At 66.7% G+C, this 54,235-nt stretch carries 54 protein-coding genes, 1 tRNA gene and 2 pseudogenes (2 of these 57 only partly in view); 19 read left to right on the top strand and 38 right to left on the bottom strand.

Annotated elements, in window-relative coordinates:
• Together P4826_RS18795 and argH are read right to left on the bottom strand one after the other, a co-directional pair.
• Window positions 1-134, bottom strand: partial view of a Bug family tripartite tricarboxylate transporter substrate binding protein gene (locus P4826_RS18795; RefSeq protein WP_317701861.1) — the beginning only. 832 nt of this gene lie to the left of the window's left edge; 134 of the gene's 966 nt are visible here — the first part of the coding sequence; it begins with the start codon at window positions 132-134; its stop codon lies off the left edge, out of view.
• Window positions 135-148: 14 nt separating this feature from the next.
• Entirely contained in the window at window positions 149-1,609 is a 1,461-nt protein-coding gene (argH, locus tag P4826_RS18790; protein ID WP_317701860.1) for an argininosuccinate lyase, read from the bottom strand.
• Window positions 1,610-1,660: 51 nt separating this feature from the next.
• On the opposite strand from argH, the gene P4826_RS18785 reads away from it, so the two are divergent.
• Both P4826_RS18785 and P4826_RS18780 read left to right on the top strand, forming a co-directional pair.
• Window positions 1,661-2,722 carry a sensor histidine kinase gene (locus P4826_RS18785; RefSeq protein ID WP_317701859.1) on the top strand — a complete coding sequence of 354 codons (1,062 nt, stop codon included), beginning with the start codon at window positions 1,661-1,663 and terminating at the stop codon, window positions 2,720-2,722.
• Between the two features lie 17 nt (window positions 2,723-2,739).
• A pseudogene (locus P4826_RS18780) lies at window positions 2,740-3,451 on the top strand (LytR/AlgR family response regulator transcription factor).
• A gap of 3 nt (window positions 3,452-3,454) precedes the next feature.
• Here P4826_RS18780 and P4826_RS18775 read toward each other — a convergent pair.
• Together P4826_RS18775 and P4826_RS18770 are read right to left on the bottom strand one after the other, a co-directional pair.
• Complete coding sequence (locus P4826_RS18775; protein ID WP_317701858.1) at window positions 3,455-4,309, bottom strand: ZIP family metal transporter; 855 nt, start codon at window positions 4,307-4,309, stop codon at window positions 3,455-3,457.
• A 107-nt stretch (window positions 4,310-4,416) separates the two neighbouring features.
• The gene (locus P4826_RS18770) at window positions 4,417-5,301 is read right to left on the bottom strand and encodes a dienelactone hydrolase family protein (RefSeq protein WP_317701857.1); all 885 of its coding nucleotides are present in this window, start codon (window positions 5,299-5,301) and stop codon (window positions 4,417-4,419) included.
• A 136-nt stretch (window positions 5,302-5,437) separates the two neighbouring features.
• On the opposite strand from P4826_RS18770, the gene P4826_RS18765 reads away from it, so the two are divergent.
• Window positions 5,438-7,669 carry a xanthine dehydrogenase family protein molybdopterin-binding subunit gene (locus tag P4826_RS18765; protein ID WP_317701856.1) on the top strand — a complete coding sequence of 744 codons (2,232 nt, stop codon included), beginning with the start codon at window positions 5,438-5,440 and terminating at the stop codon, window positions 7,667-7,669.
• Between the two features lie 127 nt (window positions 7,670-7,796).
• Here the strand turns inward: P4826_RS18765 and P4826_RS18760 are convergent, their stop codons facing one another.
• From P4826_RS18760 to P4826_RS18750, 3 genes are read right to left on the bottom strand one after another with little or no spacing between them, the layout of a single operon-like run.
• On the bottom strand, window positions 7,797-8,561 hold the full coding sequence (locus tag P4826_RS18760) for an enoyl-CoA hydratase/isomerase family protein (RefSeq protein ID WP_317701855.1): 765 nt from the start codon (window positions 8,559-8,561) through the stop codon (window positions 7,797-7,799).
• A gap of 23 nt (window positions 8,562-8,584) precedes the next feature.
• Window positions 8,585-9,778, bottom strand: coding sequence for a CaiB/BaiF CoA transferase family protein (locus P4826_RS18755; protein WP_317701854.1), 1,194 nt, complete (start codon window positions 9,776-9,778; stop codon window positions 8,585-8,587).
• 27 nt (window positions 9,779-9,805) lie between these two features.
• Window positions 9,806-10,780 (bottom strand): Bug family tripartite tricarboxylate transporter substrate binding protein, encoded by a 975-nt coding sequence (locus P4826_RS18750; protein ID WP_317701853.1) that lies wholly within the window; start codon window positions 10,778-10,780, stop codon window positions 9,806-9,808.
• A 131-nt stretch (window positions 10,781-10,911) separates the two neighbouring features.
• Here P4826_RS18750 and P4826_RS18745 point away from each other — a divergent pair, with 131 nt between their 5' ends.
• Window positions 10,912-11,907: a LysR family transcriptional regulator gene (locus P4826_RS18745; protein WP_317701852.1), complete on the top strand. Its 996-nt coding sequence runs from the start codon at window positions 10,912-10,914 to the stop codon at window positions 11,905-11,907.
• A gap of 61 nt (window positions 11,908-11,968) precedes the next feature.
• On the opposite strand, the gene P4826_RS18740 is transcribed toward P4826_RS18745, so the two are convergent.
• Window positions 11,969-12,493 carry a carboxymuconolactone decarboxylase family protein gene (locus P4826_RS18740; RefSeq protein WP_317701851.1) on the bottom strand — a complete coding sequence of 175 codons (525 nt, stop codon included), beginning with the start codon at window positions 12,491-12,493 and terminating at the stop codon, window positions 11,969-11,971.
• 732 nt (window positions 12,494-13,225) lie between these two features.
• On the opposite strand from P4826_RS18740, the gene P4826_RS18735 reads away from it, so the two are divergent.
• The gene (locus tag P4826_RS18735) at window positions 13,226-14,197 is read left to right on the top strand and encodes an IS5 family transposase (protein ID WP_317701850.1); all 972 of its coding nucleotides are present in this window, start codon (window positions 13,226-13,228) and stop codon (window positions 14,195-14,197) included.
• A gap of 272 nt (window positions 14,198-14,469) precedes the next feature.
• On the opposite strand, the pseudogene P4826_RS18730 reads toward P4826_RS18735, so the two are convergent.
• Window positions 14,470-15,497: pseudogene (locus P4826_RS18730) on the bottom strand (IS110-like element ISPa29 family transposase).
• A gap of 165 nt (window positions 15,498-15,662) precedes the next feature.
• On the opposite strand from P4826_RS18730, the gene P4826_RS18725 reads away from it, so the two are divergent.
• Both P4826_RS18725 and P4826_RS18720 read left to right on the top strand, forming a co-directional pair.
• Window positions 15,663-15,941 (top strand): type II toxin-antitoxin system RelE/ParE family toxin, encoded by a 279-nt coding sequence (locus P4826_RS18725; protein WP_317701849.1) that lies wholly within the window; start codon window positions 15,663-15,665, stop codon window positions 15,939-15,941.
• On the top strand, window positions 15,941-16,234 hold the full coding sequence (locus P4826_RS18720; protein WP_317701848.1) for a HigA family addiction module antitoxin: 294 nt from the start codon (window positions 15,941-15,943) through the stop codon (window positions 16,232-16,234). The genes P4826_RS18725 and P4826_RS18720 overlap by 1 nt, the downstream gene beginning before the upstream one ends.
• Here the strand turns inward: P4826_RS18720 and P4826_RS18715 are convergent.
• The 4 genes from P4826_RS18715 to polA all read right to left on the bottom strand — a co-directional run bounded on the left by P4826_RS18715 (window position 16,231) and on the right by polA (window position 21,227).
• A complete protein-coding gene (locus tag P4826_RS18715) occupies window positions 16,231-17,316 on the bottom strand; it encodes an IS630 family transposase (protein ID WP_317701847.1) in 1,086 nt (361 codons plus the stop codon). The genes P4826_RS18720 and P4826_RS18715 overlap by 4 nt on opposite strands.
• Before the next feature lie 148 nt (window positions 17,317-17,464).
• Window positions 17,465-17,767, bottom strand: a complete 303-nt coding sequence (locus tag P4826_RS18710) for an AzlD domain-containing protein (protein WP_317701846.1) — start codon at window positions 17,765-17,767, stop codon at window positions 17,465-17,467.
• The gene (locus P4826_RS18705) at window positions 17,764-18,471 is read right to left on the bottom strand and encodes an AzlC family ABC transporter permease (RefSeq protein WP_317701845.1); all 708 of its coding nucleotides are present in this window, start codon (window positions 18,469-18,471) and stop codon (window positions 17,764-17,766) included. The genes P4826_RS18710 and P4826_RS18705 overlap by 4 nt, the downstream gene beginning before the upstream one ends.
• Window positions 18,468-21,227 (bottom strand): DNA polymerase I, encoded by a 2,760-nt coding sequence (gene polA / locus P4826_RS18700; protein WP_317701844.1) that lies wholly within the window; start codon window positions 21,225-21,227, stop codon window positions 18,468-18,470. Before polA ends, P4826_RS18705 begins: the two co-directional genes overlap by 4 nt.
• Before the next feature lie 43 nt (window positions 21,228-21,270).
• Between polA and P4826_RS18695 the strand changes: the two genes are divergently transcribed.
• From P4826_RS18695 to P4826_RS18680, 4 genes are all read left to right on the top strand, one after another.
• Complete coding sequence (locus P4826_RS18695; RefSeq protein WP_317701843.1) at window positions 21,271-21,750, top strand: hypothetical protein; 480 nt, start codon at window positions 21,271-21,273, stop codon at window positions 21,748-21,750.
• Window positions 21,751-21,782: 32 nt separating this feature from the next.
• Complete coding sequence (locus P4826_RS18690; RefSeq protein ID WP_317701842.1) at window positions 21,783-22,148, top strand: hypothetical protein; 366 nt, start codon at window positions 21,783-21,785, stop codon at window positions 22,146-22,148.
• A 74-nt stretch (window positions 22,149-22,222) separates the two neighbouring features.
• Window positions 22,223-23,176 carry a homoserine kinase gene (locus P4826_RS18685; protein WP_317701841.1) on the top strand — a complete coding sequence of 318 codons (954 nt, stop codon included), beginning with the start codon at window positions 22,223-22,225 and terminating at the stop codon, window positions 23,174-23,176.
• Between the two features lie 49 nt (window positions 23,177-23,225).
• A complete protein-coding gene (locus P4826_RS18680) occupies window positions 23,226-24,053 on the top strand; it encodes a BPSS1780 family membrane protein (protein WP_317701840.1) in 828 nt (275 codons plus the stop codon).
• 142 nt (window positions 24,054-24,195) lie between these two features.
• Here P4826_RS18680 and P4826_RS18675 read toward each other — a convergent pair whose 3' ends face one another.
• From P4826_RS18675 to P4826_RS18665, 3 genes are all read right to left on the bottom strand, one after another.
• The gene (locus P4826_RS18675) at window positions 24,196-25,683 is read right to left on the bottom strand and encodes a GGDEF domain-containing protein (RefSeq protein ID WP_317701839.1); all 1,488 of its coding nucleotides are present in this window, start codon (window positions 25,681-25,683) and stop codon (window positions 24,196-24,198) included.
• A gap of 327 nt (window positions 25,684-26,010) precedes the next feature.
• A complete protein-coding gene (locus tag P4826_RS18670; protein ID WP_317701838.1) occupies window positions 26,011-28,068 on the bottom strand; it encodes a PhoX family protein in 2,058 nt (685 codons plus the stop codon).
• A gap of 146 nt (window positions 28,069-28,214) precedes the next feature.
• Window positions 28,215-30,626, bottom strand: coding sequence for a UvrD-helicase domain-containing protein (locus tag P4826_RS18665; RefSeq protein WP_317701837.1), 2,412 nt, complete (start codon window positions 30,624-30,626; stop codon window positions 28,215-28,217).
• 34 nt (window positions 30,627-30,660) lie between these two features.
• Here P4826_RS18665 and P4826_RS18660 point away from each other — a divergent pair, with 34 nt between their 5' ends.
• The 3 genes from P4826_RS18660 (at window position 30,661) to P4826_RS18650 (ending at window position 32,688) form a co-directional block, all read left to right on the top strand.
• The gene (locus P4826_RS18660) at window positions 30,661-31,347 is read left to right on the top strand and encodes a hypothetical protein (protein ID WP_317701836.1); all 687 of its coding nucleotides are present in this window, start codon (window positions 30,661-30,663) and stop codon (window positions 31,345-31,347) included.
• A 204-nt stretch (window positions 31,348-31,551) separates the two neighbouring features.
• Window positions 31,552-32,529: a GMP reductase gene (locus tag P4826_RS18655; RefSeq protein ID WP_317701835.1), complete on the top strand. Its 978-nt coding sequence runs from the start codon at window positions 31,552-31,554 to the stop codon at window positions 32,527-32,529.
• 83 nt (window positions 32,530-32,612) lie between these two features.
• Window positions 32,613-32,688: transfer RNA gene (locus P4826_RS18650), tRNA-Lys, on the top strand.
• Between the two features lie 202 nt (window positions 32,689-32,890).
• Here the strand turns inward: P4826_RS18650 and P4826_RS18645 are convergent.
• The 12 genes from P4826_RS18645 to P4826_RS18590 form a co-directional block, all read right to left on the bottom strand.
• Window positions 32,891-33,505, bottom strand: a complete 615-nt coding sequence (locus P4826_RS18645) for a hypothetical protein (protein WP_317701834.1) — start codon at window positions 33,503-33,505, stop codon at window positions 32,891-32,893.
• Between the two features lie 38 nt (window positions 33,506-33,543).
• Window positions 33,544-34,002 carry a hypothetical protein gene (locus P4826_RS18640; RefSeq protein WP_317701833.1) on the bottom strand — a complete coding sequence of 153 codons (459 nt, stop codon included), beginning with the start codon at window positions 34,000-34,002 and terminating at the stop codon, window positions 33,544-33,546.
• 44 nt (window positions 34,003-34,046) lie between these two features.
• Complete coding sequence (locus tag P4826_RS18635) at window positions 34,047-34,721, bottom strand: hypothetical protein (protein WP_317701832.1); 675 nt, start codon at window positions 34,719-34,721, stop codon at window positions 34,047-34,049.
• Between the two features lie 76 nt (window positions 34,722-34,797).
• Window positions 34,798-37,245, bottom strand: a complete 2,448-nt coding sequence (locus tag P4826_RS18630; protein ID WP_317701831.1) for a DUF3987 domain-containing protein — start codon at window positions 37,243-37,245, stop codon at window positions 34,798-34,800.
• Window positions 37,242-37,481, bottom strand: a complete 240-nt coding sequence (locus tag P4826_RS18625; RefSeq protein WP_317701830.1) for a hypothetical protein — start codon at window positions 37,479-37,481, stop codon at window positions 37,242-37,244. The genes P4826_RS18630 and P4826_RS18625 overlap by 4 nt, the downstream gene beginning before the upstream one ends.
• Window positions 37,478-37,810 carry a hypothetical protein gene (locus P4826_RS18620; protein WP_317701829.1) on the bottom strand — a complete coding sequence of 111 codons (333 nt, stop codon included), beginning with the start codon at window positions 37,808-37,810 and terminating at the stop codon, window positions 37,478-37,480. Before P4826_RS18620 ends, P4826_RS18625 begins: the two co-directional genes overlap by 4 nt.
• A gap of 12 nt (window positions 37,811-37,822) precedes the next feature.
• Window positions 37,823-38,053, bottom strand: a complete 231-nt coding sequence (locus tag P4826_RS18615) for a helix-turn-helix transcriptional regulator (RefSeq protein WP_317701828.1) — start codon at window positions 38,051-38,053, stop codon at window positions 37,823-37,825.
• Between the two features lie 456 nt (window positions 38,054-38,509).
• Window positions 38,510-38,644: a hypothetical protein gene (locus tag P4826_RS18610; RefSeq protein ID WP_317701827.1), complete on the bottom strand. Its 135-nt coding sequence runs from the start codon at window positions 38,642-38,644 to the stop codon at window positions 38,510-38,512.
• A 72-nt stretch (window positions 38,645-38,716) separates the two neighbouring features.
• Window positions 38,717-39,055 carry an HVO_A0114 family putative DNA-binding protein gene (locus P4826_RS18605; RefSeq protein WP_317701826.1) on the bottom strand — a complete coding sequence of 113 codons (339 nt, stop codon included), beginning with the start codon at window positions 39,053-39,055 and terminating at the stop codon, window positions 38,717-38,719.
• Window positions 39,056-39,071: 16 nt separating this feature from the next.
• Complete coding sequence (locus P4826_RS18600) at window positions 39,072-39,365, bottom strand: addiction module antidote protein (RefSeq protein ID WP_317701825.1); 294 nt, start codon at window positions 39,363-39,365, stop codon at window positions 39,072-39,074.
• Complete coding sequence (locus P4826_RS18595; RefSeq protein WP_425605272.1) at window positions 39,362-39,772, bottom strand: type II toxin-antitoxin system RelE/ParE family toxin; 411 nt, start codon at window positions 39,770-39,772, stop codon at window positions 39,362-39,364. Before P4826_RS18595 ends, P4826_RS18600 begins: the two co-directional genes overlap by 4 nt.
• Window positions 39,773-39,782: 10 nt before the next feature.
• Window positions 39,783-41,093 (bottom strand): tyrosine-type recombinase/integrase, encoded by a 1,311-nt coding sequence (locus P4826_RS18590; protein WP_317701824.1) that lies wholly within the window; start codon window positions 41,091-41,093, stop codon window positions 39,783-39,785.
• 367 nt (window positions 41,094-41,460) lie between these two features.
• On the opposite strand from P4826_RS18590, the gene ribD reads away from it, so the two are divergent.
• Both ribD and P4826_RS18580 read left to right on the top strand, forming a co-directional pair.
• Window positions 41,461-42,573 carry a bifunctional diaminohydroxyphosphoribosylaminopyrimidine deaminase/5-amino-6-(5-phosphoribosylamino)uracil reductase RibD gene (gene ribD, locus P4826_RS18585; protein ID WP_317701823.1) on the top strand — a complete coding sequence of 371 codons (1,113 nt, stop codon included), beginning with the start codon at window positions 41,461-41,463 and terminating at the stop codon, window positions 42,571-42,573.
• On the top strand, window positions 42,570-43,376 hold the full coding sequence (locus P4826_RS18580; protein WP_317701822.1) for a hypothetical protein: 807 nt from the start codon (window positions 42,570-42,572) through the stop codon (window positions 43,374-43,376). Before ribD ends, P4826_RS18580 begins: the two co-directional genes overlap by 4 nt.
• On the opposite strand, the gene P4826_RS18575 is transcribed toward P4826_RS18580, so the two are convergent.
• The 7 genes from P4826_RS18575 to P4826_RS18545 form a co-directional block, all read right to left on the bottom strand.
• Window positions 43,370-44,302 carry a tRNA dihydrouridine synthase gene (locus P4826_RS18575; RefSeq protein WP_317703800.1) on the bottom strand — a complete coding sequence of 311 codons (933 nt, stop codon included), beginning with the start codon at window positions 44,300-44,302 and terminating at the stop codon, window positions 43,370-43,372. The genes P4826_RS18580 and P4826_RS18575 overlap by 7 nt on opposite strands.
• A 96-nt stretch (window positions 44,303-44,398) precedes the next feature.
• Complete coding sequence (locus P4826_RS18570; protein ID WP_317701821.1) at window positions 44,399-45,550, bottom strand: methyltransferase; 1,152 nt, start codon at window positions 45,548-45,550, stop codon at window positions 44,399-44,401.
• Window positions 45,551-45,573: 23 nt separating this feature from the next.
• A complete protein-coding gene (locus P4826_RS18565; RefSeq protein ID WP_317701820.1) occupies window positions 45,574-46,095 on the bottom strand; it encodes a GNAT family N-acetyltransferase in 522 nt (173 codons plus the stop codon).
• A gap of 156 nt (window positions 46,096-46,251) precedes the next feature.
• Window positions 46,252-47,697 (bottom strand): coniferyl aldehyde dehydrogenase, encoded by a 1,446-nt coding sequence (locus P4826_RS18560; protein ID WP_317701819.1) that lies wholly within the window; start codon window positions 47,695-47,697, stop codon window positions 46,252-46,254.
• A gap of 55 nt (window positions 47,698-47,752) precedes the next feature.
• Window positions 47,753-48,055: a hypothetical protein gene (locus P4826_RS18555; protein WP_317701818.1), complete on the bottom strand. Its 303-nt coding sequence runs from the start codon at window positions 48,053-48,055 to the stop codon at window positions 47,753-47,755.
• A gap of 67 nt (window positions 48,056-48,122) precedes the next feature.
• On the bottom strand, window positions 48,123-50,726 hold the full coding sequence (gene clpB, locus P4826_RS18550) for an ATP-dependent chaperone ClpB (protein ID WP_317701817.1): 2,604 nt from the start codon (window positions 50,724-50,726) through the stop codon (window positions 48,123-48,125).
• Between the two features lie 68 nt (window positions 50,727-50,794).
• Window positions 50,795-51,271, bottom strand: coding sequence for a molybdenum cofactor biosynthesis protein MoaE (locus P4826_RS18545; RefSeq protein WP_317701816.1), 477 nt, complete (start codon window positions 51,269-51,271; stop codon window positions 50,795-50,797).
• Window positions 51,272-51,317: 46 nt separating this feature from the next.
• Here P4826_RS18545 and P4826_RS18540 point away from each other — a divergent pair, with 46 nt between their 5' ends.
• The 3 genes from P4826_RS18540 to P4826_RS18530 all read left to right on the top strand — a co-directional run bounded on the left by P4826_RS18540 (window position 51,318) and on the right by P4826_RS18530 (window position 52,225).
• Window positions 51,318-51,572: a hypothetical protein gene (locus P4826_RS18540; protein WP_317701815.1), complete on the top strand. Its 255-nt coding sequence runs from the start codon at window positions 51,318-51,320 to the stop codon at window positions 51,570-51,572.
• A 136-nt stretch (window positions 51,573-51,708) separates the two neighbouring features.
• A complete protein-coding gene (locus tag P4826_RS18535) occupies window positions 51,709-51,852 on the top strand; it encodes a DUF3149 domain-containing protein (protein WP_317701814.1) in 144 nt (47 codons plus the stop codon).
• A 52-nt stretch (window positions 51,853-51,904) separates the two neighbouring features.
• Window positions 51,905-52,225 carry a hypothetical protein gene (locus P4826_RS18530; protein ID WP_317701813.1) on the top strand — a complete coding sequence of 107 codons (321 nt, stop codon included), beginning with the start codon at window positions 51,905-51,907 and terminating at the stop codon, window positions 52,223-52,225.
• A 3-nt stretch (window positions 52,226-52,228) separates the two neighbouring features.
• On the opposite strand, the gene P4826_RS18525 is transcribed toward P4826_RS18530, so the two are convergent.
• The 3 genes in view from P4826_RS18525 to mobB are tightly spaced (each overlapping or abutting the next) and all read right to left on the bottom strand, a layout consistent with a single transcriptional unit that may run on beyond the window.
• Entirely contained in the window at window positions 52,229-52,492 is a 264-nt protein-coding gene (locus P4826_RS18525; protein WP_317701812.1) for a MoaD/ThiS family protein, read from the bottom strand.
• Window positions 52,489-53,718: a molybdopterin molybdotransferase MoeA gene (locus P4826_RS18520; RefSeq protein WP_317701811.1), complete on the bottom strand. Its 1,230-nt coding sequence runs from the start codon at window positions 53,716-53,718 to the stop codon at window positions 52,489-52,491. The genes P4826_RS18525 and P4826_RS18520 overlap by 4 nt, the downstream gene beginning before the upstream one ends.
• A protein-coding gene (gene mobB, locus P4826_RS18515) for a molybdopterin-guanine dinucleotide biosynthesis protein B (RefSeq protein WP_317701810.1) crosses the window boundary here: on the bottom strand, window positions 53,715-54,235 show its 3' portion. Its footprint extends 31 nt past the window's final position; only the last 521 of its 552 coding nucleotides appear in the window; its start codon lies beyond the right edge, outside the window — the gene reads right to left on this strand; the stop codon is at window positions 53,715-53,717. The genes P4826_RS18520 and mobB overlap by 4 nt, the downstream gene beginning before the upstream one ends.

Raw genomic sequence — 54,235 nt, 5'->3', positions numbered from 1 at the left:
CGGGCAATGGCGTCCGAGCCACCGCCGGGCGGAAAGCCCACCAGCACGCGCAGGGGCTTATGGGCGTCGGCCCAGGCGGGCAACGTAGCGCAGGCGGCGGCGCAGGCCAGCAGGTGGCGGCGGGTCAGGGTCATGGGGCGGCCCTGCCTCAGATCTTCAGACGCGCGCGGTGGCGCGCCAGCTGCGCGCGCACCTGTGCGGGTGCGGTGCCGCCAAGGGTATTGCGCGCGTTCAGCGAGCCCTCCAGGCTCAAAGCGTCGAACACGTCCTTTTCGATGGCCGGGTGAAAGCCCTGCAGCACGGCCAGCGGCAGCTCCGACAGATCCACGCCGTGCGACTGGGCGGCCTTGACGGCATGGGCCACGGTCTCGTGCGCATCGCGGAACGGCAGGCCCTTCTTGACCAGGTAATCGGCCAGGTCGGTGGCCGTGGCGTAGCCCTTTTGCGCGGCGGCTCGCATGGCATCGGCATTGACCGTGATGCCGCCCTCCTTGGCGCCGGTGGCGGGGTTCACCTGGCCGCCGATCATCTCGGCAAAGATGCGCAGCGTGTCTTTCAACGTATCGACGGTGTCGAACAGCGGCTCCTTGTCCTCCTGGTTGTCCTTGTTGTAGGCCAGGGGCTGGCCCTTCATCAGCGTGATCAGGCCCATCAGGTGACCGACCACGCGGCCGGTCTTGCCGCGCGCCAATTCCGGCACGTCGGGGTTCTTCTTCTGCGGCATGATCGACGAGCCCGTCGTGAAGCGGTCGGCGATACGGATGAAGCCGAAGTTCTGGCTCATCCAGATGATCAGTTCTTCGGACAGGCGCGAGATGTGCACCATGCACAGGCTGGCGGCGGCCGTGAATTCGATGGCGAAGTCCCGGTCGCTCACGCCGTCCAGGCTGTTCTGGCACACGCCGTCCATGCCCAGGGTCTTGGCGACGCGCTCGCGGTCCAGCGGGTAGGTGGTGCCGGCCAGGGCGGCACTGCCCAGGGGCAGCAGGTTGACGCGCTTGCGGGCATCGAGCATGCGCTCGGCATCGCGCTTGAACATCTCCACATAGGCCAGCAGGTGGTGCGCAAAGCTGACCGGCTGGGCCACCTGCAGGTGGGTGAAGCCGGGCAGGATGACCTCGACGTTCTTCTCGGCCACCTCGACCAGGGCCAGCTGCAGCTCGCTCAAGAGGCTGGCGATCAGGTCGATCTCGCCGCGCAGCCACAGGCGCACGTCGGTCGCCACCTGGTCGTTGCGGCTGCGGCCGGTGTGCAGGCGCTTGCCGGCGTCGCCCACCAGCTGGGTCAGGCGTGCCTCGATGTTCAGGTGCACGTCCTCCAGGTCCAGCTTCCACTCGAAGGCGCCGGATTCGATCTCCTGCGTGATTCTCTCCATGCCTTTTTGGATGTCAGCCAGGTCCTGCGCGCCGATGATGGCCTGGGCCGCCAGCATCTCGGCATGGGCCAGGCTGCCCGCAATGTCGGCCTGCCACAGGCGCTTGTCGAAGAACACGCTGGACGTGTAGCGCTTGACCAGATCGCTCATGGGCTCGGAAAACAGCGCCGACCAGGCCTGGGACTTGGTGGCGAGCTGGTCGTGGGAGGGCTGCGATGCGGGTGTGTGGGGCATGGGGGCAATAATCCGAGGGTTACGACAGCCGGAACGCCCGGGTGCCGCGAGATGCAAGAAACGCGAATTTTATCGACCCACCCCGCCCCCCTGCACGAGCCAGCGCCGCGCGTGGCCGCCATGGGCCGCGCCCTGGTGTTCGACGCCTGCCAGGTGGGGGTGGTGCTGCGCGCCGTGCTCTTCGTCGAGGTGGTGCTGGGCGTGTGCGCGCTGTTCGGCACCACCGGCCCCGGCGACTGGCTGGCGCGCCTGGCCCTGCTCACCGGCGCGGCCCTGCCGGCCACGCTGCTCTGGCTGGTCACGGCCTGCAGCCTCAAGAATGCCCTGCAGCGCCTGCCGCCGCCGCTGCAATACGCGGCCGGCGTGCTGCTGGGCATGCTGGCGGGGCTGTATGCCTGCGCCATGCTGCTGCTGGCCGGCGCGGCGGGCGAGGCTCCGCCCTGGCTGGCCTGCGCGGCCAGCGGCGCCCTGCTGTCGGCCCTGCTGGTCACGGCGCTGCAGCTGCGCGCCCGCGCGCGCACGCCGGCGGCCACGGCGGCGCGCCTGACCGAGCTGCAGTCGCGCATACGCCCGCATTTCTTGTTCAATACCTTGAACAGCGCCATTGCCCTGGTACGCGACGAGCCCGCCAAGGCCGAGGCCCTGCTGGAAGACCTGAGCGACCTGTTTCGCCACGCCCTTGTCGAGCAGGGCGAATCGGCCACGCTGGAAGAAGAAATCACCCTGGCGCGGCGCTACCTGGACATAGAGCAGGTGCGTTTTGGCGAGCGCATGCGCGTGCAGTGGCAGATAGACCCACGCGCCCACGCCGCGCGCCTGCCGCCGCTGCTCTTGCAGCCGCTGGTGGAAAACGCCGTCAAGCATGGCGTGGAACCCAGCGCCCATGGCGGAAAACTGCGCATCACCGCCGAGCAGCGTGGCAGCCGCGTGGTGCTGACCATCACCAACACCCGGCCAAGTGAAGGTGCAGGGAGCGACGAGCGCCCGCGCGGCCACGGCATCGCCCAGGCCAATGTGCGCGAGCGCCTGCGCCTGCTGCACGATGTGGACTGCGACTTCAGCGCCGGCATGCACAACGGCCTGTACCAGGTGCGCATTTCTCTCCCTTGTTGACCGGATTGAAAGGCCCCATGCACATCCTCATCGTGGACGACGAACTTCTGGCCCGCAGCCGCCTGCGCACCCTGCTGGGCGATTGCGACGCGCGCCACCAGGTCAGCGAAGCGGCGCACGCCGCCGACGCGCTGGCGCAGCTCAACATCAGCGGCGGGCGCGCCGTCGATCTGGTGCTGCTGGACATCCACATGCCGGGCCAGGACGGGCTTGCGCTGGCGCAGCAAATCAGGCGCCTGCCGCACCCGCCGACCATCGTCTTCGTCACCGCCCATGCGGACCATGCGCTGTCGGCCTTCGAGCTCGACGCCGTGGACTACCTGACCAAGCCCGTGCGCCTGCAGCGCCAGCGGTCAGGCAACATCCACGCCACTGGCCGCACCGGACAATGGCGAGACGCTATTGATACAGGAGCGCGGCCGCACCGAGCGCGTGCCGCTGGCCGAGGTACTGTTCCTGCGCGCCGAGCAGAAGTACGTCACCGTGCGCACCGCCACACGCAGCTTCATCGTGGACGACGCGCTGTCGGAGCTGGAGGCGCGCCATGCGGCGCATTTCTTGCGCGTGCACCGCAGCACCCTGGTGGCGCGCCGCGCCATGCGCGCACTGGAGCGGCATTACGACGCGGCCGAGGGCGAGGGCTGGGCCGTGCGCCTGCAGGGCCTGACCGAGCTGCTGCCCGTCTCACGCCGCCAGGTGGCGGCAGTGCGCGAGGCGCTGGCGGGCTAACGCTCAATGCCCATGGTGCGCCAGCGCACCAATCACGGTCACGGCGATGATGCCGGCCGCCAGCCAGGCGATCTGCGCCAACGTCTGCGCGGCGCTCAATCGTTTTTGCAGCTGCGGAATCAAGTCCGCCAGGGCCACATAAATAAAGCTGCTGGCAGCTATTGTGAGGAAGTACGGCAGCGCCCCGTCCCACAGGCCCACCAGGTAGTAGCCCACCATGCCGCCCAGCGCCGTCACCGCGCCGGCCAGCGAGACCTTGAGCAGGGCCGCATTGCGGTGGTGGCTGCTGTGGCGCAGCACCACCAGGTCGCCGATATGGTGCGGCACCTCGTGCGCCAGCACCGACAGCGCCGCCACCACCCCCAGGCGCATGTCGGCCACGAAGGCCGAGGCGATCAGGATGCCGTCGCCAAAGCAGTGCACGCTGTCGCCGGTCAGCAGCGACCAGCCGCCATGGCCGTGGTGATGGTGGTGATCGTGGTCGTGGTGATCGTGGTGATCGTGCTGATGGCCATGCTCGGCATGCGCATGGCTAGTGCCATGGCCGTGGAGCTGCCGCTCGGCCGGGCTGTGCTCGTGGCCGTGGTGCCATAGCTCGGCCTTGTCCAGCAGAAAGAAGAACACCAGCCCCAGCAGCAGGGTGGTGAACAGGTTCTGCGCATCGACCGGCCCCTCGAAGGCCTCAGGCAGTATGAGCGTGAAGGCCGTGGCCAGCAGCGCGCCCGCGGCCAGGCTCAGCAGATGCTGCGGCCCCACGCGCGAGCGCCCGCCCAGCCCCAGGCGCAGCAGCGCCGCCGCCAGCCACACGCTACCAATGCCCGCGGCCAGGGTGGCCAGAATGATTGCTCCTAATGTCATAGCTGTTTGCGCCCTACCCTATTGGGTTAGAGGCTTTTTTCATAAAACCATCAAAAAAAGCCCCGAGGGGCTTTTGCTGTCCTTTGCCGTTGCTGCGGCGTACCGCGTCACACCACGCCATTGTGCTTGAACCAGCCCAGCATTCGGCGCCAGCCGTCCTGCGCGGCATCCTGCCGGTAGCTGGGCCGGTAGTCGGCATGGAAGGCGTGGGGCGCATCGGGGTAGATCACGAACTCGCTGGCCTTGGCTGCGGCCGATCCCTCCTTCAACGCCGCTTTCATCCTATCAACCGTGTCAAGGGGTATGCCGCCATCTTTCTCGCCATACAGGCCCAGCACCGGCGCCTTCAGGATGGCGGCAATGTCCACCGGGTGCTTAGGATTCAGCGCACTGGCCTGCCCCACCAGCCGGCCATACCAGGCCACGCCCGCCTTCACCGGGCCATGGGCCGCGTACAGCCAGGTGATGCGTCCGCCCCAGCAAAAGCCGGTGATCGCAACCTTGTTCAGATCGCCGCCATGGGCGCCCGCCCATTGCACGGCGCCGTCCAGGTCGGCCATCACCTGGGCGTCGGGCACCTTGGCAATCAGCTCGCTCATCAGCTTGGCGACCTCGCCATAGGCCATGGGGTCGCCCTGGCGCGCAAACAGATCCGGGGCAATCGCCAGATAGCCCGCCTGCGCCAGGCGCCGGCAGACATCGGCGATGTGCTCGTGCACGCCAAAAATCTCCGACACCACCAGCACCACCGGCAAGCCGGTGCGCCCCTGGGGCGCGGCGCGGTAGGCGTAGACCTGGGCGCCGTTGACGGCAAAGCTCACCTCGCCCGCCACCAGCCCGTCGACGGGCGTGGCAATCGCCTGCTGCGCCAGCACCGGCGCGGCGGCCGCGGCATAGCCCGCGCCCAGAACCAGGCCCAAGGCGTGGCGGCGGCTGGCCACACCGCGTCCGGGCAGCAGGGCGTGCAGGTCGTGGTGCAAGTCTTGATCCATGGCGGTTTCCTCCAAAAGACTGGGCAAGGCCGCGATTGTAGGAAGGCCGGTGCCGCCGCGCACGGCACGGCACGCCGCGGGCAGATTGGCTACAGTGGCCGCATGCGCCATGGGCACAGCCACAGGAGACCCCGCCTTGACCAGCACCGCCACCCCCTCCCCTCCCCAGGCCAGCCGCTTTGGCAGCGGCCAGGCCGTGCCGCGCCTGGAAGACGCACAGCTGCTGCGCGGCGAGGGCCGCTACGTGGACGACTTTGCGCCGGACGGGCTGGCGCACCTGGTGTTCGTGCGCTCGCCCCACGCCCACGCCCGCCTGCGCGGCGTGGATGCGGACGCGGCGCGCGCCCTGCCCGGAGTGCTGGCCGTCTACACCGGCGCCGACCTGGTGGCCGCGGGCATCAAGCCCCTGCCCGGCCCCGGCTTCAAGCGCGCGGATGGCGGCCCCGGCGCCAGCCCCGCGCGCCGGCCGCTGGCGCATGAGCGCGTGGCCGACGCCCTGGCCCCGGGCGCACCGCAGCTCACGCCCCAGGCGCCCGACAACATCGCCGCCGCGATGCGCCATGGCGACGCCGGCGCCTGCGCCCAGGCCTTCGCGCGCGCCGCGCAGGTGGTGCGCCTGGCCGTCAGCAACCAGCGCGTGGCCGCGGTGACGCTGGAGCCGCGCTCGCTACTGGCCTGGGTGGATGCCGCCGATGGGCGCCTGCTGCTGCGCATGAGCACGCAAATGCCCAGCGGCGTGCGCAAGCTGGTCTGCGACTGCCTGGGGCTACCAAGCCAGCAGGTGCGCGTGCTGGTGGGCGACGTGGGCGGCGGTTTTGGCATGAAGACCTCGGCCTACCCCGAGGATGTGGCCACCGCCTGGGCCGCCTGGCAGCTGCGGCGCCCGGTGAAATGGGTGGCGCAGCGCGGCGAAGATTTTTTGTCGTCGGCCCACGGGCGCGACGTGGTCAGCCAGGCCGAGATGGCGCTGGATGCGCAAGGCCGCATCCTGGCGCTGCGCCTGCACTCGCAGGCCAACGTGGGCGCCTACGCCACACCCACGGGCGTGGCCATCCAGCTGATGATCGGCCCCTGGGTGCAGACCAGCGTCTACGACATCCCGGTGATCGACTTTCACTTCCAGGCCGTGCTGACGAACACTGCGTCCACCGGCGCCTACCGCGGCGCGGGCCGGCCCGAGGCCATCTACCTGATGGAGCGGCTCATCGACGAGGCTGCGCGCCAGACCGGCATAGACCGCCTCAGCTTGCGCCGGCGCAACTTCATCCGTCCCGAGCAAATGCCCTACACCAACGCCATGGGCCAGCAGTACGACAGCGGGCGCTTCGAGCGGGTGATGGACCAGGCCCTGCCGCTGGCCGACTGGCAGGGTTTTGCCGCGCGCGCCGCCGCCTCGCAGGCACGCGGCCTGTGGCGCGGGCTCGGCATCGCCACCTTTCTGGAATGGACCGGCGGCAACGCCTTCGAGGAGCGCGTCACCGTCACCATCCAGGCCGACGGCGTGGTCGAGGTGTTCTCGGCCGTCAACGCCATGGGCCAGGGCATTGCCACGTCGCTGGCGCAGCTGGTGGTGGACGCCTTCGGCATCCCGATAGAGCAGGTGCGCGTGGTGCTGGGCGACACCGATCGCGGCGACGGCTTCGGCAGCGCCGGCTCGCGCTCGCTGTTCACCGGTGGCTCGGCCATGCGCACAGGCGCCGAGCGCGCCATAGAGCATGGGCGCGAACTGGCCGCGCAGGCGCTGGAGGCCTCGGTGCACGACGTGCAGTACCAGGCGGGGCGCTACCAGGTGGCCGGCACCGACCTGGGGCTGAACCTGGCGGAACTGGCCGCGCGCCAGCCAGAGCGGCAGATCTTCGTGGACAGCACCAGCGCCGTCGCAGGCCCGTCCTGGCCCAACGGCTGCCATATTTGCGAGGTTGAACTCGACCCGCAGACCGGCGCCGTGCAGGTCGTGCGCTACGCCAGCGTGAACGACGTGGGCCGGGTGGTGAATCCGCTGATCGTGCGCGGCCAGCTTGAAGGCGGCGCCGTGCAGGGCCTGGGCCAGGCGCTGAGCGAAGCAGTCGCCTACGACGCGGCCAGCGGCCAGCTGCTCTCCGGCAGCCTGATGGACTACGCGCTGTTGCGGGCGCTGGACACGCCCCCGTTCCAGATGACCATGGACGAGTCCACCCCCTGCCTGAACAACCCGCTGGGCGTGAAGGGCGTGGGCGAGCTGGGCACGATTGGCGCCACGCCCTGCGTGGTCAACGCCGTGGCCGACGCCCTGGCACGCGCCGGCCGCGCGGATCTGGCGCCACGCCTGACCATGCCGCTGACGCCGGGGCGGCTGTGGCAGTTGCTGCAACCGCAGCCGCGGGGCTGACGCCAATACTGTTCAGGTTGCGACCGATGCCATCTGTTCGTAGGAGCGGCTTCAGCCGCGAACGGCGCCATTCGCGGCTGAAGCCGCTCCTACAGCCTCGATAAATGAACAGTATTGGGGCTGACGCTCACCAGCGCGGCTTGCGCTTCTCGACGAAGGCAGCAATGCCCTCGCGCGCCGAGTCGGTCATGGCCACGTTGCAAAAGCTGTCGGCCGCGGCCGCCACCGCCTGGCGGTAGCCGTTGTCATTGGCCAGCATGAAGGCATTGCGCCCAAAGCGCACCACCTCGGGCGACTTGCCGCACAGCGTCTGCGCCAGCGCGCGCGCGCCCTCCAGTGCCTGGCCTGGCTCGGTCAGGCGCGAGACCAGGCCCAGCGACTGCGCCTCCTGCGCGTCGAAGGCACGGCCCGTGAACAGCAGCTCGAACGCGCGGTGCTTGCCGACGATGCGCGGCAAATGCGTGAAGTGGATCGAGGGCAGCACGCCGGCGTCGATCTCGGGGTAGCCGAACGTCGCGTCCGACGAGGCAACGATCATGTCGCAGGAGATGGCAATCGTCATGCCGCCCCCGCGCGCCGTGCCGCCCACGGCCGCGATCGTGGGCTTGCCCATCTGGAACTGCACCTCGGTCATGCGCACGTAGAGCCGGTCGAGCAGCGCACGCACCTTCTGGTGTGCGCCCTCGTGCACGGCCGTCAGATCCAGTCCGGCACAAAAGCGGCCCGGCACCTGGCTGCCGATGATCACGGCGCGCACCTCGGGATCGCGCGCGGCACGTTCCAGCGCATCCAGGAAATCCCTCAGCATGGCCTCGGTCAGGGCGTTGACCGGCGGGTTGTTGAACAGGATTTCCGCCACCCGGTTGTGGACTTCGTAGCTGAACAAAGACATTTCTTTTCCTTTACTTCTTCCAATCAATGGGACGCAGCCGCGACCACGCCCTGTTGCTCCAGGTCGGCAATCTGCTGCGCGCCGTAGCCCAGCTGCCGCAGGATTTCCTGCGTGTGCTCGCCCAGCAACGGCGCGGGGCGCGAGGCCGCCCGGGGCTGGTGCGCGAACTGCACCGGGTGGCCGATGTTTTGCACCGGCCCGAGCACCGGATGCTCGGTCTGCGCGATGATGGCGCGCGCCTGCACCTGCGGGTGCGCCAGGGCCTGGCCCAGCGTATGGATGGGCGAGCAGGGAACATTGGCCTGCTCCAGGGCGGTCAGCCAATGCGCCGCCGTCCTGCTCTTCATCACGGGCTGGAGCAGCGCCACCACCTTCGCGTGGTTGGCCACGCGCAGGGCGTTGGTGGCGAAGTCCGGGTGCGCCACCCAGTCCTGCAGCCCCGCCACGGCGCAAAAGCGCTGCCACTGCGCGTCGTTGCCCGCCCCCAGCATGATGGCGCCGTCCTGGGCCTCGAACGCCTGGTAGGGCACCATCGACGGATGGGCCGTGCCCATGGGCCGGGGGTTGACGCCACTTTGCCAATAGCTTTGCGCCATATAGGTCATGAAGCCCAGGGCGGTGTCGAGCAGCGACACCTCCAGGTACAGGCCCTTGCCGGTGCGCCCGCGCTCGATCACCGCCGCCAGCACCCCGCTGAGCGTGTTCATCGCCGTGCCGATATCGACCGGCGAAAAGCTGGCGCGCGCATAGTCTCCCTCGGGCTGGCCCATGGTGCTGAGCATGCCGCTGAAGGCCTGCAGCATCACGTCGTAGCCGGGGGCGTTGCCCAGGGGGCCGTTGCGCCCGAAACCCGAGATTTCGCAGTAAATCAGCCTGTCATTCAGTGCGCACAAAGTCTCGTAGTCCACCCCCAGCTTTTTCGCCGTGCCGCCGCCAAAGCCCTGCAGCACGATGTCGGCATCCTTGACCAGGCGGTGGACGATGTCCCTGCCCTGCTGCGTCTTCAGGTCGACCGCGATGCTGCGCTTGTTGTGGTTGACGGCGACAAAAATCGCCGATTCCCCCTGGACCTGCGGCAGCCAGCGGCGCGTGTCGTCGCCCCCCACCGTCTCCACCTTGATCACATCGGCGCCGTACTCGCCCAGGTACTGGCCGCACAGCGGTCCGGCCAGCACTTTGGTCAGATCGACGACCTTCAGGCCTTTCAATGGCTGCATGGCTCGCTCCTTCACTGCACGCACGGCTTATTCGGGCTTGATGCCTATGGACAGCGCGGTGTCACGCCACTTTTTCGTCTCGCTGACGAAGAAGGCATCGAGCCGCTCGGGCGCCACGTACAGGTTTTCGACACCGCGCGCCGCCACGTTGTGCTTGTACTCGGGATCCTGCACCGCCTTGGAGACGGCCTGGCGCAGCGCGGCCACCATCTCGGGCGGTGTCTTGGCCGGCACCTGCAGCGTCAGCCAGAAGTTCACGTCGGCCGCGCCATAGCCCAGTTCCTTGAGCGTGGGCACGTCGGGCAGCAGCGGCGAACGCTGGGGCGAGGTGATGGCCAGCGCCACCAACTTCTCGGCCTTCACGTTGGCTATCGCCGTCGTCATGCTGTCAAACATGTAGTCGATCCGCCCGGCCAGCATGTCCTTGGCCGCGTCCCCGCTGCCCTTGTAGGCAATGGGCTCGGCGGCAACCTGGGTGGCTTTCTGAAACAGAGTGCCGTAAAAATGCGGCGAGCTGCCCGGCCCAAAGGTCGCAAAATTCAGCTGTGCATTCTTTGCCTTGCCCTTGGCGACCAGCTCGGCAAGGGTCTTGATGCCCGACGATGGGTGAACCACCAGCACATTCGGCAGGGCGCCGGTGATGCCCACGGGTACCAGGTCGCGCGCGGGGTTGAAGTCCTGGTCCGGGTACATCAGCGGGTTGATGGCCTGCATGGCGATGGTCGTGTGCACCAGGGTCAGGCCGTCCGGCTTGGTGGTCATGACCTGCTTGGTGCCGATATTGCCGCTGGCGCCCGGGCGGTTCTCGATGATGACCTGCGTCCCCAACTCGCGCCCCAGCGGCTGGGCCAGCAGGCGGGCCATGAAGTCCGTCGGCCCGCCCGCGGCAAAGGGCACGACCAGCGTCGTTATTTTTCCTGCGCCCGATTGCGCCATCGCCTGCAAAGGCAGGGCTGCGGCCAGAGCCGCCGCCAACAACACCCTGCGCGTCACCTGATGCATAGCCATCTCCTTGAAAAGCATCTCACGAATCACGAAGGCGGCAGTCTGCGTGGCCGGCAGCTATTTGACAAAGACAGGCTTCGTATCTCACCCATAATAAAAAAATATGGATAAGTTCTTGCACATCGGCCATGCGCCTTGACCTTCGCGCCTTGCGCAGCTTCGTCGCGGTCGCCTCGGCCGGCTCGATTTCATCGGCGGCACAGAGCCTGCACATCGCCCAGCCCGCACTGAGCGTGCAGATCAAGCAGCTGGAGGAGCAGTTGGGCGCGGCGTTGTTCGACCGGCACCCGCGCGGCGTGGTGCCGACGGCCGTCGGCGAGCGCCTGCTGGGCCATGCGGTGGAAATACTGCGGCGCGTGGACGTGGCCTACGACGACGTGCGCCAAGCGGTGGACCAGCCCAGCGGCCGGGTGGCGATTGCGCTGCCGCAATCGGTGGCCAATTTCGTCACCGTGCCGCTGGTGCAGGCGGTAGTGCGCCAGTGGCCCCTGATCCAGCTGCAGATGGTGGAGCTGAGCTCGGGCTATATCCCGCAGCAGCTGCTGCACGGCCTGGTCGACATCGGCATCACCTTTGGCGTCGAGGACGACGCGCGCATGCGCTTCACGCATGTGCTGCAGGAGGATCTGGTGTTCATCACCACGGCCCAGCAGCTGGCGCAGTACCAGGGCGCCTCGGCCGGTGGCACCGCCCACGTGGCCTTACCCGACGTGGCGCGCTTTCCCCTGGTACTGCCGACGACGACGCAAAGCCTGCGCCGCGTGCTCGACGCCTATATGGTCAAGGCCGGCGTTGCGCCGCGCATCGTGGTCGAGGTCAACACCATCCACGAGATCCTGGCCCTGGTGGCCGCCGGCATGGGATCGACGATTCTGTCGTTTGCCGCCGTCAGCGACCTGCTGGCCGCCGGGCAGTTGCTGGCCCTGCCCATAGCCCGCCCGGCGATGTCCCGCTCCATCTACACCTGCCGCTCGGCCACCCTGCCAATGTCGATCGCGGCAACCAAGGTGCACGAGCAATTGCTCGCCACCATCACCGCGCTGGCGTCCAGCCGCCGCTGGCCGCAGGCCACGGTGATGCTGGACCGCCCACCAGGCGATGGCAGCGCCGGGCCACCGGGCTGAAAACCCGGTCTCCGGTCACAGCATCCTGCCCGCCCGGCGGTCAGCGCCTGCCCCAGGGCCGTCAACGGGCGTCGTGCGAATGGATCTGCAGCGCCTCCAGGAAGCGCGAAACCATGTTGTAGGCCGCCACCGTGGCCGTCAGCTCCACCAGGCGCCGCGGCTCGAAATGCGCGGCGACAAAGGCGAAGACCTCGTCGCTCACCTGCACCTGCCGCGTCATCGCGTCGGTGTAGGCCAGCACGGCGCGCTCGCGCGCATCGAACAGCGGGCAGTCCTGCCAGTGGGGCAGCGCGTCCAGCTTGGCCTGCGAAACGCCTTCACGCAGCGCGATGGGCGCGTGCTGGTCGGCCTCGTAGGGTGCGTGGTTGAGCTGCGCCACGCGCATGATGACCAGTTCGCGCAGGTCGCCCGGCAGGCTGGACTTCTGGCGTATGGCCGTGAGGTAGCCGAGCCAGCCCTCGGCCACCGGCGCGCTATGCAGCAGCATCTGGTAGAGGTGCAGGACACTGCCGCGCTCGGCGGCGATACGGTCGGCCAGCGGGCGCGCGGCGGCGCTGGTGCAGTCGGCGTAGGGGATACGGGCCATGGGGTGCTCTCCACAAATCGGGGGGAAAGTGTGCACTGCGGATCGGGATGGGATGCCATCAGTGGGCGTGGCGGCGATCGACCCTGAGCAGCCAACCAATTACAAGCCGCAAAACTGTCACCTCATGAGCACCGCACCCCATTGCCCAGATTTTTTCCCCAGTACTCAGGTTATTGTTAGTATTTGTAACGCATTCGCTCACGAATCTGCCCCGGCAACCGTGTGGCGCGAAACGCAGGAGGGCGGCGGGTTTCATGGCTGAATTTAGTACTGTGTTTTTGTACAACATAGCGACTGACAAGCCAGGCTGCAAGCCCCTCGCAACCGTTTCTGCGCACCAACTTAGACTGCCGCATCAAGATATAGTCTGCGGGTTGGTGTGGTCTACATTACTACAAGGGCTTCCCCACCTTTGCAAGCAATACCTCTCCCTGGGTTGATCGCACAGCGATCAACCCAGGCATGGTTTTCGTCAATTTCAGATCAGCTCCCAGCCTTGTGCATGCAGCGCGTCGATGCTTCTTGGCAAACGGTGCGGACGGCGTGACTACAAACGGTCATTACGCTGCCTTCTGGTTGGCAGCAAACCCTGATGAAAGACGCGCGCCGGGGGCTCCATTCGTTAGTCGGGCTTTGGGATGGCTCCCATGAGTCCCCTTGAGTTAAGGAAATCCTGCAAAACCTCCCCATTTGTCTGGTAGCTGTCAGCCACCGCTGGCATCCTCAGCATCTATGAAGCAAATTGGCCTCGCCCTGAACCTGAGCACGCGCCAGACCCGCAAGCAAGTCTTTCTCGAACAGATGGAGCAAGTCGTGCCCTGGCAAGACTTGGTGCAGCTGATCGCCCCGTACTACCCCCAGGGCAGGAACGGGCGCCCGCCCTTTGAGCTGCAGACCATGCTGCGCCTGCACTTCTTGCAGCAGTGGTTCAAGCTGTCGGACCTGGGGATGGAGGAAGCCTTGTTTGACACGCCCCTGTACCGGGACTTTGCCCAGCTCGATGCCCACGGGCGGCTGCCTGACGAGAGCACCATCTTGCGCTTTCGCCACCGACTGGAGCGCCACAAGCTGGCCGAGCAGATGCTGGCCACCGTCAACGACCTGCTGTGCGCCAAAGGCCTGCAGCTCAAGGAAGGCACCATCGTGGATGCCACCTTGATTGCCGCGCCGAGCTCAACCAAGAACAAAGACAACGCGCGAGACCCCGAGATGCATTCGAGCAAGAAGGGCAACCAGTGGTACTTCGGCATGAAGGCCCATATCGGCGTGGATGCCGACAGCGGCCTGGTGCACACCGTGCGCTGCACCTCGGGCAACGTCGGCGACGTGGTCGAAGGCAACAGCCTGCTGCACGGACAGGAGGTGCAGGTCTTTGGCGACGCTGGCTACCAGGGAGCGGACAAACGCGCCGATGCGCCTAACGACGTGCCGTGGCACGTTGCCATGGGGCCGGCCAAACGCAAGGCATTGGACAAAGAACACAGTGCTGTAGATGCTCTGGTCGATCAGCTCGAGCGCGTGAAGGCGCAAATCCGCGCCAAGGTGGAACACCCGTTTCGCGTCATCAAGCGCCAGTTTGGCTACACCAAGGTGCGTTATCGAGGCCTGAAGAAAAACACCCTGCAGATCGTGACGTTGTTTGCGCTCTCGAACCTGTGGATGGCGCGCCATCAGTTGATGCAGCAGCAAGGAGCACGGGGATGAGTGCGCCCGAAAACAGGGCGCGGGCCGCCAAAAGCGGCAAAAAGCCCTGTTTCAAGGGCAAAAGGCAGGGGAAACTGCCGAAATCAACTCAAGTTTGCACCATCTGAAAAATAGCCCAGGCGTAGCACGCCTGGGGATGGGTTGTTCAGGGCATCCTTAACCGAGCATTCCCCGGCGCAGGTCCTTGCCTTTTGCACATCAACGACTGCCTTCACGCGGCGGATTTCTGATCTGTCAGCTTGTTCTGGTGTCTGTTGCGTAGCCGGCCCAGCTCACGCGGGCATCTTGAAGGCCTCCCCGCGCTGCAGCACGGCCCAGCACATGCGGGCGTTCTTGGCGGCAATGGCCACCACGGCGCGCCAGTAGCCCCGGCGCTCGGCCAGGCTGCGGGCCCAGCGGCTGATGGGGTCTTGCTTGGGCGTGCGGGTATTCATGGCAGCGGCAAGCACCGCTCTGGCTCCCATCACCAGCAGGCTGCGCAGGTAGGCGTCTCCGGCTTTGGTGATGCGTCCCAATCTCTGCTTGCCGCCCGAGCTGTATTGCCCGGGCACCAGGCCCAGCCAGGCGCTGAAGCTGCGCCCGCAGGCGAAGTCGTGGCCATTGCCCACGGTGCTGATGAGTGCCATGGCGGTGGTCGGGCCAATACCGCCGAGTTGCATCAACTGCTGCGCCTGGGTGCTGTGGCGGGCCATGAGGGCGATGTGGCGGTCGTACTCGGCGATGCGTTCATCAAGCCGGGTGACTTCACTCAAGAGATCGCCGATGACAGTGTTGGCCCAGCCGGGCAGCTCTTCGAGGCGTGCCAGCGCTTCACGGCGCACGGTGGCGGCTTTGAGGGGCAGCACCAGCCCCAACTCCGAGAGCAGACCCCGAATGCGGTTGAGCGTGGCGGTGCGTTGTTCCACGGATCCCTGGCGGGTGCGGTGCACCATGACTGGCCTTGCTGCTCGATGCTCTTGTGGGGCACGAAACGCATCTGGGGGCGGGTGACGGCTTCGCAGATCGCTGCGGCATCGGCCGCGTCGTTCTTGCCGCGTTTGCCCGAGAGGCGGTAGGGGGCGACGAACTTGGGGGCCATCAGCCGCACGGTGTGGCCGAGCTTCTCGAATTCCCGGGCCCAGTGGTGGGCGCCGGAGCATGCCTCCATGCCGATCAGGCACGGGGGCAAGGTGGCGATGAGTTCCAGCAGGTTGCTGCGCGCTACGCTCGGGCGCACGAGGGCTGGCTTGCCTGCCGCATCCACGCCGTGTACGGCAAAGACGTTCTTTGCCAGGTCGATTCCTACGGTTACGATGGTCATGGACTTCCCCTTCCAATGAAACAAGCGTGTTGATGAGAGATTGCACTTCCCATCGTGGCACTTTGATGCCGTTCTGCGCAAATACGCGCTGCGCTTGGGACGGGGAAGTCCCTTTCATTCGTTGGACTGCTTGTTGCGTAGTGCGCAACATGATACAGTCTCACAATGATCAAGTCGTTCCGGCATAAAGGGCTGCGTCGGTTCTTTGAGAGCGGCAATACCTCTGGCGTTCAGGCGGTGCACGCCAAACGGCTGCGGCTGCAAATGGCCGCTTTGGACACGGCCAGAGTCATTGAGGACATGGATATTCCCGGGTTCCGCCTTCACCCTTTGAAGGGCGAGATGAAAGGCCGCTGGTCAATCACTGTCAATGGCAACTGGCGTGTGACATTCGAGTTCCAAGACGGAAACGCTTACGTGCTGGACTATGAGGATTATCACTAATGAGCATGCACAATCCTCCTCACCCTGGTGAGTTCATATCTGGCGTCTATCTTGAGCCCAACAATATTAGTGGGCGAGAGCTTGCCGAGAAGCTCGGCGTTTCTGCTTCCACGCTCAGCCGGGTTCTCAACGGTTCCAGTCGCGTGACGCCGGAAATGGCGCTACGCCTTTCCAAGGCCATTGGCCGTTCTGCTGAAAGTTGGCTTGCCATGCAGGACATGTATGACCTTTGGGTCGCTCGCCAACACGTGGATTTGCAAGGTGTCAGCAAACTGCGCCTAGCCGCACTCTAGTGTAGTGTTCCATTCTGTTTGGAGCTTAATCGGCTATTGGCCCGAATGACCTTCTGCAGGATGTCGCGGGCGCTCTTGGTCCAGATGAACGGTTTGGGGTTGGTATTGTGATGTGCCACGTATTCATCAATGGCGGCCACCAGCTGCGGCACGCTGGTGAATACGCCGCGGCGCAGCCGTTCTGTGGTCAGGTCACGAAAGAAACGCTCGACCATGTTCAGCCACGACGCCGAGGTCGGCGTGAAGTGCATGTGAAAGCGCGGGTGCTTGGCCAGCCAGTCCTGCACCACCGGGTGCTTGTGCGTGGCGTAGTTGTCGGCGATCAGGTGCAGCGTTTTGTCCTTGGGTGTCTCGCGGTCGATCTGCTTGAGGAACTTCAACCACTGCACATGGGTGTGGCGCTGCTGGCATTGGCTGATGACTTGGCCATCGAGCACGTTGAGCGCCGCAAACAATGTGGTCGTGCCGTGGCGCTTGTAGTCGTGCGTCATCGTCTGCGCACGCCCCTTCTTCAGGGGCAGTCCCGGCTGCGTGCGATCGAGCGCCTGCACCTGGCTCTTCTCGTCGCAGCACAGCACCAGGGCATGCTCAGGCGGGGACATGTACAAGCCCACGATGTCTTCGAGCTTCTGGGCAAACTGGGGGTCACGCGAGACCTTGAAGCTGTGCACCAGATGCGGCTTGAGCCCGTGCGCATGCCAATGGCGCATCACGGTGCTGGCGCTGACGCCCAGCAGCGTGCCCATCTTGCGTGTGCTCCAGTGCGTGATCGCTTCGGGGCTGCTCTGGGTTGTCAACTGCACCAGCTGGGCCACGTCCACCTTTACCGGCGGCGCGCCGCGTGGCAAGTCGCGCTCGATAGCCTTGATGCCGCCTTGCAGGTAGCGCTCGCGCCAGCGCGCCGGCTGCATGCGACCGATGCCCAGTTGCGCGGCAATATCCTTGTTGTTCAGGCCCTGGTCTGCCAGCAAGATGATGCGTGCGCGCTGCGCCAGACGTACGCTCGTCAGGCCCGAGCGCCAAAGCTTCGTCAACGCCGCACGCTCTTCATCCGTCAATTCGATCTTTGGCGCAACTCGCATGGATTGGCTCCCTTTCAAGCTCCAGTTGAGCATGGGATACCAGCCGACTTTTTAAGTTCAATCAAGAATCGAACACTACACTAGGGCAGGCGTTGAGCGGCCGCCTTGCTGCTTGAGCGAAGACCGCGCCTGGCCGAATGCAGCCCCCTCACACCCACCGCACCACCCCTGCCGCCCCCGCCCCCAGGAGCACGACGAGCAGGAACGGCGCGCGCAGCCACAGCGCCAGCGCGGCCACGGCCAGGGCTGCCAGGCGGGCGTCCAGCACCAGCGCCGCCCCGCTGGCAAACGTGTTCATCACCGTCAGCGATGCCAGCAGCGCCACGGTAAGGGCCCCGGCCACGCGCAGCATGCGCGGGCTGTGCAACCAGCGGGCGGGAATGGCGTAACCGGCGAGCTTGGTGGCGAACGCGCAGGCGCAGGCCAGCAGGATGGCGCTCCACAGGCTCATGGCGCGCGGTCCTCCCCGGCCGCAGGCGGCGCGGGCCGCAGCCAGCCCCAGGCCGCGCCGACGGCGGCGGCCAGCAGGATGGGCAGGCCCGGCGGCACCTGCGGAATGGCCAGCGCCGTCACCAGGCCGCAGGCCAGCGCCAGCGCGATGGGCTCGCGCCCCTGCAGGCGCGGCCACAACAGGCCCAGAAAGGCCGCCACGGCCGCGCCGTCCAGCCCGAAGCGGCGCGGGTCACCCAGCGCGTCGCCCAGCAGCGCGCCCAGCAGCGTGAAGGCGTTCCACAGCACGAAGACGCCGACGCCGGCAGTCCAGAAGCCGCGCCGCTGCTCGTCGGGCTGGGCCTGGCCCAGGGCCGTGGCGGCCGACTCGTCAATGGTGATCTGCGCCATCACCACACGGCGCCAGCCGCGCGGGGTAAACAGCTGCTGCATCTGCATGCCATAGACGCCATTGCGCACCCCCAGCAGGGTCGCCGCGCTCAGAGCTGCAGCGCCGCCGCCGCCCCCGGCAATCACGCCGATGAAGGCGAACTGCGAGCCGCCGGTAAACATTAGCAGGCTGAGCGCCATGGCCTGGGCCACGGTCAGGCCCGCGGCCACGGCCAGGGCGCCAAACGAGATGCCGTACAGCCCCGTGGCCAGGGCGATGGACAGGCCCATGCGCACGGCGGGGGTGAGCCGCGGCGCCGCTTCGCTATGCCTCAATGCGCCTGCTCCCAATTCGGCCCCACGCCCACCTCGGCCAGCAGCGGCACTTTCAGCTGCGCCACGCCGGCCATCAGGCGCGGCACCTCCAGGCGCAGCCAGTCCACCTCGGCTTCGGGCAGCTCGAACACCAGTTCGTCGTGCACCTGCATGATCATCAGCACCCCGGGCTTTTGCGCGTCCAGCACCTGCTGCACGGCCACCATGGCCTTCTTGATCAGGTCGGCGGCCGTGCCCTGCATGGGGGCGTTGATGGCGGCGCGCTCGGCCGCGGCGCGACGCGGGCCGTTAGGGGAGTTGATCTCGGGCAGCACCAGGCGCCGGCCGAACACGGTCTCGACATAGCCGCGCGCCTTGGCCTGGGCCTTGGTTTCCTGCATGTATTGCCACACGCCGGGGTAGCGCTGGAAGTAGCGGTCTATGTAGTTCTTGGCGGCCTGGTTGTCTATGCCAAGGCTCTTGGCCAGGCCGTAGCTGCTCATGCCGTAGATCAGGCCGAAGTTGATGGTCTTGGCGTAGCGGCGCTGCTCGCTTGACACTTGATCGACGGCCACGCCGAACACTTCCGATGCGGTGGCGCGGTGCACGTCCAGGCCGTCGTGGAAGGCGCGCAGCAGGGCTTCGTCGCCGCTGATGTGGGCCATGATGCGCAGCTCGATCTGGCTGTAGTCGCAGCTGGCGATGACGCGGCCCGGCGGGGCGATGAAGGCCTCGCGAATGCGCCGGCCCTCGGCCGTGCGCACGGGGATGTTCTGCAGGTTCGGGTCGTTGCTGGACAGGCGCCCGGTGACGGCCACGGCCTGGGCGTAGTGGGTGTGCACGCGGCCGGTGCGCGGGTCGGCAAGTTGACTGAGCTTGTCGGTGTAGGTGCTCTTGAGCTTGGCGAGGGAGCGGTGCTCCAGCAGCTTGGCCGGCAGGGGGTAGTCCTCGGCCAGCTTTTCCAGCACCTCCTCGTCGGTGCTGCGCGCGCCGGTGGCGGTCTTCTTGACGACGGGCATGCCCAGCTTGTCGAAGAAGATTTCGCCCAGTTGCTTCGGGCTGCCTAGGTTGAACGGCTGGCCGGCGATGTCGTAGGCCTCTTTTTCGAGCTGCAGGATGCGCTGGCCCAGGGCGTGGCTCTGGCTGGCGAGCTGCTGCGCGTCTATCAGCACGCCGTTCCTCTCGATGCGGAACAGCGTTTCGCTGCAGGCGATCTCCAGTTCGTAGATGGCGCGCAGTTTTTCATCGTTCTCAAGCTGTGGCCAGAGCACGCGGTGCACGTCCAGGGTCTGGTCCGAGTCCTCGCAGGAATAGGCCGCCGCCTTGTCCACCGGCACCTGCGCGAACGGTATCTGCTTGGCGCCCTTGCCGCACAGGTCTTCGTAGCTGATGCCGCTGCGTCCCGTGTGGCGCTCGGCCAGGCTGGTCAGGCCGTGGGGCTTGTGCACCTCCAGCACATAGCTTTGCAGCATGGTGTCGTGGGCGTAGCCGCGTACCTCAACGCCGTGGTTGGCAAACACATGGCGGTCGTACTTGATGTGCTGGCCCAGCTTCAAGCGCGCCGGGTCTTCCAGCCAGGGTTTGAGGCGCGCCAGCACCTCGGCCAGCGGCAGCTGCGCGGGCGCGTCCGGGCCTTCGTGTGCCAGCGGGATGTAGGCGGCGGCCCCCGGCTCCACGCTGAAGGAGATGCCGACGATGGCGGCGCGCAGCTCGTCCAGCGAGGTGGTTTCGGTGTCTATGGCCACCAGCGGTGCGGCCTGGATGCGGGCCAGCCAGGCATCGAGCTGCGCCCAGGTCAGGATGATGTCGTAGGCCACGTCGCGCCGCTGGGCCTGGACGGCAACGGTGCTGGCGTCGGGCTGGGCAAACAGGTCGCCGCTGGCCGGCTGCGCCTGGGGCTCCAGCGCGCGCGCCAGGCTCTTGAAGCCGTATTTTTGATAAAAATCGGCCAGTTCGCCCGTCTGTTCTGCGCCAACAGCTATCGAATCAAGAGCAGGCAAACCCGCCACATGATCGGCCAGCTCGCAGTCGGTCTTGATGGTGACCAGGCTGCGCGCCGTGGGCAGCCAGTCAAGCGCGCCGCGCAGGTTCTCGCCTGCCACGCCCTTGATGGCGCCGGCGCTGGCCACCAGCGCGTCCAGCGAGCCGTATTCCATGAGCCACTTGGCAGCGGTCTTGGGGCCGACCTTGGGCACGCCCGGCACGTTGTCCACGGCGTCGCCCACCAGGGTCTGGAAGTCCACCATCAGCGCGGGCGGCACGCCAAACTCGGCCGTCACCCCGGCCACGTCGCGGCGCTTGCCGTTCATGGTGTCGATGATGGTGATGCGCTCGTCCACCAGCTGGCTCAGGTCCTTGTCGCCGCTCGATATCACCACGCGCAAGCCCTGGGCCGCGGCCGTCTTGGCCAGCGTGCCGATGACGTCGTCGGCCTCCACCCCGGCAATCGCCAGCACCGGCCAGCCCAAGAGGCGCACCACCTCGTGGATGGGCGCGATCTGCGCGCGCAGGTCGTCGGGCATGGGGGAGCGGTTGGCCTTGTAGTCGGCGTAGATGTCGTCGCGGAAGGTGGGGCCGCTCGCGTCGAACACGCAGACCGCGTAGTCGGCCGGCACCTCTTTCTTGAGCGCCTGCAGCATGTTGATCATGCCGCGTATGGCCCCCGTGGGGCTGCTGGCCGGGTCGCCCGGCACGGCGCGCAGGTCGGGCATGGCGTGGAAGGCGCGGTACAGGTAGCTGGAACCATCGACCAGCACCAGGGTTTTGGATTCACTCATGGGGAGATTGTGCACATAAGCCCGCGGCAAAACCTGCACAATCATGGGCCTCGACGGCGGCGCCATGGGGCGCCGCGCCGAGCCATTCACGCATTCTCCCGCCATGAAATACATCGTTGCACTGCTGGCCTGCGCCGCCTCCACCCTGGCCCTGGCCGATAGCGAATTCAAGAACGTGCCGCCGCTGCTGCACAAGTCCATCCAGCACGGCGGCGTGACGGCGGCGCAGTTCGACGGCGGCGTGCTGCGCGCGCAGCTGAACAAGGCCGAGGTCACCGAGCTGGTCTACCAGACCTTCGTCTTCCACAACATCTGCGCCCGCGAGTGGTATGAGCCGCAGCAGTTCGCCAGCCTGGGCCTGGCCCGCGTGGAGCTGCTCAACGCCAAGGGCGACCAGGGCTTTGCCTTCGACACGCGCGGCAACGTCTGCACCGAGATGGGCCGGCTGGGCAAGAACTTCCGCACCTTCATAAGCCAGTACACCGTGGCCTGCACGGCCAGCGGCTGCCCGCCGCAGCGCTGACCCGCGCCCTGCCACGACCTACAATCGGCGCCATGCGCGCCGTCTACCCCTTTCTGCTGCTGGCCATCGCCAGCGCCCCCGCCCTGGCACAAAATACAAGCCAAAACCCGTCTCAGACCAATACCACTGAGCGCGGACAGCTATCAACACAAGAGCAAAAAGCCGATGACCGGCGCGAACCGCGCGTGGAGCGCATCGTGGTCGAAGACGCCGGCAGCCGCGTCGATGAGCTGCGCGTGGGCGGCCAGACGCAGCACATCACGGTGCAACCCAAGACCGGCACGCCCCTGCCCGCCTACGAGGTGCGCGCCAATGATGGCGCGCGCGCGCGGCCCGGCAACTTCAACCAGTCCGACTCGGTGACCGCGCCACGCGTGTGGAACCTGCGCCAGTTCTGACCTCCCGCGCCCATGCCGCCACCACCGGCGGCTGCGCCGCCCTCCCGCCGCCGCACGTTTCTTTCTGCTGACCCATGGCCGTTTACACCGAAGTCTCGAACAAAGAGGCGCGCGAGCTGCTGCGCCGCCTGCAGCTGGGCAAGCTGCTCACGCTGCGCGGCATAGAGGGCGGCATTGAGAACACCAACTACTTCGTGACCAGCGAAGCGGGCGAATATGTGCTGACGCTGTTCGAGCGCCTGAGCGCCGAGCAGCTGCCGTTCTACCTGCACCTGATGCACCATCTGGCGCACCACGGCATCCCCGTGCCCGACCCACAGGCGGACAAGTACGGCGAGATCCTGCACCAGGTGGCCCTCAAGCCAGCCGCCCTGGCCACCAAGCTGCGCGGCAAGAGCCAGCTGGCGCCACAGGCCGTGCACTGCACCGCGGTGGGCAACATGCTGGCGCGCATGCACCTGGCCGCGCGCGACTACGAGCGCCAGCAACCCAATCTGCGGGCCTTGCCCTGGTGGAACGAGACCGTGCCCGTGGTGCTGCCGCACATTGGCCCGGAACAGGCCGAGCTGCTCACATCCGAGCTGGCCTACCAGAACCATGTGGCTGCCGGCAGCGCCTACGCCGCGCTGCCGCGCGGGCCGATACATGCCGACCTGTTCCGCGACAACGTGATGTTCGAGGGCGAGGAGCTCACCGGCTGCTTCGACTTCTACTTCGCCGGTGTCGATACCTGGCTCTTTGACCTGGCCGTGTGCCTGAACGACTGGTGCATCGATCTGCCCACCGGCCGGCACGACGAGCAGCGCGCCGCCGCCCTGCTGGCCGCCTACCAGGCCGTGCGCCCGCTCACGGCGGCCGAGCGCGAGCTGCTGCCGGCCATGCTGCGCGCCGGCGCACTGCGCTTCTGGCTGTCGCGCCTGTGGGACTTTTACCTGCCGCGCGAGGCCAGCATGCTCAAGCCCCACGACCCCACGCATTTCGAACGCGTGCTGCGCGAGCGTGTGCGGCACCCGATGCACCTGTTGTGATGGCCCAGGGCTGCAACCTCATAGTCCCCTCGGGTACAGTCGCCGCACCATGAAACTGAACATCGTCCCCGCGCGCACGGGCCTGCAATGGGTACGCCAGGGCATCACCGTGTTCTGGCGCCAGCCCATGGCCCTGTCCGCGCTGTTTTTCATGACCATGGCCGCCATGTCGCTGGCCACGCTGCTGCCGCTGGTGGGCCCCGCCGTGGCACTGGCGCTGCTGCCGTCGGCCACGCTGGCGATGATGGTCGCCGCGGCCGAGGCCAGCCAGAACCGCACGCCCACACCGGCCTTGATGCTGGTGGCCTTTCGCACCGGCAAGCAGCGCCTGAACGCCATGATGAGCCTGGGCGCCATGTATGCCGTGGGCTTTCTGGGCGTGATGGGGCTGTCGGCCCTGATCGATGGCGGCGAATTCGCGCGCGTCTACCTGGGCGGCGCGCCACTCACGCGGGAGGTGGCCGAGTCCGGCGACTTCCAGGCCGCCATGTGGCTGGCCATGCTGCTGTACGTGCCGCTGTCGCTGCTGTTCTGGCATGCGCCGGGCCTGGTGCACTGGCACAACGTGCCGCCCGTGAAGGCGCTGTTCTTCAGCATCGTCGCCTGCTGGCGCAACTTTGGTGCCTTCACGGTGTATGGCCTGTCCTGGCTGGGCGTGTTCCTGGCGGCGGGCCTGGCCATGAGCCTGCTGGTCACGCTGCTGGCCGCCGTGGGCATTGGCGCGAGCATGGCCGGCGGCATCATGGTGGCTACGGCGATGATGCTGGCGGCGATGTTCTTCACCTCGGTGGTGTTCACCTTCCGCGACAGCTTTGCGCCGCCCGACGCGCAGACGGACGGCGACGAGCCGGCCCCGGGCGCAGATCCATCGCACTGAACCATTGCCCTATCGTCCGGGCAGCAAAGGACTGACCGCCGTCCCGGCAAAGGCCGCGATCCCGGGATGCCATTGGCCAGCGTGAACGCTGGATACCAGCCTTCGCCGCGATGACGGGCGCCAACCACCGCTGCTTGCCGCGTCAACGCAACACCACCGCATGCACGCGGTCACGCCCGGCATGCTTGGCGGCGTACAGCTGCTCGTCGGCCTGGGCCAGCAGCTGCGCCGCATCCGCCTTGCCGCCAAGCAGCGTGGCGACGCCTATGCTCAGCGTGAGGTGCGGGGGACTGGCCAGCTCGTTGGGCAGGGCCATGCTGCTCACGCCCTGGCGGATGCGCTCGGCCAGCATCTGGGCGTCGGTGGCCGAGGTTTCGGGCAGCAGGCAGACAAACTCCTCGCCGCCGTAGCGCGCCGCCAGGTCGGTGGCACGGTTCACCGAGGTCTTGAGCACCCGCGCCACGGCGCGCAGGTAGTCGTCGCCAATGGCGTGGCCATAGCGGTCGTTGACATGCTTGAAATGGTCCAGATCCACCATCAGCAGGCTCAGCGGCGCAGCCGTGCGCTGCTGGCGTGCATGTTCGCGCAGCAGCGCATGGTCAAACTGCCGGCGGTTGGCCAGGCCCGTCAGCCCGTCGGTCTGGCTCTGCCTTTCCAGCTCCTGGTTGACCGCCTGCAGAGCCTGCTGCTGCTGCAGGATGTGCTCGTTGCTGGCCGCCAGCAGGCGCGCCAGGCGGCGGTAGCGGTAGAGCAGTGCCGCAAGCACCACGACCAGCACCAGAGCCCCCGCGCCCGCGGTCAACACCACCAGGTGCCAGCTGCGCTGGATCACATAGCGCTGGATGAACTGACGCTCGCCGTCCTCGTGCTCGGCCACCGCGGCGGATATGTCCAGCACCGCCAGGTAGCGGTCAAAGGCCTGCACGATCTGCTGGTTGCGTGGCGAGGGCTGGAAGTAAAAGCCGTAGACCCGCGGCGCATCGTGCAGGGTATGGACCACGGTCAGGTCAAAGTACTCGTGCTGGTAGCGCTTTTCTTCAAACACCGCCTTGCTGAACAAGGCCAGGTCGATGCGGCCATCGCGCAGGGCCTGAAACAGTGCCTCGCTGGTCACGTCGTCAATGACCACCAGCCGATCGGACGCCATCACCGTCTTGAGGAGGCTCTCGGACGCCACGCCCTTGAGCACGCCCACGCGGTAGGGCGCCAGGTCGGCCAGGCCGCGGATCTCCGGGCGCCAGTCCTTGCGCGCGATGACGGCGTAATGGCTTTCGTAGAACGGCCGGGTGAAGATGCCGCGCGCGGCGCGTTCGCTGTTCGCGCTCAAGGGCAGCAGGACATCGGCCTGGCCTTCCTGCACCAGGCGGATTTTTTCAGCGATGGACAGGTCCCGCCGCTGAATGATTTCATAGCGCAGCCCCAGGCGCTCGGTGATGAAGCACCACACATCCACGCCGATGCCGGAGTAGCCATCTTGCGGGTCGTGGCGCGCCATCGGGGGCGCGTCCAGGGGCAGCACGCGCAGCGGCGCCATGGCGCGAAACCCGGCCAGCTCCTGGGCGCTGAACTCCACCGGCTGCGTCAGTCGCACCTGACCACCGCAGGCCGCCAGGGCCGGGAGAGAGGCCATTGCCACCCAGGCAACGCACAGCGCGAGCCAGACACCAAGCCCACGCCGCCCGGGGCGGTGCGGCAGCCGCACGGGAGTCCAATGTCGCCTCTGACCCATGAAAAAAATTCGCCAGGAGTTCCGGAAACCGCACCCAAAGATGAAGCAGATGGCCAGCCGTTCAACGGGCCGCCACCACGCCGCTGGGATTGTGCCACCGCACCTTGCGCGCGCCATGGGGGCAAACGCAAGCCAAAAGCGCCAACAGAGCTGCCACGCATGGGCGTGGCAGCTCCCTGGTCGGTACCGCCGACCGCATGGCTCGCTGGGCCATGCTGCTCACGCGGGTCAAACGCCGATCGCACCCCCATCGGCCTTCTGGATGACCACGGTGGCTGCCCGCGGGCGCACCGTGCCCGTGGGCGCCAGCGTGGCGTCACTGCTGCCATAGGCGGGCCAGTTGCCAGGGTGCTGCACGTTCAGGAAGATGGTCTTGAAGTCCGGCGTGCAGGCAAAGCCGGTGATCTCGGCCGCGTTCGGGCCGACGAAGAAGCGGCGCAGATCACCCTGGTTGGCGGCGTTGATGGCCGGCCCCGGGCCCTTGTGCTCGGCCAGCGCGCCGGGGATCACCGCCAGCATCTGGTCGTTGGTGGCCCGGGCGACAGCGTTGTTGCGCCCGCCGTCGATGCCGTTGTCGGTCTGTATCCACAGGATGCCGCGCGCGTCGAAGGCAATGCCGTCGGGGCTGGCCAGCTGGTTCAGCGCGCTCAGGCCGGAGCGGTTGGTCTCGGCCGCGGCGCCAGCATCGGAGCCGAACACGAAGATCTCCCAGCGGAAGCTGTTCGCGCCCGCGTCGTCGTGCCAGCGGATGATGTGGCCGTTGACGTTGTTCAGGCGCGGGTTCGCCGCGTTCGTGCCCGTGCCGGCATTGCGGCTGCTGTTGTTGGTCAGCGTCAGGTACACGTCGCCATTCGTCGGGTGCACGGCTGTCCATTCGGGACGATCCATGGGGGTTGCGCCCATGAAATCGGCCGCGCCGCGGGTGTTGATCAGGATTTCATCGAGCGTGGCGTACCTGCTGCCCAGCCGCGTACCGTCCTTGCCCACGCTGTCGGGCGTGAGCGGCAGCCAGCTGCCCGTGCCATCGTCGTTGAAGCGGGCGACATAAAGCGTGCCCTTGTCCAGGTACTTGGCGCCCACGGCGAGGCGATCCGTGCGCCTGGCATCGGCAGCATCCCAGGCGGCATCGGACACATAGCGGTAGATGTATTCGAAGCGCGAGTCGTCGCCGGTATAGAAGGCCAGCGGCTTGCCTGCCTGGGGCAGGCCGTAAGCCGCCCCCTCATGGGCAAAGCGGCCCATGGCCGTGCGCTTGGTGGCAATGCTGCCGGGGTCGTAGGGGTCGATCTCCACCAGATAGCCAAAGCCGTTGACCTCGTTGCGCCAGTCGCTCAAGGCGTCCGCGCCCGATGGCGTGACGTTGAAGCGCGCGAACTCGCCCTGCGCTTCGCTGCCGTCCCCGGAGGCGGTTTCCCATTGGTAGCGGCCCTTGCTGGTGGAAACGCCCACGCGCTTCTGGTGCGCGGGCTGGTTGGCCTTGTCGGTGTTGACGAAGCAGGCGGCCCAGTTCTCCTCGGCCGTGAGGTAGGTGCCCCAGGGGGTCGTGCCGTTGCCGCAATTGTTGTTGGTGCCGCGAACCTGCCTGCCGGTGGGCGAGAACGGCGTCTTGACCCAGTCGGTGCCACTCACAGGGCCGGCCAGGGCCATGGGCGTGGCGGAGGTGAAGCGTCGGTTGTACCTCGAGTTCTTGACGATGGCCCAGCTGCCGCCGCTCTTGCGGATATGCATCACGGCGACGCCATGGGCGTTGATCTCCTTGCGCACCTCCTCGGCCGGGCGCTTGCCGCCGACCATGGTGGGGCCGGCGGGGTGCAGGGCCTGCTCGTCGATGTATTCGTGGTTGACGACCAGGATGCCCTCGGTGGAGCTGCCCTCCAGCGCAAAGTAGTGCATGCCATCGTGGTGCATGCCCGTGGAATGGAGCAGGTCTGTCGAGCTGTTGTTGCCGTCCTTGTCCCATTCGGCGGCGTTGTCGTTGAGCGGCGTGCCCCAGGGGCCCAGCACATGGGCCACGTAGCCAGCGGGCACCACGCAGGCATCGGTCATGGAGGCGGGCAGGGACTCAAAGCCGAGCTTGAGACCGGGCGCTGGCACGGGAGCCGGCGCGTTGCCCTGGCCGTCACCGCCGCCACATGCGGCCAGCCCGGTGCCGGTCAGCAGGGCCAGGGCGGCGCTCAGGCCGCCGCGGGCGACCGTGCGGCGCGACAGCCTGGCCTGCAGGATGGCGCTGAACGGAACATTGTCGGCATGGTTGCGAACCACCTTGTCGGAAACAGACTTGCTCATGAGAGCCACACTCCTCGCGTTGTGAAACATGGATTGGAGTGCTCAGTCTAGAAATCGCTTGTGACGCCGGCGTGACAGCAGCAAGGGCACGCAGGCAGCGCCCCGATGCCATGCGCACAGGCGGGCACGGCCCGGCGCGGGCTGGGTTATTCCACGATGGTCAGCTTGGCCACCGCCAGCGCCAGCCACTTGGTGCCATGGCGCGGAAAGTTGACCTGGGCACGGGCGTCGTCGCCAGCTCCCTCCAGGGCCAGCACCTTGCCCTCGCCGAACTTGGTGTGGAACACCGCCAGGCCCACGCGCAGGCCATGCGCCGGAGCCTCCTTGCGCGGCGGCACGGGCGGGCTGGTGAAGGCCTCTGATTTGAAGCCAGATTGGCCTCTAGCGCCCGACTGATAAGCGCCAACAGCTCTCATATCAGGAGCATAACTGGCAAACCCCTGCTGCCTGGGCGTGAGCCACTTCAGGCATTCCTCGGGCAGTTCGTCGAAGAAGCGACTCCTGAGGTTGTAGCGCGTCTGGCCGTGCAGCAACCGGGTCTGCGCGTGGCTCAGATACAGGCGCGCTCTTGCCCGCGTGATGGCCACGTACATCAGGCGGCGTTCTTCCTCCAGGCCGCCCTGGTCGCTCATGGCGTTCTGGTGCGGGAAGAGTTCCTCCTCCAGGCCACCGATGAACACGCAGTCAAACTCCAGGCCCTTGCTGGCGTGCACGGTCATCAGCTGCACGGCGTCCTGCCCGGCCTGGGCCTGGTTGTCGCCGGCCTCCAGCGCGGCGTGGGTCAGGAAGGCGGCCAACGGCGACAGGGTCTCACCGGTGTCGGCATCGACCAGGGGCTGGTTCAGCAGCGGCGCGTTCGGGTCCAGCCCCTGGCTGGCCGGGCTTTGCGTGAGCGGCGCGCCGGTTTCATCGATCGGCAGGGCCACGGCGTCCTTGCCAAAGCCCTCCTGCGTGACAAAGCTCTCGGCCGCACTGATGAGTTCATCCAGGTTCTCCAGCCGGTCGGCGCCTTCCTTTTCGTTGCGATAGTGCTCGATCAGGCCGCTGGCCTGCAGCATCTGCCCGATGATGGCGCGCAGGTTCTGCCCCTGGGTCTGCTCGCGCAGCACGTCGATCATGGCCACAAAGGCGCCCAGGTTGGCGCCGGCCTTGCCGCTGATGCTGCTAACGGCGTCGTGCAGCGAGCAGCCGATCTGGCGCGCGACATCCTGCAGCGATTCCAGCGAGCGCGCCCCTATGCCGCGCGCCGGAAAGTTGACCACGCGCATGAAGCTGGTGTCGTCGTGCGGGTTCTCCAGCAGGCGCAGATAGGCCAGCGCGTGCTTGATCTCGGCGCGCTCGAAGAAGCGCAGGCCGCCATACACGCGGTACGGCACGGCGACGTTGAACAGCGCCGATTCGATGACCCGGCTTTGCGCGTTGCTGCGGTAGAGCACGGCGATCTCGCTGCGCGTGGCCGTGCCACCCTGCACCAGTTGCCTGATCTCGTCCACCATCCACTGCGCCTCGGCCAGGTCGCTATTCGCCTCGTACACGCGCACCGGCTCGCCCGGGCCTTGGCTTGTGCGCAGGTTCTTGCCCAGGCGCTTGCTGTTGTGCGCGATGAGCGCGTTGGCCGAATCCAGGATGTTGCTGTAGCTGCGGTAGTTCTGCTCCAGCTTGATCTGCCGCTCTACGCCAAACTCGCGCACGAAGTCCTGCATATTGCCCACGCGCGCGCCGCGGAAGGCGTAGATGCTCTGGTCGTCGTCGCCCACGGCGATCACGCTGCCCCGGGTTTGCAGGCGGCCATCGACCATGTCGCCCGCCAGCAGCTTGAGCCAGGCGTACTGCAGCTTGTTGGTGTCCTGAAACTCGTCCACCAGCATGTGGGCAAAGCGCCGCTGGTAGTGCACGCGCACCGGGTCGTTGTCGCGCAACAGCTCGTAGCTGCGCAGCATCAGCTCGCCAAAATCCACCACGCCCTCACGCTGGCATTGCTCCTCGTAGAGCTGGTACAGCTCGACCTTATTGCGCGTGTCCTCGTCACGCACCGGCACGTCACGCGGGCGCAGGCCCTCTTCCTTGCAGCCGGCAAAAAAGTAGGCCAGCTCCTTGGGCTTGAAGCGCTCCTCGTCCACGTTGAACTGCTTGCACAAACGCTTGACGGCCGAGAGCTGGTCCTGCGTGTCCAGAATCTGAAAAGTCTGCGGCAGGCCGGCGAGCTTGTGGTGCGCGCGCAGCAGGCGGTTGCACAGGCCGTGGAAGGTGCCTATCCACATGCCGCGCACGTTGATGGGCAGCATGGCGGAGAGGCGCGTGAGCATCTCCTTGGCCGCCTTGTTGGTGAACGTGACGGCCAGGATGCCGCCGGGCGCGGCCTGGCCGGTCGAGAGCAGCCAGGCGATGCGCGTGGTCAGCACGCGCGTCTTGCCCGAACCGGCGCCGGCCAATATCAGCGCATGGCCGGCGGGCAGGGTGACGGCGGCGAGTTGTTCGGGGTTGAGACCGTGCAGCAGCGGCGCGGCCTGGCCCGATGGCGGCACACCGGCGCCGGAAAGCGAATCTTGTGGGAGCATGGTGGAATTGTAGGAAGCCCACCGGAACCCACCGATGAAAACCCCTGCCCTGATCGCTGCCGGCCTGTGCGCGCTGCCGCTGGCCGGCGCCCTCGCCCAGCCCTGCAGCAGCGACCACACGCCGCGGCCGGCTGCGTTGTTCGAGCGCTTCGTCAGCGCCGATTGCGCGACCTGCTGGAGCGAGCCGCACACGCCCGCGCCGGGGCCGTCGGCCCTGGTGGTGGACTGGATCGTGCCCACGCCCTCGGGCGACGATGCGCCGCTGTCGTCCGCTGCCACTGCCGATGCGCTGGCGCGCCTGCAGGCCCTGGCGCGCGCCGCGCCGGCCGGCACGGATGTCCATACCGACTCGCTCATCACCGCGCCCGGCAGCCTGCGCGTGGCCATGGGGCCGGCCGTCAACGACTACGTGGGCACCATCATCCGCTTCAGCCCGCCACCCAAGGCGCGCCCGCCGCTGCGCTTCTGGCTGGTGCTGGTGGAGCAACTGCCGGCCGGCGCCGAAGCCAGTCCCGTCGCGCGCCATGTGGTGCGCAATGCCTGGCACGGCGAATGGCCCGGCGGTGCGCTGTCGGATCTGCGCCCCATGCGCATTCCCGACGGCGCCGATGTCGAGCGCCTGGGGCTGCTGGGCTGGGTGCAGGACGCTGCCGGGCGCACCGTGGCCGCAGCGCAGGCGCTGTGCGCCGGCCAGCCGGTCCCCCTGCCGCGCCCCGAATAGACCCCGCGACCTTCTGCACATCCTGCGCACCCGTACAATCAATCACCGGGCCCAAGTTTCTTGACGCCCGGTTTTTTTTCGCCTGTGCAAACAGGGTTCGGCGCCGCCAGCTGCGGCAGTGCCCGCAAAGCCGGAGCCCAAGCCAAGCGCCCCACGCCAGTGCAATCCTGCCCTGGTGACCTTTTCTAAGGAGCTTGGAACCTCATGGAAATCTTCGACTACGACAACATCCTGCTGCTGCCACGCAAGTGCCGCGTGCAAAGCCGATCCGAATGCGACGCCAGCGTGGAACTGGGCGGGCGCCGTTTCAAACTGCCGGTGGTGCCGGCCAACATGAAAACCGTGGTGGACGAAAAAATCTGCGCCTGGCTGGCCCAGAACGGCTACTTCTACGTCATGCACCGCTTTGATCTGGACAACGTGCGGTTCGTGCGCGACATGCGCGCCCAGGGCTGCTTTGCCTCGATCTCGCTGGGCATCAAGCAGGCCGACTACGACACCGTCGATCGCCTCAAGGCCGAAGGGCTGACGCCCGAGTACATCACCATCGACATCGCCCACGGCCACTCCGACAGCGTGCGCGACATGATCGGCTACCTCAAAAAACACCTGCCGCAGTCCTTCGTCATCGCCGGCAACGTGGCTACACCCGAGGCAGTGATCGACCTGGAGAACTGGGGCGCCGACGCCACCAAGGTGGGCGTGGGCCCGGGCAAGGTCTGCATCACCAAGCTGAAAACCGGCTTTGGCACGGGCGGCTGGCAGCTGTCGGCCATGAAGTGGTGCGCGCGCGTGGCCACCAAGCCCATCATTGCCGACGGCGGCATCAGAAGCCACGGCGACATCGCCAAGAGCATCCGCTTTGGCGCCACCATGGTCATGATTGGCTCGCTGTTCGCGGGCCACGAAGAGTCCCCCGGCCATACCGTGGAGGTGGACGGGGAGCTGTACAAGGAGTACTACGGCTCGGCCAGCGACTTCAACAAGGGCGAGTACCGGCATGTGGAGGGCAAACGCATCCTCGAACCGATCAAGGGCAAGCTGGCCGACACGCTGACCGAGATGGAGCAGGACATCCAAAGCTCCATCAGCTACTCGGGCGGCAAAAAACTCATGGACATCCGCAAGGTGAACTACGTGATCCTGGGCGGCGACAACGCGGGCGAGCACCTGCTGATGTGAATTTTTTGCCATCTTTTCTGGAGGCACCCAAACTTGGTGCATAATTCGCGGCTGTGCTGCATTGCAGCGCCTCTGAAAAGAGAGGGCTCTTAGCTCAGTTGGTAGAGCAGCGGACTCTTAATCCGTTGGTCGAAGGTTCGAATCCTTCAGGGCCCACCAATACAGCAAAGGAAAGCGCGCTATCAAACCGGTAGCGCGCTTTTTTCTTGGTGACAGTCTGGTGACAGTTTTGGGCTCGATGAACATCTTGACTGCTTGATGGCGCTCCCCTGATTTTCATTTTTCGCGGACGTGAAAATTCGATGAACCGGCCCGTTACCCCGTCGCCACCTGCCCGCGTCTTGACTCCCCCCTCCCGGCCTCAGCCGCGCCGCACAGCCCCCAGCTTGGCATTCAGCCGCCCCAGCATTTGCGCAACCCCTGCCAATGTCTGCTGCATGTAGGCGTCGTGCTGGGCCTGCAATCGATAGAACGTGCGCCAGTGCATGCCCTTGGGCTTGGGCCCATTGCCGTTGAGAAACCCCGGCTCCCAGTCCAATCGATCCCGCAGTTTGTTGACCTGCCGCGTCGCCCGGTCGCTGGTGGTTTCGCGCTCGCTGCGATAGGCCAGGCGGTAGCAGTGCCTGCATGCTGGTGTCTTGCCGATGTAGAGGATGGCGCAGCGCTTGCCGCAGGTGGGGCACAGCCACCATGCACGGGTGCCGCCGTAGGTGCATGGGGTGCGCTCCAGATAGGCCGGGCAATGCACGTCCTGCCAGTCCCCGCCCGCTGGCCGGTGCCGGTAGGTGAACCGCACCAAATCCGCTTGCACCGACATACCAATGCTGGAAATGACCTCCCCGTTGCGTGTCCACTGCCGGTTGTACGCCATGCCCGGTTTCAGGTGGCCCTCGCGGTGCAGGCGTCGCACGTCAACCTGTCGCATATCCCCGGTGCAGTCCTTGCCGCCGTGCCTGCCACTGCCAAAACCGCCCATGCTGGTTTCCTTTCGCGCTCAAAGTTTTTCCCAAACCATCAAGGAAGTTTGGTTGCTGTTTCATCGTCGGAATTGGCACGAACCCGCGCCGGTGCTGGCTTCGCAGTGGTTTCCGGTGTCGGCAACTTGCGCACCAGTTCCGCCGCGATGGCGTCCTGAATGTCGGCTTCGCGCGCCTCGCTGCCAGCCAGTAGCGGGAATTTTTCTTGATGGATCAGTGGGCGTGCCAGGCGTTCGGCCAATGGGTCTTTGCTGCTCCATTGGTTGACCTGCACCGTCAACGCCGTGGGTGCACTGGCCGATGCCTTGCCTACCAGGTACTGAGCCAGCCAGGCGCGCGCCTGGGCATCGCCGCCTTTGGCCAGTTGCAGCGCCCCGGCGACTACATCGCGCCAGTCGTCCAGGGTCACGATATCCAGTAGCGCCGCCATGTAGTCGCCCTCGGTGCGCCGGTGGGTGCCCATGCCCCGAATCAGCCCTTGCTTTGCTTTCGCCATCGTCGATTTCCTTTCCGATCAGGTCTTGTGTCAGATAGCAGTTGTCAGATAGAGGACTCAGCCAGGTAGGCCGCCCACAGTGCAGCCCCCGCTGGGCAGCGCTCGCCGTAGCCCCGGCCCGCACACTGGCAGGCGTTGCACTGGGCATGGTGGGCCAGGTAGGCCCGATCCAGCTCCCGCCATGGCGCAGTAGGCGAACGGTCGGGGCTGCTGGCCTGGGGCTGCACTGGATCAGGTGCTGTTGGTGGGTCTACTGATGCGGCCACGAATGGCGGCGCAGTGGCCGGTAGGGCAGCCGCCGCAAAGCCTGGGCAGCGCTGCGCCTGCATGGCCATGGCGCGCGCCAGGCCCGCATCGCCAGCACGAACAGCTACACCAGCCGATTGCCAATTGCCGCAGCGCCAGTGCCCATTGGTTTGCAGGTGCCGACACTCCATGCATGCGTGCATGCCGTCACCCTCACGATCACACTGCACCAGGGTATCGGCCAGCCGCTCGGCTTCGCTGTCGCTTGCCCCACGTCGCACGAACAGCGCCGCGCGCCGGTTGAACAGCTCTATCTCGCTGGTGTTCCAGGCGCTGCTGTGCGGCCAGCAATCGCTGTCGGGGTCGGGGGCTGCATCGTTCGCGGCCTGCTGCGGTTTTTGCGGTTCTGCGGTTTTTGAACCAGCCGGGTAGGTGCTGGGGGGCTGCGGTTTTTGCGGTTCTGCGGTTTTCAACCCCTGCCCATCATCAAAAACCGCAGGAATCGCAGGAACCGCAGGGGGGCAAGGGCGCGCCAGCAGGGTTTGAGGGTTAAACCACATGGTGATGCACCTCCCATGCCTTGCGCGCCTTCACGCCGTCTATCTCCGTGCCTGCCGGGCATGCGGTGATGTAGCCCGCTTCGACAAGCTGCTCAATCGCCGCCATCAGCCGGGGTTTGTTGCGCAGGTGGGCCGGGCCGCTCTTGAGGATGCCAGTGGTGGCAAACCTACGTACGCCACGCGCCTGCAACCAATTCGACAGCGCCTCCGCATCCTGCACCGACTGCGGCACAGCCGCCGCGCCGCGAATGCGCAGCGTCTCGGACAGATACCACTGGATCAACACCAGGCCGCGCGCCAGGTGGTCGGCTGTAATCTCGCTGGTGCCCATGCCGCCCTCAATGGCAGCCAGCACGCCAGCGATGCGACAGGCGTTTTCCAGCGCCTTGGCGGTGCGGTCGCGTAGCTCGCTCAGGTCTTGACCGGCGGCCATCAACGCCTCGAACTGGTTGCCCGCTTGCAGCGCCATGGCGGTAGCCTCAGCCGACAGCGGTAGCTCCATGGGGTCGAGTTCTTGCGGTTCGTTTTCCGACGTGCGCAGTTCCGCTTCCAACAGGCCAGCCAGCACGGCAAACAGGCGTTTGAGCTCGCGCCGGTCGCCTGCCCACTCGAATGCATCGGTGTAGCGCGTGCCGATAGTGGACTCGGGCCATGCCACCAGACAGCGCGCCAGCAGCCCCTGCCCATTGGCCATGCGGTCAGACAAGAGTTTGACCATAACGTCGCCCTGCGCCAGTTGGTGCAAGGCCATGCGCCGCCCGTAGAGGATACCCACGCCATCGCCAGCGCGCACGCGGTCGAACGGTGCCCCGTCCCACATTTTTGACCAGCGGGTAATGGTCTTGAGGAAGTTGTCGCCGTTGAGGGCGTGCCCGCCGATCAATAGGCCGCCCTCGTCGCTGAATAGCGCCACGCTGGGCTGTGACATAGCCAGCAGCTTGTAAAGCCCCTCGGCTGTGGGGTCGGTCACAAACCGCAATGGCGCAACAGGGGCGACAGGCTTGTCTCCCACAGCGGCCACGGCGTCGCGTACCTGCACTGCTGTGGCCGCGCCTTTCTTGCCCTGTGTGGCCGCATTGCGCGCGGCCTCGGTCGCCTTGCCCCATGCGGCCATATCGGCTTCGTGGCGCTCCATATCTTCACGGTAGGCCGCCATGGCCGCTTTTTCATGGGCCTTGGCTGCTCCCAGCACAACATCGTCAACCGCGCTTTTGCGCTCGCCAGACTCGCCCACGGTCAGCAGGAAGAGCGATAGCGGCTTGCGCTGCCCCCATGGCAAGAGAACATCAAAATGCGCTTGAGCGGCTAGGCTGGCGGCGGCCAGCACCGACTGGCAGCACAGTGCCATCGGTGCCTTGACCACGTCGTGAAGAGCGCGCGCCGCGCCGCCCAGCACCTCGCCCAATGCGTCAACCGGGTACGCCTGGCCAGGTGGCAGCGGCGCGCGCAGCGGCTCGGGTGCAGTGGTGGCCGGGTCTATGTCGATACCGTGGCCCGCATCCTCCAACAGCGGAAACACGGGATCAGCCACCACGGGCGCAGCCGCATCAAAACACGCCTGCACAGCCGCCGATCCTGCCCGCTGGTGCAGGTCGTTGAAGTCGGTTTCCTTGTCGCCGCGCTGCTCGCCAAAGTCAGGTTTTGTCAGGCTCCCGCCCACGGCCTGGGCAGCTTCGCGCGCCTTGACCATGCCGGGGTTGCCATCGGTTTTCCAATCATCATCAGCCGCCAGGATCAGGCGCAGCGCCGGGTATTTGGCATGCAGCGCCTGAGCGACTTCCAACAGGTTGCCCGCGTTCATCGCGCATGCAACCGCGTGGCCGGTGGCCTCATGAATGGATGCGCCAGTGGCCACGCCCTCGGCTATCACCAGCACGCCCGCAGGCTTGCCGATGGCGAAATAGCAGCCCTTGATGCGCCCTCCAGGTTGAAAGCGCTTGTCGCCCTCGGGGCCGATGGCCTGCAAGCTGTGCAGCTTGCCCGTGGTGTCGCGCAGGGGGATCAGCAGCGCCTCGCCCTCGACCTTGATGCCGTGGGACTGCATGCCCTTGCGCACCAGGTAGGGATGATCCGCCGGGGCAGGTAGCGCCGCCGCCCAGCGCTTTGCCGCCGCCGTGGCTGCATCCTGCTGGCGCTGTGCGGTGTCGGCTTCGCGCTGCTGGGCAATGGCCTGCATGCGCCGCTGGAGGGCGCTGCGCTCGGCCTGGGTCATGGCCTTGCTGTCCTTGCTGCACCAGCTCGATTGCATGCCGCTGCGCCAGCAGCCAAAAGCGCCTGCCGGTATGTCGCCATCGTCGTGAAGGACGTACCAGCCCGATTGATCCGCGCGCTTGCCGCTGGTGCTGAATCGGTGCAATGCGCCGTCGCCGTGGATCACGTCGGGCACGGGCAGGCCAGCGCCTGCAATGGCCTGTTGGAATTGGTCGATTGCGCTCACAGCCGCCCTCCAATCTGTACCAGGAAGCGCCCCACGTCGTGAAGGGTGGGCAGATAGCGCACCAACCCCCAGCGCTCGGCCCAGTAGGTGCTGGTGCCGTTGGGGGAAGTAACTTGGCTCAGGCGGTGCCCCTGCTGTGCGAATGCGGCTTGCAGGGCGGTAAAATTGGCGCTGTTCGATTTAGGAATAGCGCTCGGTACTGCCTCGGTGGTGCCGGGCGTTTTCTTTGGGATCATCGTGCGCCCTCCCATTGCTGCGCCAGCGCCAGCAGTTTTTTCTGAGCCCGGTATTCGCGGCTCTTGGCGTTGCGCAGGTGCCGGTATTCATCGGCTGTCGCCGCCATCATGGCGGCCCACTCGACACTGCCGCGCTTGATGTATTCGTCGTAGTTCTCGGACTCGGTGCGCCAGGCCAGGTACCCGGCTTTCAACACGTCCTTGCAGTGGCCGGTATCGACAACGGCCTGGGCGTAGGCGATGGCGGCTTGCGCCAGGTGCAGCAGGTGTAGAGGGTTTTGAGCGGGCAGGGCTGCGCCTGCCCGGTGGGCGTTGATGCGGTTGGGCATGGTGGCCTCCGATCAAACAGCAGCGTGGACGCGCTCGTGAATCCAGGCGGCCACAGCCGCGCTATCCCATGCGACAGTGCGCTCGGTCAGCTTGATGGGGCTCGGGAATTCACCGCGCTTCATGAGGCTGTAGAGGCTGCTACGCCCCAGGCCGGTGGCCTCACGGACAGCTTGCAGGCGCAGCAAACGGCGCTCGGTGGTGACGGCCTGGGCGGCCTTGAGTTGGTTGACCAATTGGGTCATAGCGTGTCGCTTTCTCCCCTGCTGGGGACGATGGTTAAACACGCTCAAAAGCCGGGGCAGCAACATCCATCAAAGTCCCCCCGGTTCCAGCGAAGATATCGATGATGTACATTGCGGCCTTGAACGGCGTCCAAACTGTTCATGGCCGATGGCCCCTGAAAGCCCGCTGGGATCCTACCCCCGGTGGGCTTTCTTGTTTTTGAGCACCCACACCCTGTATGAATCCACATAAGTGCAGGCGGCGCCATCATAGCGCCCAGCGGCCTGCACCACCGCATATAGTGTCTTGTCGCTGGGCAGCTACTCCATATCTAGTGCTTGCCCGCCATGTCCCACTGCTCCGTAGTGAATCAGTTACACCCCTCCAAAAATAGTCGGTGTGCGCACGTCAAAAGCAGCCACAAAAGCCCAGTTCACCAATACTGCGTGCCGCTATAGCGCTATCTTTTTTCGCGCCTATTCTTCTTCGCGGTTTTGCATGTTGTCGATGCGGTGCTTGCTGGTGTCGCCTTGGTAGTCGTACACGTTTCCGACGGTGTTCTGGTCGAAGCACTCGCTATCCTCGTTGTCGAAGATGTCTAGAACTTCCATGAAACTGAGGAAGTTGATGCGCACAAAAAAACCCGCCATCTAGGCAGGCGTCGTTCTGGTTGGGGAAGAGGATCAGGCCAGCGATACCGTAGCCTGCACCTGCTCCCATGGCGCGGTCAGCTTGCCGCCATCGCGCACCAGCAGCCCGGCGGCCTCAAGAATCGCCACGTCGCCATGCACGTTCTTGTAGTCACGCCCCAGCGCCTGGGCGAGCTCGCGCACATTGCCCACGGCCTGCCGGTGAACATGGCGCAAGAGCTCCAGGCGCTTAGGTGTCAGGGTATCCAGCATGGTTTGCACGTCCAAGAACGTGACGTGGGTTTCGTTGACCTGCTCGCCAGCCGCAGCACGATTCCACGCGCCAGCAAAGCGCCCGCCCATATCAGCCGGGGTGCCGACGTGCAATTGCATCTTGCCCATGCTGGCCTCACACTGGCGCAACACTCAGGCGCAGCCCCACGGCGTGCAACACCTTGTTGACCGTCTCCAATGTGGGGTTGCCCTTGTCGCTCAGGGCTTTGAACAGCGTTTTGTCGCCCACGTCCGCGCGCCGCGCTACCTCAGCCATGCCGTGGGCCTTGGCGACGTGGCGCAGCGCCACCAGCAGGGCGGCTGGATCATCCAGCTCCATGGCTGCATCGATGTAGACGGCTGCCTCAGCCGGGTCGGTCAGTGTGGCCTCCAGGGATGCGGAAAAGCTCTTGTCGCGTGGTGCATTCATGGCCTGCCTCTTTCTTTCCAATCGCTCAGATAGTCAATGGCGCGCGCGATTTCGCGGCTTTGACTGCCCTTGTCGCTGCCGCACAGCAGCAGCACCAGCACGGCACCTTGCCTGCTCAGATACACGCGATAGCCCGGCCCATGGTCTATGCGCAGCTCTTGCACGCCATCGCGCAGGGGCTTGCAATCGCCCATGTTCCCGGCTTCTACCCGTGCCAGGCAGGCGCGGATTTTGGCCCTCGCCATTCGGTCGGGCAGCGCATCCAGCCAGCTCTCAAACGGTGCATGGCCTTGACTGTCGGTGTAGATGCGAACATCCATTATGGTATTCCAAAAGATACTGCATTGCGATGGCCTGGGATCATCGCCAGGGGTTTTGTAGGTTTTGTAGCGTACCCCTTGGGGCATTTTCAAAAATTCATGCCGTCTTGATATGCACCACATTGGCGCTTTGCTCTTGCAGCAGGCGCAGCAGCAGCGCCAGCGCATCGCGCTTTTCCTGCATGTAGTCGTGCCCGTCGTAGTGCCGCGCCTGCACCCCGGCGATGCCGTGGGACTGCAACCGGCCTCGAATGTCTGAGCTCACGCGGCCACTGGCCAGCAGGGTTTCCACGCCTGAGCGAATGCGTTTTGTCTGGAAACCGTCAATGCCTGCTGCGGCCTCTACAGCCCATGCGCTCAGGGTGGTGGCTGCCAGGTGGGTGTTGCCGCCGTCGGTGCTCAGTGCATAGATGCCCTCGGGCTGGCAGGCCAGCAGCGCCAGGGCAGCCTCGGGGATCAACGGGATGGTGTGCGGCCTGGGGGGCTTGCCCGGCCTGCCCTTGCCGTCGTAGAGGGTGAAAGCGCCAGCGTCAATATCAGCGGTGCGCAGGTTCACCAACTGCTCAATCCGCTGGCCACCAGTCAGCAGGTGCAGGCGCAGCACAGCGCCTTTGAACCCCGCCATGGTCTTGATGGCCAGCCAGTAGGCGCGCAGTTCCTCCAGGCTCAAGGGGTTCTTGTCGGCACGATTGGCCGATTCGTCAGGCTCGGTGTCCGCCGCCGGGTTATGGGTGATGCGGTAGCCCTTGAACCGTAGCGGGATGCTGGCCTTGGAGCGCGCGGCCTTGGCGGTCTGGTAGGCCGCCCTCATGTAGCTGCGCAGCTTGTTTGCCGTGCGGTCTTTGCCCAGCTCCACTACGCGCCGCATCATGTCCGCTATCTGCTCGCCAGTCACTTGATTGGCGGGCAGGCTGGCCACCTGGGGCCATGGCTCCAAGACGTGCAACTTGATGATGCTGCGCACGTCGGCATGGGATCGGCGGCCTTGGAATTCCAGGTGGTCGGCGTAGTCGCCCAGCAGGTTCTCCAGGGTGAACTGCTGTGCCTCGGCCTGGGCTTGCGCTGCTGCTGTTCTGGCCTGCTGCGCCTCGGCCTTGATGGCCAGGATGCCGCCATCGTCCCGGCGTGCATGGTGCTGCTCAGAAAGCGCCTCAGCCGCGCGCATCGCCGCTTGGATGCTGTAGCCCTTGGCGGTGGGCTTGACGCTCTTCGGTGGAGCGCCTGAGTCGTAGATGCCTACGGGCTCCCGGTGCGTCTTGCTCTTGATGGTGAAGCGCCAATAGAACGTGGTCACGCCATTGGCCAGCTTGCGCGCTTCCAATGACCCGACAGGGGCCACTTTGCCGACTTTCAGGAACTGCCCAGGCTCCAGGTCGTTGATGCTTTGGCCGGTGGTTTTGGAGCTCATTTTCCAGTCCGTAGTAGCGACTTTCACCAGCAGTCCGAAGCGAGTCCGTTTGTTTTTCTGGTGACAGTCTGGTGACAGTTTTGGCGTGAATGGGATTGTACGCCTATGGACTTAATTGGACTATGAATTCATATAAATCAACGTGTTGTAGCTCTGGTGACAGTCCACGAAAATCCAGGAAAATGCACGATTTCGGACTCTTAATCCGTTGGTCGAAGGTTCGAATCCTTCAGGGCCCACCAGCTATTCCAGAAAGCCGGAAGTTGTGATGCAACTTCCGGCTTTTTTATTTCCGAACCCGACAGGAATTGACAGGCCTGCGCGGTTTGCACAAACGCATGGTTCTGCGCGCTACCATCGCTGCGTCATGACAGGCGCCACACCCTTCATCCAGCAGGCGCTTGGGCTCGCAGCCCAGGCGCTTTGTCTTTCCAACCCGAATCCGCGCGTGGGCTGCGTGATCGCCGGCGGCGACGGCGCCGTGCTTGGCCAGGGTTTTACCCAGCAGGCCGGCGGCCCGCATGCCGAGGTAGTGGCGCTGCGCGATGCCGCCGCCCGCGGCCATGACGTGCGCGGCGCCACGGCCTATGTGACGCTGGAACCCTGCGCGCACCAGGGGCGCACGGGGCCGTGCTGCGATGCGCTGATACAGGCGGGCATAGGGCGCGTGGTGGCCAGCATTGCCGACCCCAACCCCCAGGTGGCGGGCCAGGGCTTTGCGCGGCTGCGCGCCGCGGGGGTGGAGGTCGAGGTGGGGCCGGGCGCCGCACAGGCGCGCGAGTTGAACATCGGCTTTTTCAGCCGCATGCAGCGCGGCACGCCCTGGGTACGCATGAAGGCCGCGGCCTCGCTGGACGGCGTGACGGCGCTGGCCAACGGCGCCAGTCAGTGGATCACGGCACCGGCCGCGCGCGCCGACGGCCATGCCTGGCGCGCACGCGCCTGCGCCGTGCTGACAGGCATTGGCACGGTGCTGGACGACGACCCGCTGCTCAACGTGCGCGAAGTGGCCACGCCGCGCCAGCCGCATCTGGTGGTGGTGGACAGCCGGCTGCAGACACCGCCCACGGCACGGCTGTTCGGCGTGCCCGACAGGCGCGTGTTCATCTACGCCGCCCACGAGGACGGCACGCGAACACAGGCGCTTGAGGCGCGCGGTGCCACGGTCATTCAGCTGCCCAATGCCCACGGCAAGGTGGATCTGCCGGCCCTGCTGCGCGACTTAGGGCCACGCGGCGTGAACGAGCTGCACCTGGAGGCCGGGCACAAACTCAACGGCTCCTTTGTGCGCGAGGGCCTGGTCGATGAAATGCTGCTCTACCTGGCGCCCCTGCTGCTGGGCAGCGGCGCGCATGGCCTGGCCAGCTGGGGGCCGCTGCAGGCGCTGGCGCAAGGGCTGCGCATGGAGTTCCACGACATACAGCAGATCGGCCCGGATCTGCGCCTGATTGCCCGCGTGGCGGGACGGGCGCAATTTTGAACAACACCGGCTACAGCCGCTTCCTGGAGGAGCAATGGCCGCAGCAACAACCGCTGGTGGCACGCTACATGCTGGCGGGGGAGCAGGTCTGGCTCAAGCGCGCCGGGCCGCGCCATGGTATGTGGCGCTACCGCCTGCTGGGCGCGGCCGCCGGCGTCCTGCGCCTGCCGGTGCTGCGCCCCGTGCCCAACCTGGGCGGGCGCCCGGCGATTGCCACCGAGCTCCGACGCCTGCGCACCCTGGGCGCGCTGGGCCTGCGCGTGCCGCAGGTGCTGGCCGCCTGCGATGACGCCTTTTTGATGCGCGACCTGGGCACACCGGGCCGGCCCACGCCGTCGCTGGGCGACGAGATCGAGGCCGCCGTGGCTGCCGGCCCCACCGCCGTGCTGGCGCTGTGGCGCCTGGGCCTGCAGACGCTGGACGCCGTGCATGGCCATCAGCAATGCCTGAGCCAGGCCTTTGCGCGCAACATGGTGCGCTGCCCGGACGGCGCGATTGCCTGCATAGACTTCGAGGACGACCCTTTAAGCGCCCTGCCCCTGGCCCTGTGCCAGCTGCGCGATGCGCTGGCCTATGCGCATTCCACGGCACTGGCGCTGCGGCAAGCCGGCGCCCAGCAGGAGGCGCGCGCCCTCTGGAACGACTGGTTGACCCAGCCGCTGCGTGGCGCGGACTTTCAGGCGGCGCTGCAGGGCACGCTGACGCGCCTGACCTGGCTGCGCCACCTGCCGCAGGATCGCCGCTGGGGGCGCGACGCGCAGCGCCTGCGCGCGGCGCATGATTTGCTGATCGGGTCTTATTGATCGGCCACCTGCCGCACCCAGGCCGTAATCACACGCTGATCGGTCATCACGCGCACCTCGTCAAAGGCCTGTTGCGCCTCGGGGTAGCGCCGGCGCAGCAGGTTCAACCATTGCTTGAGCCGGCCGGCGCGCTGGCGCGGCTCCAGGTCGGCGCAGACCAGATCCCAGAAGCGCCCGATCTGCGGCAGCAGGGCCTGCCAGGCCAGGGGCTGGTGGGCCTGCCCCTGGTCGTGCGCGCGTATGGCCAAGGCCAGACCGGGGTCGGCCACCATGCCGCGGCCCAGCATCAGCGCGTCGCAGCCCGACAGGCTGCGGCAGCGCAGCGCATCGGCCACGCTCCAGATCTCACCATTGGCCACCACGGGGATGGCGACCGCCGCACGAATGGCCGGGATCTGCTCCCAGTACGCGGGCGGGCGGTAGCCATCGGCCTTGGTGCGCGCATGCACCACCAGCTCTGTGGCGCCGCCCTGCTCCATGGCCTGGGCGCATTCGCGCGCCAGGCCGGCGTCGTCATAGCCCAGGCGCATCTTGGCGGACACGGGCAGCGGGGCTGGCACGGCGCGGCGCACGGCGGCCACCACGGCCGCTATTGATTCTGGCTCGCGCAGCAGGGCCGCGCCGCCGCCGTGGCGGTTCACGGTCTTGGCCGGACAGCCAAAGTTCAGGTCTATGCCCTCGGGGCCCAGGGCGGCCAGGCGGGCGGCGTTCTCGGCCATGCAGCCCGGGTCCGAACCCAGCAGCTGCGCGCGCACGGGCACGCCGGCCAGGGTGCGGCCGCCGTTCTTCAGCTCGGGGATGTAGCTCAGAAACACCCTGTCGGTCAGCAGATTGCCCGAGACGCGGATGAACTCGGACACGCAGCGATCGACGCCGCCGACGCGAGTCAGCACGTCGCGCAGCACGAAGTCCAGCAGCCCTTCCATGGGAGCCAGCAGCAGGGGCTTGCGCGGGAATGTTTGAGTCAAAACGACCTCTAACTCTTTACCAATAAACGCAAGCAGCTATTATTTATATAGCGATCATTGCGCAACGGCCAGGCGCCACAGCGACGTGACCTCGGCCGCGCGCGCGGCGTGCAGCATGTCGCCGGCGTCCTGGGCCTTGCTGTGGCGCGGGCGTGTCTCCTGGCGGCCGAGAACGCGCAGTCCGGCTGCGGCGATCCAGCCCAGCAGCTCATCGCGCGAGCGCAGGCCCAGGTGTTCGGCCAGGTCTGACAGGATCAGCCAGCCCTCGCCGCCGGGCGACAGGTGCGCGGCCAGGCCGGCCAGAAAGCCCTTGAGCATGCGGCTGCCCTCGTCGTACACCGCCTGCTCCACGGCCGAGCTGGGCCGCGCCGGCAGCCAGGGGGGATTGCAGACCACGAGGGGCGCGCGAGCGGGCGGGAACAGGTCCGCCTCCAGCAGCTCGACGCTGCCCTGCAGGCCCAGGCGCTGCAGGTTGTCCTGGGCGCAGGCCAGGGCGCGTGGCGCCAGCTCGGTGGCGACCACGCGGCGCACGCCCCGGCGCGCCAGCACGGCAGCCAGCACGCCGGTGCCGGTGCCGATGTCGAAGGCCAGCTCGGTGGACGGCAGCAGCGCCTGGGCCACCAGGTCGATGTATTCGCCGCGCAGCGGCGAGAACACGCCGTAGTGCGGGTGGATGCGGTTGCCCGGCGCGGCGCCCAGGGCGGGGATCTCCACGCCCTTCTTGCGCCATTCATGCGCGCCGACCATGCCCAGCAACTCACGCAGCGCGACCACACTGGGCGTGCCATCGGCCGGGCCCCAGGCCTCGGTGCAGGCCTCGCGCCAGTCGGGCGCGCGGCGCAGGGGGATGGAGTAGTCGCCAGCTACCGGTATCAGCAGCGCACCCAGGGTGCGCGCGCGCTGCGCCTGCGCCTGGCGGTGCAGGTGAAAGCGCTCGGACGGGGTGGCCCCGGCCAGCTTCTGCGCGGCCTTGGCGGCTGCCTTGGGGTTCTTGCGGTCGGCGCGGCGCATCAAGGCCTGCAGCAGCTGGCGCGCATTCTGGAAGTCGCCGCGCCACAGCAGGGCCGTGCCCTCGCAGGCCAGGCGGTAGGCGCTGTCGGCGCTCAGGGTGTCGTCGGCCGGCTGCACGCGGGCGGGCGCCGGGGCACCAGCCTCGGAGCGCCAGCGCGCGCGCTGCTGCTCGCCCTGCTCGCTCCATTCGATCATTGCCGGGCCTGCCAGGAATGGCTTCAGTTGACCGGGCGCTTGAGGCGCACTTCCTCGATCTTCACGCCGCCGACCAGGGCAGTCTTGGCGGTGGTCATCTCGCGCTTGAAGCCAGCCATCTCGTGAAAGCGCAGGGCGCGCTCGTTGCGCAGCGGCACCCAGGCGGTGACGGTGGTGCAGCCCTCTTCCTGCAGGCCATCGCGGGCGGCGTCCCACAGGGCCACGCCCACGCCCTTGTCCCAATGCGTGGGAGCGGCGTAGATGGCCCAGATTTCGCCCGTGGTGTTGCGCGTCTTTTCATCGCGCGAGCGGTCGAAGCCGACAAAGCCGACGATCTTGTCGCCGTCCACGGCCACCTGCACCTGGGGCTCGCAATACTCGATGGCCTCGCGCCAGTAGGCCTGGCGCTTCTCGACCGAAGACATGGATTTCAATTGATCGTCGGGCACCAGACCGCGGTAGGCTTCCAAGGCGGCGGTGGTGTGAACCTGGGCAATGGCCTTGGCATCGCGAAGTGTGGCGGGACGAACCTGGATACTGGACATGGGAAAACGAGAACCGGTGAATTTGGGAAAACCCGGTATTTTCCCTCAAATGGTTTTTTGTCTCCAAGCACGGCAAGTTTCCTTGTGCCCAGCCCCGTTTTTGTACGCAAACGCCTCCATCTGTGGCAGGCAGGCGTGCGGCAACCCGCCAACGCGCTACACCAGGCGCCGCAGCAGCGCCATCACCCGGTCAAAACGCGCACCATAGGGCGGGTACAGCAGGTGGCCCTGGGCCCAGCGCGACTGCGCCAGCACCGACTTCTGGTGGCTAAAGCGCAGAAAGCCGGCCTCACCGTGATACGCGCCCCAGCCGCTGTCGCCCACGCCACCAAAGGGCAGGTTGTCATGCGCCACATGCAGCAGCGTGTCGTTGACGCACACGCCGCCGCTGACCGTGCGGCGCAGCACGTCATCACGCGCGGCCTCGCCGCGGCCAAACCAGTACAGGGCCAGCGGGCGCGGCCCGGCGTTGATGTGGGCAATGGCGTCATCGAGCCGCTCGTAGCTCAGCGCGGGCAGCACCGGGCCGAAGATTTCCTCCTGCATCAGCTGCATGGCCGGCGTGGCGCCAAACACCAGCACCGGCGCCATCTGCCGGCCCACGCCGTCGCCTATGCCCTGGGGCGGAGGCGCGGGCGAGCCGGGCACGGGCTGCAGCACCTGCAGTTCGGCGCCCAGGGTCTGGGCCTGCTGCAACATGGTGCGCAGCCGCGCCAGGTGGCGCGGGCTGACGATGGCGGCGTAGTCCGGGTTGCCCTCGAAGTACGGAAACAGCCGCGCCACGGCGGCGCGGTAGGCCTCGGCAAAGGCGGCCTCGCTGCCGCGCGGCAGCATCACATAGTCGGGGGCGATGCAGGTCTGGCCGGCGTTGAGCAGCTTGCCGTGGACGATCTTCAGCGCCGCCTCCCGCAGGTCGCAATCGGTATCGATGATGGCCGGCGACTTGCCGCCCAGCTCCAGCGTGGTCGGCGTCAGGTTGGCGGCCGCGGCCTGCGCCACCTTGCGCCCCACGGCGGTGGAGCCGGTAAACACCAGGTGATCAAACGGCAGCGAGGCCACCAGCGCCGCGGTGGCCGCGTCGCCCTGGACCACGCAGAACTCGTCGGGCGCAAAGAACTGCGCCACCAGGCTTGCCAGCTGCGCCGCCGTGTGCGGGGTGAGTTCGCTGGGCTTGAGCATGACGCGGTTGCCCGCTGCCAGAGCGTCTATGACCGGCGCCAGGGCCAGCTGCACCGGGTAATTCCAGGGGGAGATCACACCCACCACGCCCAGCGGCTGGCGCTCGATCCAGCCGCGCGCGGGCAACAGAAACAACGGGGTACGCACCCGGGTGCGCCGGCACCAGCGCGCCAGGTGGCGCAGGGTGTGCGCAAGCTGGGCACGCAGCATGAACAGATCCGCCACCTCGGTCAGGCGCGGCGAGCGCATGCCGAAGTCGGCCTGGACTGCGGCTGCCAGGGCCGGGCCATGTTCGTCAATCAGCTTGGACAGGCGCAGCAGGCGCTCGCGGCGCAGCGTCAGGGGGGTATCGGGCTGGGCGCGGCTGGCCTGGCGCTGCAATTCAAAAACGTGGCGAATGTCGTCCGGCAAAGTGGCGCGCATGGTGGATGGCCGCGCAGGCCGGGCAGGCCACGCGTCAGGCAAATGTGAGGGGTTTTCAGCGGATTTCGCGCGGCACCACGTCGGTGACGTCGTGATCGTCCCGGCGCGGCGGCTCCGGGCGCTGGGCCGTCCAGCGCGCCGTGCTGCGGTACACGGTGCTCCAGCCGGTGCGCGGATCCATGCGCATGACCCACGGCGTGACGGGCCTGCCCGTCAGCCGCGCCCACAGCGCACGCAGGCCCCAGACCAGCGCCAGCACGGCCGCGGCGGCCAGCAGGCTCAGGAAGAAGAGCACGCCCATGGCCAACACCACCAGGCGCAAAACCCACCGGATCACACCGGTCACTACATCATTCAAACCATCCCCCTTTCAGACAGGAGTGCCGGCGCGGGCCAGGCCCGCACCGCGCGCTCCATGGTAGGCTTCAAGCCAGCTGGCGGGCCTGGCCAAAGTGAAATACCCCTGGCTCCTGCACCGGATCGACATCCACGGGTATCACGCTCTTGGGCGGATAGTGCCCCTGCAGCAGCAGCTTGGACAGCGGATTCTCGATGCGTTGCTGTATCGCACGCTTGAGTGGCCGCGCGCCAAACACCGGGTCGAACCCCACCTTGGCCAGCTCGCCCATCGCTGCGGGCGACACCTCCAACTGCAGATCCATCTTGGCCAGCCGCGCTTGCAGCAAATGCAGCTGTATGCGCGCAATGGCCTCGATGTGCCTGGCATCCAGCCCGTGGAACACCACCGTCTCGTCGATGCGGTTCAGGAATTCGGGGCGGAAATGGTTCTTTAGTTCCCCCCACACCGCTTCCTTGATGTCGTCCGCGTCCTGGCCCACCATGGCCTGGATCAGCGGCGAGCCGATATTGCTGGTCATGACGATGACCGTGTTCTTGAAATCCACGGTGCGGCCCTGGCCGTCGGTCAGGCGCCCGTCGTCCAGCACCTGCAGGAGCACGTTGAACACATCGGGGTGGGCCTTCTCCACCTCGTCGAGCAGCAGCACGCTGTAAGGCTTGCGCCGCACAGCCTCCGTCAGGTAGCCGCCCTCTTCATAGCCAACATAGCCGGGAGGCGCGCCAATCAAGCGCGCAACGCTATGCTTTTCCATGAACTCGCTCATGTCGATGCGCACCAGGTGTTCCTCGCTGTCGAACAGAAAGCCCGCCAGCGCCTTGCACAGCTCGGTCTTGCCCACGCCCGTGGGGCCCAGGAACAAGAAGCTGCCCAGCGGCCGGTTCGGGTCCGACAGCCCCGAGCGCGAGCGCCGGATGGCGTTGGCCACGGCTGATATGGCCTCGTCCTGGCCGACCACGCGCTCGTGCAGCTTGTCCTCCATGTGCAGGAGCTTGTCCTTCTCGCCCTGCATCATCTTGGCCACGGGAATGCCGGTGGCACGGCTGACCACCTCGGCGATCTCCTCGGCGCCCACATGGGTGCGCAGCAGGCGGTGCTTCGGGGTCTCGCCATCGGCCTCGCTGTCCTGCGCCTCCTTCAGGCGCTTTTCCAGTTCGGGCAGGCGGCCGTATTGCAGCTCGGCGACCTTGTTGAAGTCGCCCTTGCGCTTCAGGTCATCCATCTGCGTGCGGATGGCGTCTATGTCCTTCCTGATCTGCTCGCTGCCCTGGGCGCTGGCCTTTTCCATCTTCCAGATCTCTTCCAGGTCGGCGTATTCGCGCTCGACGTTGGCCAGTTCTTCCTCGATCAAGGCCAGGCGCTTTTGCGAGGCCTCGTCATGCTCCTTCTTCATGGCCTCGCGTTCGATCTTGAGCTGGATCATGCGCCGCTCCAGCCTGTCCAGAGCCTCGGGCTTGGAGTCGATCTCGATCTTGATCTTGGCCGCGGCCTCGTCGATCAGGTCAATCGCCTTGTCGGGCAGGAAGCGGTCGGTGATGTAGCGGTGCGAGAGCTCGGCCGCGGCGACGATGGCCGGGTCGGTGATGTCCACGCCGTGGTGCGCCTCGTAGCGCACCTGCAGGCCGCGCAGGATGGCGATGGTGTCCTCCACGCTGGGCTCCTGCACCAGCACCTTCTGAAAGCGCCGCTCCAGGGCCGCGTCCTTCTCGATGTACTTGCGGTACTCATCCAGCGTGGTCGCGCCTATGCAGTGCAGCTCGCCGCGCGCCAGGGCCGGTTTCAGCATGTTGCCGGCGTCTATCGCTCCTTCAGCCTTGCCGGCGCCGACCATGGTGTGGATCTCGTCGATGAAGAGGATGATGCGGCCTTCCTCGTGCGCCACCTCCTTCAGCACTGATTTCAGCCGCTCCTCGAACTCGCCGCGGTACTTGGCGCCGGCGAGCAGCCCCGCCATGTCCAGCACCAGCACGCGCTTGTTCTTCAGCGACTCGGGCACCTCGCCCTCGACGATGCGCTGGGCCAGGCCCTCGACGATGGCGGTCTTGCCCACGCCGGGCTCGCCGATCAGCACCGGGTTGTTCTTGCTGCGCCGCTGCAGCACCTGGATGGCGCGGCGGATCTCGTCGTCGCGGCCGATCACGGGGTCGAGCTTGCCCAGGCGGGCACGCTCGGTCAGATCCAGGCAGTATTTCTTCAGGGCCTCGCGCTGGCCCTCGGCCTCGGCGCTGTCCACCTTCTGGCCGCCGCGCACGGCCTCTATCGCCGCCTCCAGGCTCTTGCGGGACAGGCCGTTGTCCTTGGCGATCTGCGCGGCCTCGCCCTTGCTGTCGATCAGGGCCAGCAGGAACAGCTCGCTGGCGATGAACTGGTCGCCGCGCTGTATCGCCTCCTTCTCGGTGGCCTGCAGCACGCGGCCCAGTTCGGGGCTGCCCTGCACCTGATCCTGGCCTTGCACCTGGGGCAGGCGCTTCACGGCGGCCTCGGCCGCCTTCAGCAGCCCGGGCACGTTGGCGCCGGCGCGTTCAAGCAGCGCGCGCGGACCCTCATCCTGGCGCAGCATGGCGACCAGCATATGCACCGGTTCGATATAGGCGTTGTCATGGCCCAGCGCGATGGACTGGGCGTCGGACAGGGCTTCCTGGAACTTGGTCGTGAATTTGTCGAAACGCATGGTTTACCTCCAACTTGCTGCTAACTAGGGTTGGAACGCCCCGATTTCAAGCCACCGCGCCATCAAAGTCAGTCAAATTGCGCTGGCGCGGCAATGCCCCAGCGCGCCAGCGCCGCGTCGTCGGCCACGCGCGCGTCCACCCAGCGCGCGCCCTGGGGCGTTTCTTCCTTCTTCCAGAACGGTGCCTGGGTTTTCAGGTAGTCCATGAGGAATTCGCAGGCCTGGAAACTCTCGCCGCGGTGCGCGCTGGTGACGGCCACCAGCACGATCTGATCGAGCGGCGCCAACAGCCCCACGCGGTGGATCACGCGAACGCCGTACAGGTCAAAACGCGCCAGCGCCGCAGCTATCATGGCCTCGATGGACTTCTCGGTCATGCCGGGGTAATGCTCCAGCTCCATCGTCGCCACGGCATCACCATCGTTGCGGTCACGCACTGTGCCGACAAAGCAGCAGACGGCGCCCACGCGCGCATCCTGGGCGCGCAGCCGGGCCAGCTCGGCCGAGACATCGAAATCCTGGGTCTGGATGGAAACGCGGGTCATTGGATCAAGGCGCAAAATTGGCACTTTAACGCCCCGCTCCTGCTCCATGGCCCTGCAGACCATCAACACCGACGACTACACGCTCTACCCCTCGCCACGCAACCAGCACCGCGTGGTGTTCGAGTTCCAGACCTTCGTGCCCCACCCCTATGCGCTGATCGATCTGCCCAGCTTCGAGCTGGCGGGCCGCCACAGCCTGTTTGCCGCCCACCGGCGCGCCGACAACAAGATGGGGCAGCTGGTGACCTTTGAGCTGGCAAGCGATCAACAGCGCTTTGAACGCCTGTTCGTGCCCGACTGACGCCCGTCAGGCTTGAGCCATATCAAGGCTGACAAAGCCACCAACGACTGCGCGGTATTTCTTGACCTAAAGCAAACACGCGCCCTTCGTGTTGCGTTGCAATATAAGCACATACTCAACTACAAGGGAACCTGCCATGCAACTGCTCAAGCAACTCTTCACCACCGAGGTCGGCCTGTTCAGCGCCGTGGGCATAGGCTTCATGCTGTGCATGCTGGTGTTCTTTGTCTGGCTGTTCACGCGCAACGACGCGCCGCCAGCAGACCAGAAGCAGCCCTGATTGCGGCGGCCTCTCAGGGTCGGTGATCGTGCCTTTGTCGACAATACGGCCCATGCATGACGACAACCAGATCCTGATCCCGCCCTCCTTCATCGCCCTGCACAGCGACGCGCGTCAGCGCCTGTTGCTGCCCGTGGATGAACTGCGGGCACGCTACGAGTTGTGCGAAGACCTGGCCCAGCACCTGGTAGAGCAGGCGCAGCAGCTCTACCACGGCGGCGCGCGCTCCGAGGAAGGCGTGCTGCTGGGCATGCATGCCGGCCTGGTCAGCCCCGATGCCGGCGTGAGCGCCCCGGAGGCGCGCTGGATCACGCTGCGGCTGGCCGAGCTGTTGGGCTGGCGCAGCCCGGCCCTGCCAACGACAGGCGATTGACGGTCAACCGCCGGTGACGGGCGGAAAGAACGCCGCCTCAGCACCGTCGGCCAGCGGCGTGGCTTCCTGGGCCATGGTTTGATCCAGCGCCATGCGCACGGCTCGGCCGCGCGCCAGGCAATCGGCCCAGGGCTGGCCGCGCGCTATCAGCTCGTCGCGCAGCGCGCCCAGGGTGGGGGCAGCGGTGCGCAGGGTTTCCTGACCCTGGCCCACGGCCTCACGGATGGAGGCGAAGTAGCGCACGGTGATGGTGAGCGGCGCGGTCATGACAGCAGCTCGGCAAAGGGCAGAAAACGTACCTGGTCGCCGCGCGCTATTGCGTGGCTCGCGGGGTTGTCGACCAGGCCATCACCCCAGGCGACCGAAGTGAGCACGCCCGAGCCCTGGTTGGCAAACAGCTCCAGGCGGCCGTCCGCACCATGGCGGGCACGCAAGAATTCTCGGCGTTTATCGACTCTTGGCCAATCAAATCCAGCGCTGGCAGCTATTGTTGTTGGAGCAACATTCACCACCCCCTGCAGCCGCAGCAGGAAGGGCCGCACCAGCAGCGCAAAGGTGATGAAGCTCGATACCGGGTTGCCGGGCAGGCCGATGAAATGCGCGCCACCGATGCGGCCGTAAGCAAAGGGCTTGCCGGGCTTGATGGCGATCTGCCACAAGTCCAGGCTGCCCAGACTTTGCACGGCGGGCTTGACATGGTCTTCCTCGCCCACCGAGACACCGCCACTGGTCAGGATCAGATCGTGCCCCTGGGCGGCCTCGCGCAGCGCGGCCACGGTGGCGTCCAGCCGATCCGGCACCACCCCCATGTCAGTCACCGCGCAGCCCAGGCGCTGCAGCATGGCGCGCAGAAAGAAGCGGTTGCTGTTGTAGATGGCACCGGGGCGCATTTGCGCGGGCGCCACCTCGCCGGGCATGACGAGCTCGTCGCCGGTGGAGAACAAGGCCACGCGCGGGCGGAGCGCCACCTGCAGCTGCGCCAGCCCAATGCTGGCGGCCAGGCCCAGCTCGGCCGGGGTCAGGCGCGTGCCGGCGGCCAGCACCTGGGCACCCAGGGTGATGTCCTCGCCGGCGCGGCGTATGGCCTGGCCCGGGCTGGGCAGGTGGTTGATACGCACGCGCTGGCCGTCGTCGAGCGCCTCGCAGTCCTCCTGCATCACCACGGCGTCGGCCCCGGCTGGCACGGGCGCACCGGTGAAGATGCGCGCGGCCGTGCCGGGCAGCAGGGGCTGGCCGCTGTCGCCGGCCGCAATGCGCTGCGACACGCGCAACTCCACGCCCGCCGCAGCGACGTCGACGCAGCGCAGCGCATAGCCGTCCATGGCGCTGTTGTCCTGTTGCGGCACCTGCAGAGGCGAGATAGCCGCCTGCGCCAGCACACGGCCGTCGGCATCGAAGGTGCTGACGGTGTCGACGCCGGCCAGCGGCCTGGCCTGGGCCAGCAGCTCGGTCAGGGCGTCGTCAAGGGGTATGAGGGGTGTGCGCGCTGTCATTCGCAGGCCTCCACGGCTTGGGGCAGATAGTCAAAACGCGCGCCCTGCTCCAGCATCCACTGCGCCACCGCCTCGGGGTCGCGCAGGTTCAGCACGGGCAGCGCGGTGGGCCGGGGCAGCTGTGCCGCGTCGGTGGCGACGGCCACCACATGGTCATCGCCACCGTAGTGCACGGGGCGCTCCGGCTGGCCGGGCGCGGCGGGTCGCCAGACCTCGACCTTGGGCAGGTCGCTGTGCTTGAAGCCTTCCACCAGCACCCAATCGACGCGCGGGTCGAGTTCGGCCAGCAGCTCATGCGGATCGATCGCATGGGGCTGCTCGTACTCGCGCATCAGCGCCATGCGCCGGTCGGATGCCACGACCACCTCGTAGGCGCCGGCCTCGCGGTGGCGCCAGCTGTCCTTGCCCTGGTGGTCGATATCAAACCTGTGGTGCGCGTGCTTGACCACCGACACGCGCAGGCCGCGCAGGCGCAGCAGGGCAATCAGCTGCTCCAGCAGCGTGGTCTTGCCACTGC

It is taken from the genome of Diaphorobacter limosus (genome assembly GCF_033100095.1).
Taxonomy (GTDB): domain Bacteria; phylum Pseudomonadota; class Gammaproteobacteria; order Burkholderiales; family Burkholderiaceae_C; genus Alicycliphilus; species Alicycliphilus limosus.
The sequence above is the reverse complement of the archived record's forward strand: the minus strand, read 5'-3'. Positions and strand labels throughout refer to the sequence as shown.

Excerpts from the sequence above, each read along its gene's own strand:
- argH (WP_317701860.1), bottom strand. The coding sequence starts at position 1,609 with ATGCCCCACACACCCGCATCGCAGCCCTCCCACGACCAGCTCGCCACC.
- P4826_RS18785 (WP_317701859.1), top strand. The coding sequence starts at position 1,661 with ATGCAAGAAACGCGAATTTTATCGACCCACCCCGCCCCCCTGCACGAG.
- P4826_RS18775 (WP_317701858.1), bottom strand. The coding sequence starts at position 4,309 with ATGACATTAGGAGCAATCATTCTGGCCACCCTGGCCGCGGGCATTGGT.
- P4826_RS18770 (WP_317701857.1), bottom strand. The coding sequence starts at position 5,301 with ATGGATCAAGACTTGCACCACGACCTGCACGCCCTGCTGCCCGGACGC.
- P4826_RS18760 (WP_317701855.1), bottom strand. The coding sequence starts at position 8,561 with ATGTCTTTGTTCAGCTACGAAGTCCACAACCGGGTGGCGGAAATCCTG.
- P4826_RS18755 (WP_317701854.1), bottom strand. The coding sequence starts at position 9,778 with ATGCAGCCATTGAAAGGCCTGAAGGTCGTCGATCTGACCAAAGTGCTG.
- P4826_RS18750 (WP_317701853.1), bottom strand. The coding sequence starts at position 10,780 with ATGCATCAGGTGACGCGCAGGGTGTTGTTGGCGGCGGCTCTGGCCGCA.
- P4826_RS18745 (WP_317701852.1), top strand. The coding sequence starts at position 10,912 with ATGCGCCTTGACCTTCGCGCCTTGCGCAGCTTCGTCGCGGTCGCCTCG.
- P4826_RS18740 (WP_317701851.1), bottom strand. The coding sequence starts at position 12,493 with ATGGCCCGTATCCCCTACGCCGACTGCACCAGCGCCGCCGCGCGCCCG.
- P4826_RS18735 (WP_317701850.1), top strand. The coding sequence starts at position 13,226 with ATGAAGCAAATTGGCCTCGCCCTGAACCTGAGCACGCGCCAGACCCGC.
- P4826_RS18725 (WP_317701849.1), top strand. The coding sequence starts at position 15,663 with ATGATCAAGTCGTTCCGGCATAAAGGGCTGCGTCGGTTCTTTGAGAGC.
- P4826_RS18720 (WP_317701848.1), top strand. The coding sequence starts at position 15,941 with ATGAGCATGCACAATCCTCCTCACCCTGGTGAGTTCATATCTGGCGTC.
- P4826_RS18715 (WP_317701847.1), bottom strand. The coding sequence starts at position 17,316 with ATGCGAGTTGCGCCAAAGATCGAATTGACGGATGAAGAGCGTGCGGCG.
- P4826_RS18710 (WP_317701846.1), bottom strand. The coding sequence starts at position 17,767 with ATGAGCCTGTGGAGCGCCATCCTGCTGGCCTGCGCCTGCGCGTTCGCC.
- polA (WP_317701844.1), bottom strand. The coding sequence starts at position 21,227 with ATGAGTGAATCCAAAACCCTGGTGCTGGTCGATGGTTCCAGCTACCTG.
- P4826_RS18695 (WP_317701843.1), top strand. The coding sequence starts at position 21,271 with ATGGGCCTCGACGGCGGCGCCATGGGGCGCCGCGCCGAGCCATTCACG.
- P4826_RS18690 (WP_317701842.1), top strand. The coding sequence starts at position 21,783 with ATGCGCGCCGTCTACCCCTTTCTGCTGCTGGCCATCGCCAGCGCCCCC.
- P4826_RS18685 (WP_317701841.1), top strand. The coding sequence starts at position 22,223 with ATGGCCGTTTACACCGAAGTCTCGAACAAAGAGGCGCGCGAGCTGCTG.
- P4826_RS18680 (WP_317701840.1), top strand. The coding sequence starts at position 23,226 with ATGAAACTGAACATCGTCCCCGCGCGCACGGGCCTGCAATGGGTACGC.
- P4826_RS18675 (WP_317701839.1), bottom strand. The coding sequence starts at position 25,683 with ATGGCCTCTCTCCCGGCCCTGGCGGCCTGCGGTGGTCAGGTGCGACTG.
- P4826_RS18670 (WP_317701838.1), bottom strand. The coding sequence starts at position 28,068 with ATGAGCAAGTCTGTTTCCGACAAGGTGGTTCGCAACCATGCCGACAAT.
- P4826_RS18665 (WP_317701837.1), bottom strand. The coding sequence starts at position 30,626 with ATGCTCCCACAAGATTCGCTTTCCGGCGCCGGTGTGCCGCCATCGGGC.
- P4826_RS18660 (WP_317701836.1), top strand. The coding sequence starts at position 30,661 with ATGAAAACCCCTGCCCTGATCGCTGCCGGCCTGTGCGCGCTGCCGCTG.
- P4826_RS18655 (WP_317701835.1), top strand. The coding sequence starts at position 31,552 with ATGGAAATCTTCGACTACGACAACATCCTGCTGCTGCCACGCAAGTGC.
- P4826_RS18645 (WP_317701834.1), bottom strand. The coding sequence starts at position 33,505 with ATGGGCGGTTTTGGCAGTGGCAGGCACGGCGGCAAGGACTGCACCGGG.
- P4826_RS18640 (WP_317701833.1), bottom strand. The coding sequence starts at position 34,002 with ATGGCGAAAGCAAAGCAAGGGCTGATTCGGGGCATGGGCACCCACCGG.
- P4826_RS18625 (WP_317701830.1), bottom strand. The coding sequence starts at position 37,481 with ATGATCCCAAAGAAAACGCCCGGCACCACCGAGGCAGTACCGAGCGCT.
- P4826_RS18620 (WP_317701829.1), bottom strand. The coding sequence starts at position 37,810 with ATGCCCAACCGCATCAACGCCCACCGGGCAGGCGCAGCCCTGCCCGCT.
- P4826_RS18615 (WP_317701828.1), bottom strand. The coding sequence starts at position 38,053 with ATGACCCAATTGGTCAACCAACTCAAGGCCGCCCAGGCCGTCACCACC.
- P4826_RS18610 (WP_317701827.1), bottom strand. The coding sequence starts at position 38,644 with ATGGAAGTTCTAGACATCTTCGACAACGAGGATAGCGAGTGCTTCGAC.
- P4826_RS18605 (WP_317701826.1), bottom strand. The coding sequence starts at position 39,055 with ATGCAATTGCACGTCGGCACCCCGGCTGATATGGGCGGGCGCTTTGCT.
- P4826_RS18600 (WP_317701825.1), bottom strand. The coding sequence starts at position 39,365 with ATGAATGCACCACGCGACAAGAGCTTTTCCGCATCCCTGGAGGCCACA.
- P4826_RS18595 (WP_425605272.1), bottom strand. The coding sequence starts at position 39,772 with ATGCCCCAAGGGGTACGCTACAAAACCTACAAAACCCCTGGCGATGAT.
- P4826_RS18590 (WP_317701824.1), bottom strand. The coding sequence starts at position 41,093 with ATGAGCTCCAAAACCACCGGCCAAAGCATCAACGACCTGGAGCCTGGG.
- ribD (WP_317701823.1), top strand. The coding sequence starts at position 41,461 with ATGACAGGCGCCACACCCTTCATCCAGCAGGCGCTTGGGCTCGCAGCC.
- P4826_RS18575 (WP_317703800.1), bottom strand. The coding sequence starts at position 44,302 with ATGGAAGGGCTGCTGGACTTCGTGCTGCGCGACGTGCTGACTCGCGTC.
- P4826_RS18570 (WP_317701821.1), bottom strand. The coding sequence starts at position 45,550 with ATGATCGAATGGAGCGAGCAGGGCGAGCAGCAGCGCGCGCGCTGGCGC.
- P4826_RS18565 (WP_317701820.1), bottom strand. The coding sequence starts at position 46,095 with ATGTCCAGTATCCAGGTTCGTCCCGCCACACTTCGCGATGCCAAGGCC.
- P4826_RS18560 (WP_317701819.1), bottom strand. The coding sequence starts at position 47,697 with ATGCGCGCCACTTTGCCGGACGACATTCGCCACGTTTTTGAATTGCAG.
- clpB (WP_317701817.1), bottom strand. The coding sequence starts at position 50,726 with ATGCGTTTCGACAAATTCACGACCAAGTTCCAGGAAGCCCTGTCCGAC.
- P4826_RS18545 (WP_317701816.1), bottom strand. The coding sequence starts at position 51,271 with ATGACCCGCGTTTCCATCCAGACCCAGGATTTCGATGTCTCGGCCGAG.
- P4826_RS18540 (WP_317701815.1), top strand. The coding sequence starts at position 51,318 with ATGGCCCTGCAGACCATCAACACCGACGACTACACGCTCTACCCCTCG.
- P4826_RS18535 (WP_317701814.1), top strand. The coding sequence starts at position 51,709 with ATGCAACTGCTCAAGCAACTCTTCACCACCGAGGTCGGCCTGTTCAGC.
- P4826_RS18530 (WP_317701813.1), top strand. The coding sequence starts at position 51,905 with ATGCATGACGACAACCAGATCCTGATCCCGCCCTCCTTCATCGCCCTG.
- P4826_RS18525 (WP_317701812.1), bottom strand. The coding sequence starts at position 52,492 with ATGACCGCGCCGCTCACCATCACCGTGCGCTACTTCGCCTCCATCCGT.
- P4826_RS18520 (WP_317701811.1), bottom strand. The coding sequence starts at position 53,718 with ATGACAGCGCGCACACCCCTCATACCCCTTGACGACGCCCTGACCGAG.